This window comes from Paenibacillus sedimenti (assembly GCF_014534655.1).
Taxonomy (GTDB): domain Bacteria; phylum Bacillota; class Bacilli; order Paenibacillales; family NBRC-103111; genus Paenibacillus_E; species Paenibacillus_E sedimenti.
In genome coordinates this window covers 454,292-511,962 of sequence record NZ_JACVVD010000004.1, presented here as the reverse complement: position 1 = coordinate 511,962, position 57,671 = coordinate 454,292, and the positions used below count along the sequence as shown (strand labels likewise).

Sequence of the window (57,671 nt, the reverse complement as noted above, 5' to 3'; positions counted from 1 at the left end):
TACCGCCCGACGGCTGTCGCCATATCCGGCCCTTCGAATAAGTAAACATCGATTCCTCTTGCTGATGGAACGTCTACCACAACTGTGCGATTACCTTCAGAGGTTTGGTAGCCGTATAACTCAATTTCGGAGGTGCCAACTGCTTTTTGCTCCTGTTTCTTATGCTCGGAGTCGCCTTTGCGCAAGTTCGTTCCGCAATAAAAGGTCGCATAGCGCGAAGTGTCCACGTAGACGCCATAGCCGGCGGTCGACACATAGAATGGAACCGGCGCATGGCTGTCTCCGGTATCTGCAACGGGGTCACTGTTGACGCGAATTATTTTTTTACGGCCTGTATGATCGACACGGTGCAGCTGCAGTCCGAAGCCGTAGATGTGCTCTTCCGCCGTAAGCGGCAGCTCGATGTGAATTCCTCTTGCAGCCTCTTTGATTTCGATTTCATGGCTGGCAAAGGGCGGTGTACCTGTGCATTCCAGCTTATTTAGCTGTTCCATCTTGATTTCCGTTTCACGGAGCTGAACCGGCGTATGAGTTTCAGGCTGGCCGAATCGAAGCCTCCAAATGCCATTTGCAATTCTTTCCATAGATATCCTCTTTTCTGTTAAGAATAACGATATTTATCATCATTATAAGTCTTCAATACCTTAAAAAGTTTTGATAAACTATGAGAAAATGTTTGAATTTTATCTTTTTTGGAGGAAATATGAACAGGCTATTCGAACCCGTTTATTTTGACCAAAATTTCTTGTTTTGGGATTACGGAATCCGAATTGAAAATAATTTCAAAGGATACTACCATTGGCACCAATGTTGCGAGTTTTTACTGGTTCACCAGGGGCAGGGAACCGTCGTGGTGAATCAGCACACTTTTGAAATAAAACGAGGGATGTTCTTCTTCTTCCAGCCCTACCAACTCCATCAAGTCTATGCGGATGTTTCTCCTGAACATCCTTATGTTCGCTCAATTTTTTACGCGGACCCGTTACTTATTGAGAACCAACTTCGTTCCTTCCCAAGCCGGCATTCGCGGTTTGAAGCCTTGTGGCGAAGCCCAAATAGGGCAAATGCTTATGATTTGGGTCATGATGTTGAGCGTATGGAATGGATATTCGAACAGTACGAGCATGCAAAAAGAAGAGGCATGAGGGAGGATATTGAAGAACTCACGCTATTGTTTCTTCAAATGATCAATATTTTACCGGAGTCTGATTCTAATGGAAGTCGGAAGGAAATAGAGTTAAAGGCTAAAAGAGCGCTACGGTATTCGGAGACTGTGATGCGATGGATCGAGGAGCATTACCATGAGGAGGTCAGTTTGGAACAATTGGCGGAAGAGATTCACTTGTCCCCCAATTATATATCCAGGCTTTTTCGCCAGGAGACGGGGAGCAATATTACAGATTATTTGACAGCCAGACGCATCAAGCAGGCTTGCCGTTTGTTGGAAACGACGCATTTACCGGTCGAACAGGTCGGAAATGAAGCCGGATTCGGGAACGTCTCGTACTTTATCCAGCTGTTTAAGAAAGTTGTAGGCACAACTCCGCTTAAATACCGGCACTCTAAAATACAAATGCATCAAGATAAATGATGTTTAAGTCTTCATAAAGGCATAATTGTTGTAACGGTGGTGGAAGGTCAAGATCGTGTGTGCACGAATGGACATGATATCGTGTATGCACGAATGGACATGATATCGGATTGTCGTTTTATCATGAAACGAGGAAGAAATTTGTAGATGGATTACATGTGTCGACAGCAGCGGAACATGAAGCTAGCCAAGGTTTGCGCGTAAAAGAAGGTGACTAGGACCACTGTTCGTTAATACCGACACCTCCGACGCTAAATCGAGCCAGTAACGCGAAAATGAGGGCATAGCGACTTAATGACGCAAATTTACGAACACTGTTCGTAAAATACAGAATTTCGTTCTTTGGAGCCCTGGTTGGGCTCCTTTCACCATCGATTAGCGTCCAATTGTACGCTAGATAACGATTCTCGTCGGTATTCAGACCGTGTACGCGGGTTTCGAGCTGCGCTATGGGCAGGACCCCGACATTCGTCATGGGAAGCAAACCGCCGTGGGTCGGCAGATGACACGCGGCAGTCCCAAAAGTCATTTTGCGGCTTATGGACCCCGCTACGGTCAAGATACCATATATAGAAGCCTCCAACCTCACTTCATCCAGTGTGGTTCGGAGGCTTTTTCTTCAGATTTTGGGACACGTTCAGTTCGGCTTACCTTTATGGAACAGCCTCTTCAGTGTTCCGGTTTACCTTCAGCTATCCGGTCGAATCGTTACAATTCAACCGAATCGTTAAATTTCTGGTCTTACCAACTGTAGTAGGTTGTAGGAAAATGGATCAAGCCAAAGGAAGGATGTGTGATAGATAGAAAACGGGGTTCCTAACTGTGCTGTATCCGAAGTAAAGCGGGAAGCTGGAGCTGCAATAGAATTTGAAAAGGACGGCAAGGTAACTCTGCATGTGGAGGGAGCTACCCTGCGGTTACAAGGAGCGAGTAGACAATGATCACAACTATTGATCTGATTAAGGAATGGAAGGTGGAAGGAAACCCGGGCGAACGGGGTTATTCCTTGCGCAATAAGTTGACTCTGACATATCCGGCTCCCGCTGATGCGAGGGGCTGGTATCCGGTCGGCTTCGAACGGGGGAATGATTCCGCCTTGGACGCCATGGGCTGGTACGGGCTGGTGCTGTCCCTGCATACCATGGACGAAACAGCAGAAATCACAATTCAGGCGAATTTCGCAGATAACCGAAGCGTTCTGGCCCGGGTAAATGTGGCCGGAGCCGGCTCCCATGAAATCCGGGTAAGGCCGGACGATTTCGAGATCGAATCCGCCAAAGCCAATATTTGGCGGTTTCTACAAAGCTTTGAGCTTCAAGGCCATGCGGAGCTCGAGGCTGCCCGACTGATCCGCGGGGAGAAGCTCTTCGTCCAAGCGGACGTGAGAGGCAAATCAGGCGAAGCGGGCGAAACCGTCGAATATATCATGACAGTCTATAACTGTACCGGAAGACGTCAACATGTGGCGGTCAAGCAGCGCTTCAAGGGCTGGGAGTCCCTGCTGGCGGACGTTACGCCGCAGCAGTTTGTGCTTGAGCCTTATGGAAGCCAAGCGGTTACGGCTGCCGTCCGGGTGCACGGATCTATGGTGCCCGGCGGTCATGAGGACACCGTGCTGGGCTTTACGGCAAATGGAGACGGAGGCAGCGCCGTCCCGGTGGAGCTGAAGACGCTCCGCCGGCTGCCTCATCCCTACATCTACATGAGCAAAGAGCGATGGTCGGATCGGAAGAAGCTTATCGACAGGCATGAAGTCTTCCGGCCGGGATATGAGCGCATCCTAGCGGACGCCGACTCCTGGACCGTCAAGCCGCCGGTGTCGGTAGAGGAGAGGGATTACTGCTACGATACCAGCGAGGAGCATTACATCATGTCCGCAGCATACGCCTATGCGCTGAGCGGGGAGCTGAAGTATGCGGAGAAGGTGGCGCAGTTCCTCCGGTATTTCATCGATGAGGAGACCGGTTATCCGAGGAAAAAGAAGGGCTGCAGCCAAAGCTATGTGCAGGAAGGGCATTTTTTCCAGCATCTTGCCATTCCTTATGACATCATCCACGACGCCGGGGTGCTGACCCCGGAGGAACACAAAGGCGTAGAGAAAACGTTCCGCATTTACATGGACATCTTGGACCGCCACATCATAAGCGGCCATATCTCGAACTGGTTATTATCCGAGATAACGGGTGCTTTCTACTGCGCCTTGGCTATTCAGGATATGGAAAGAGCCCTGCGGTTTGTATACGGTCCAGGGGGCTCCATCGAACATTTGCAGTACGGGCTGTTCAACGACGGTTGGTGGCATGAATGCTCCGTAGGCTACAACACCTGGGTATCTTCGATGTACATCCATACGGCCCATGCGCTCCTGCCCTTCGGCATCAACATCTTGCACACGCACTTCCCCATTCCGTTCAACGAGGAAGTGAACAGCACCTATGGAGGCAAGGAAGCCGAAGTCCGTTTCGGTATGTACAATAAGAAGTGGGGCGGCAACCGGAAAAGCTACGTCTGCATCAAGGATATGTTCGATGCGACAATTCCCTTCCTGGATTATAGAGGAGTGCTCTTCGGCATCAGCGATTCCGACGAGAAGAAGCTGGAGGGCGTCCACTTCGGCTCCACATTCGATCTAGCCTACACCTACTACAAGGATCCTGAGTATATTCCGGTCATCCGGATGAACAACTGTACGGACCCGATCTTCGGTCATGCGGAGCTGCCGGAATACGAGTCCTCCTACAACAGAAGCAACGCTTTTGCCGATAACGTGGGGGTAGCTATGCTGCGGAGCCAAACGCAGGAACGAGAGCAAAAGGACCAGATTCAAGCCGTTATCCGGTACGGCTCCCACGGGTATGCGCACGGCCATTTCGACCGTACGGGGTTGTTGTCCGTCATGCGTTACGGCCGGAGCTTCTTCAATCCGGAGCATGTGTGGTGGGGATACGCGCACTTTATGTACAAATTTTATGTCCAGAATTCCATGACGAAGAACATGGTGGTGGTTGACGGCAAAATGCAGGTGCCGGCCGATTCCAAGCGGACTTTGTTTTACAGCGGCGAAGCCATTCAGGCGGTGGCGGTGGAAACGGTTAGTGAGTGGGCGTATCCTCCTTACGGCGGCATGGTATACAGGGAGGACGAGTCGCTGGAGGAACGGTGCGCGATGAATGCCAGCTCCCTGCCTCCGGCTCCGGAAGGGGCGCGGTACGGCCAATTGTCAGAGTTCACAGAGCCGGTCCGACAGAAACGGGTCATGGGCGTAACGGATGATTATATCATACTGTTCGATTATGTACAGGGGGAGCAGGAGCACCAATTTGACAGCTTGTTCCAGATCAAAGGGTTTAAGGAACTCAAGGGAGAGCACCTTAGATATGTGAAGCACACCTCCCAATGGACGGAGAATCCGCTGTCGGATGCCCAGTTCATCACGGACTGCCATTGGTATGAAGCTGAAGGAAGCAGCGTGGCCCATTTCGAAACGGTGCTCGGCGATGGGGAGGATCTGCGGGGGACCCGGACTTTCTATAATACACCGGGTCTACTCAAGATGGATGTGCACACGGCATGGCCGCTCAAGACGGAGCATATTGTGGGACGCTCAGCCGAAAGCCACGGCATAACCATCCCAATGGAATATGCGGTGGAAGCCGATGGGGTGAAGAAGGCGGAAGGCGCTTTCGGAGCATGGATTTTGGGTGAGGGAAAATGCGATATCGGGCTCCGAAACGTCCGGATTTTGACCTTGCGGGTGAAGAACCACCCCACGTACAGCGAACAGAAGTATTCGCAGCAGACGAAACAAGGCTTGTTCTGGGGAGAGGCATATGTGGTGACGTCGAACGGCGCCAAGCTGAACTTAAGCAGCCTGAACATGGAATATGTGAACGTGGATACCGGCTTCGGCATCGGGAAGGACTACGAAGGCGGAAGGGTTACCATCGTGGGCAATGAATATCCGGATGCGATTCCGACCAGCCCCTTGGTCCATGAGCGCGAAGCCGTCATCCGTGTAGATCTCTTCGGCCTTGACGCCGTCCGTTTCGTCGGTTTGATCGGGGCGGATGCATTCCCGGGGGACGAGACCCAAAGGCGCAGAACTTACGGGGTCCGGACCCAAGGCTCAACCTGCCGTTTCATCACGGTAGTGGAACCATATGAAAGCGAAAGCTTAGTCCGGTCCGTCTGTGCCTATGATCCGAATACGGTTCTGATGGAGCTCCGGGATGGTCGGATTCAGCTCATCACCGTTAAGGATATCGAATCGGATCATTGCTCGCTTCTGCTTCAAGAATACAGGAACGGCGTTCTTTTGCGGGAAGAGCTAGCCCGGTGAATCAATAGAACTGATTCCGGTAAGCGGACGGCGACTCACCCGTCGTTTTCTTGAACACCCTGCTGAAGTAGAAGGGATTCTTGTACCCGAGCCTTTCGCTTAATTCCGATACGGGCATGGACGAGGTCCGCATCAGCTCGATGGCCCGGTTCATCCGGAGTCTGGTGTGGACCTCCAAGATGCTCCGTCCCGTCAACTTCTTGAAGGCGGCGGACAAATAGCTGTAGTTCAGATTCATATGGGCAGCCAGCTTCCCGGAATCATAATCCTCTTCCATATGCTGCATCAGATAAGCGATGACCCTGCCATCCAGCGTATCTGTACTCCTGCCGGTGTCCGGCGAAGCGGATGGCGGGAGAGAGGCTTGCTTAAGCTCCATAAACAGCAGATAGGCTTGCAGGCTGACCCTTGTCATGCGATGCGGCTTTTTATTCATGTAGTCGGCCAGCAGCAAGTCCAGCCGTTCTTTCAGCGTTCGGTGAAACAGAGAAGTGCCGTGTTTGGGCATAGGAAATCGGTATTCATAGTGGTCCGGAAAGAAGTAGTCCAAAACGGGCAGCGGGGGATGATCGGCATAATTCATCCGCTTGTCATCCGCCGCCGAATTAAAGTGGATCCAGTACCAGGACGTACCCGGCGCGGTCTGGGGCAATCCCCAGTGGCGCAAGCCTTTCTTCAGAAATAAATGTTCGCCTGCGCCGATGACATACTCCCGTCCTTCTTCCACCACCTGCATGCTGCCCTCTGCGACAAATACGAATACATCGTAATCCAGCAGCCGGTCCGGATGGGTGTATACTTGCTCCACCCGGTTGGTGCCAATATCCCGGACGAGCGGGAAGCGGTCTGCCGTAAGATAGACGTCCGTCTCCATGCCGATACCCCCCATTCATATTTTACCCCCATTATACCACCCAAAAATAATATAGGTATTCCCAAACGCCGTGTATGTTTCCTTCTTATTATTGGAGTTACAATTTCTTTGTGAACACACAAAAAAGGAGGAACCCTAACCATGAATCCGGTTATGAAAGAATATCCTTCCGGAGCTGTAAAGCTGTCATCCGGCCCGCTTAGGAACCGATACGAATTGAACAAACAATACGTCATGAGCTTATCCAGCCAGAATCTTTTACGCAGCTTTTACATGGAGGCAGGTCTATGGAGCTACAGCGGCAACGGCGGAACCACAAGCGCCACAACAACGAATTTAGACGGTCCGGAGACTTGGCATTGGGGCTGGGAATCCGTCACCTGCGAGTTGCGAGGCCATATGATGGGGCATTGGCTGTCGGCGGCGGCACGGATTTATGCGCAGAAGGACGATAAGATAGTCAAGTCCAAAGCCGATCACATTGTAGGCGAATTGGCCAAGTGCCAGCGGGAAAACGGAGGAGAATGGCTGGCAGCATTCCCCGAATCGTTCATGCACCGGGTGGCCGGCGGCAAATGGGTATGGGCTCCTCACTATACGGTCCATAAACTGTTCATGGGTCTTCTCGACATGTACACCGTTGCAGGAAATACCCAAGCTCTGGACATTGCTATAGGCATGGCGTCCTGGTTCCACCGCTGGACAGGCCGCTTCAGCCGGGAAAAGATGGATGAACTGCTGGATATGGAGACGGGGGGAATGCTTGAAATCTGGGCGGACCTCTATGGGATCACTGGCCGACCGGAGCACAAAGAGTTAATCTACCGCTACGACCGCCGGCGTTTCTTTGACGCTCTGCTGGAAGGGACGGATGTACTGACAAACAAACATGCCAATACCCAAATTCCGGAGATATTGGGCGCCGCCCGGGCGTGGGAAGTGACAGACGACGACCGTTTCCGCAGAATCGTGGAAGCTTTCTGGAGCTGTGCGGTAAGCAAACGGGGATATGTCTGCACCGGCGCCGGGGATGACGGGGAGCTCTGGATGCCTTCAGGAGGCTTCGCAGCCCGGATGGGCGTAGGGCAGGAGCATTGCTGCAACTACAACATGATGAGACTGGCCCAAGTGCTGCTCCGCTGGACGGGAGACCCGGCGTACGGGGATTATTGGGAACGGAGATTTATTAACGGGGTATTGGCCCACCAGCATGGGGAGACGGGAATGATTTCCTATTTCTTGGGGATTGGCGCAGGCAGCCGCAAGAAGTGGGGTTCGCCCACCCGGCATTTTTGGTGCTGCCACGGCACGCTCATCCAGGCGAACGCCTCCTATGAGCATCCGGTATACATGGAGCATGATGATGGGATAGCTGTAAATCAATGGATTCCTTCCGAGATCAATGTACAAGCACGAGGAACGGATATATGCATCTGCTTGAAACAAGACGGACAACATGCAGTTTATCCGCTAAGCAATTGGAACGTGGAAGGGATGGAGGTCATCACGAAGGTACATGTTCCCGCCATTCCGGCACAGCGTCCCGACCGTTTCAGCTATACCCTTACCCTTGGGTGCAGCCGAGGAGTGGAGTTCACCTTGAAGCTTCGAATGCCGTGGTGGATGAAAGGCTCCCCAGTCATAGCCGTAAACGGGGAACGGGTCGAAGGCTCCTTCCCGCCAACCTCTTACTGTTCGATCCGGCGCCAGTGGCAATCCGGCGACACGGTCCGGGTGGAGCTGCCCAAATCCCTAATGGCTGAGACGTTGCCCGGATGGCCGGATACGGTGGCCTTCATGGACGGCCCCATTGTTTTGGCGGGTCTTGTGGATGACGAACGCCAGCTCGTCGGCAATCCGGAAGAACCGGCAACCATCCTGGTGCCGGACCGCGAACGGAATCACAGCTGGTGGAACGCCGGCTATTACCGCACTCGGGGGCAAGAAGCCGGGTTCCGGTTCATCCCGCTATATGAAGTGAAGGATGAAGCTTATACCGTTTATTTCCCGGTTGTCCCAAAATCTTAAAAAACCGCACTTCGAACATAAAAAAGCGCATACCCAAGCATGATATCCTTTTCATAATAATAGGCACCACATTTTACGAAGCGAGGGATCCGATGCATACCGTCAAAATGTTTTTGCTCAAGAAGAATCTGCTGATCCGGATCATCTTATCTTATCTCTTCGTCGGTTTGCTGGTCATCGGTGTTCTGACGATTGTTATCACGTCCAAGGTTTCCGAGAATTTGAAGGAGGAACTGACCATATCGACGGATCGGGCCATTGAACAGTCCTACAATACGGCCAATATCCTGATCAATTCTACTTACCAGCATTTTGCAAACGCATACGCATCGCCAGACATTCAGGCGGGCTTCTATGGCAACGAATTTGATACGGCGATGATGGGACGAATCGGCGCGAAGCTGACTGACTTAACGGTGACCAATCCGATGGTTCACTCCGTTTATTTGGTGAATACCCGGCATAAGCTGGTCTTTTCTTCGCTGACAACCGTCAGACCGTTTAGTGAATTTTACGACCAACAGATTCTTCAGCTTCTGGAGAATACCCAGACCTTGCGGGACAGCATCTTCATCCCCAGACATACGTCTTTTGTACACGATACGAAGCCCTTTGACGGCAATCTGATCTCTGTGGCTTACCTGAGCACCCGGGAGGACAAAGCAACGAACGGCGCCATGATCCTGAACCTGGATCAGCAAGTGCTTCAGAATATGATGATGAACGGAGCGGGCAGCAAGTCCTTCCAATCGATGATACTGAACCGTCAAGGCGTGGTCATCTCCCATACGGATAATAAGAAAATGGATGCGGATCTATCCAACGTCGAGGTGATCAAGACCATTCTTCGTTCCGATTCGCCCAGAGGGACGATTGAAGCCGAGCAGGACGGCAAGAGCCACCGTTTCTTCTATATCAAGTCCGACAGTCTGGGCTGGATATTCGTGGGCGACGTTAATTACGAAACTTTGCTAAGCAAGGTAAACGTGATCAAACGGTATATTCTTACCGTAACGGCCGTGATGCTGGCCATCGTTTCGATGAGCGGCTTCTTCTTTACCCGCATGATTTACGGTCCGATCCAACGGTTGATCAAAAATATTAGCAAAACTCCGGACCAGGAAGAGGTAGGCCGGGCGGTCAGCGAGTATGACTTGTTGTCCGGGGCGTTCCGTTATTTGGAGAGAAAAGTGCAAGATTTGCAGATCAGTGTGGCCGGATATCAATATACCGAAAAGCGGGAGGCGCTCCGGCAGCTGACAACGGGGGGATGGAGCAGCGAGTCCGAAATGGCCGGGAGGCTGTCCCAGGCGGGCATCGAATTCCAGACCTCCGGCTTTCAGGTATGCATGCTCAGGCTGGACTCGTACGAGGAACTGGCCGGTGAGTACAGTCCGAACGACCTGGCATTGCTGAAATACGCTGTGACCAATATTGCCGAGGAGCTTGGGGCACCTGGTTTTCGAACTTTCAGCTACGATGGGGGAGAGGGCCGGGTTGTGATCCTGTTCTTAAAGCCGGAGGGAATGGAGCCGGAGCTTCATCACCTTTTAAGGGAAATCCAGGCGAATACGGAACGTTATTTGAAGCTTAGCGTCTCCGCCGCCGTCGGCCAATATGCTTCCGGGCTGCAGCAGGTCCCGTTGTCCTGGCAATCCGCATATAATGCCTCCCGATACCGGTTGGCATTCGGACGGCGGTGCCTTATCCCCGATGATATCGAAGAAAGCCGCGAACCCGTTCAGGACCAGCTGTCGTCCACCATGGAGAAACAAGTGGCGGACAGCATGAAGCTTGGGGATCCGGTGAAAACGAATCTCGCGTTGAAGGACTATTTCCATACCATCCGCAGGGCTTCCTTCGATGAGATGATGCTGCTCTTGAATCAATTGCTGTTTACCGTCAACCGGACCGCCAAATCCATGGCTTCCGGGGATTTAAGCGGACTCAGCACGGATATCGGTTCCTTAGGGCAACAGCTGTATAAGTGGGAAACGATGGACCAGATGGAGGAATGGTTCGCGGGGCTCTGCGAGACGGCAATCAGCATGCGTGACAAACAATCGTCCCAGAAAAATGTGATGATCGTGGACAAGCTGAAGAATTACATTCATGACCACTATGCGGACCCGAATTTGACAGTCGAAGCTTTGGTGGAGGTGGCCGGGCTATCGGTGAATTATATGAGAAAGGTCTTTAAAGATATCACCGGAATCTCCTTAAACCAATATATAAGCGATAACCGGTTTGAAAAAGCGAAGGAGCTGCTGCTGACCACGGACCTGCCGGCCAATAAAATCGGGGAGTTAGTCGGATTTGATAACACGAAGTATTTTTATATTTCCTTTAAAAAATATAACGGCAAGACGCCGGACCATTTCCGGAAAACCCCCTAATTCCAAGGAAAAAGGGGGTTTCCTCGTTTTATTTTCGCAAGTTTTGATCCGATGATTGATTTTTATACCCTTCTGTTTCGCGAAAATCGGGCTTTTTATCCGGATTTTGAGCTTTTCTATATAGGTAGTCCGAAGGTATTGTGGACTCACACCATAAACAAGCCACGAACTTGAAGGAGGATCAGGATGAATGAAACCGCTATTAGCCGTCCCGAGCAGCTGTACCAGCCTTACAGAAAAAAACGAAGCTTGATCGGGGTATTTTTTTATGAACTGTACAGAAACAAATTTTTGTATTTCCTGGCGCTGCCGGGCATGATATGGTTCTTTATCTTCGCCTATTTGCCGATGGGCGGGATCGTCATCGCCTTTCAGGATTTTAAAGTCATGAAGGGAATTACCGGAAGTGAGTTTGTCGGCTTAAAAAACTTCAAGTTTTTCTTCCAATCGGATGATTGGATCCGGATCGTGACCAATACCGTATTTTTGAACGTACTCTTTATCGCTTTCAATACGCTTGCCGCTGTGGCCATCGCGATTATGGTAACGGAGATGGGCGGGAAGTGGTATAAGAAAATCACCCAATCGGTCATGATATTGCCGCATTTCTTATCTTGGACCGTGGTTGCTATGTTCGTCATGGCATTTGTGGCGACAGACGGCGGCTTCATCAATCAGATTCTCTCCATGTTCGGGGTAGAACCGATCAAATTTCTTTCGTCGCCTAAGTATTGGCCTTTCATTCTGGTATTGTTGAAAATTTGGCATGGTGCAGGCTTTGGCTCCATCGTGTATATGGCGACCATTTCCGGAATTAATCCGGAGATCTACGAATCAGCCTCCATAGACGGAGCCAGCCGGTTCCAGAAAATCCGCTACATTACGCTGCCTTTGCTCAGGCCTACCGTCATTCTGCTCTTGATTTTGGCTGTAGGCGGTATCTTCAATGGCGACTTCGGCATGATCTATGCCATTATCGGGAGCAATCCGCCTTTGTACCCGACCACGGATGTCATTGACACGTATGTGTTCCGCGGCATGATGGAGCTCGGGGATATGAGCATGTCCGCCGCCATCGGATTCCTGCAATCCGTTGTAGGCTTCATTCTTGTCGTCAGCGTCAATGCCATCGCGAAGAAGGTTGCTCCGGACTCCGCTATTTTCTAAAAGGGAAGGGATTTGTTGCCATGATCAAGGAAAGCTTTTCGGACCGGCTGCTGATAGCCGCATTTTATATCGCGATTGGCCTGTTCTCCGTTTATTGTCTGATGCCCTTCTGGTCCGTTGTGGCCAGCTCTTTCGCCAGCGAGGCGTCCATCGTCCGGAGCGGATATACGTTCTGGCCAACGGATTTCAGCCTCGAAGCTTATAAGCTAATTTTCGCCGATAATACTATTTACCGGGCTTATGGGGTTACGACATTCATCACACTGGCCGGAACGGCCATGTCTATGATCTTAACCAGCGCACTCGCTTACGCCTTATCGGTCAAGTCCATGAAATACCGCAATCATATTGCATTCTATGTCTACTTCACCGTGCTGTTCCATGGGGGCTTGGTAGCCTCTTACCTTTTGATCTCCAAGTATTTGGACATGAAAGATACGATTTGGGTACTTATCATCCCCAGCATGCTCAGCGCATGGAATATGTTCTTGCTGCGAAATTTTTTCGCCTCCATCGACGATTCCATCGCGGAGTCCGCGAAAATGGATGGAGCCAACGACGCATATATCCTGTTCCGAATCATTCTGCCAATCTCGCTACCGGCCATTGCCACCATCGGTTTGTTCTATGCCTTGGGCTATTGGAACAAGTGGTTCGACGCCGTCCTGTATATCAACGACAAGGATCTGTATCCGCTTCAATATTTGATTCAGCGCATCATGACCAACATGGATTTCATCATTCAGATCTCGTCTGATGTGAACATTCCCAACTTTATTCGGCCGACCATGACGGTTCGGTTGGCTACCACTGTCGTTACGATCGGTCCGATCGTTTTCTTATACCCGTTCCTGCAGAAGTATTTCATGAAAGGTCTCATGGTCGGTGCGATCAAAGGCTAATCCCGCCGGCAGGCGGTTTAGTATAGAAGCTAGTGATCACAAAAAGGGAGGAACAACATGAAAGTGAAACGTTTGGCAACCGCATTATTGTCCATTGCACTGGTAGGATCGACCGTCGCTTGCGGAAAAAGTGACCAAGAAGCGGCGAATTCCCCCGCCGCATCCGCAGGCGCAGCTTCGGCAAAGCCCCTTGAGCCGGTAACCCTGAAAGGTATGCTGTGGGGTGACGTACCGGCGGACATGCAAGCCATACTGGCGGAATTCGAGAAACGCACTAAGGATACGTTGAATACCAAGCTTGATATTAAATGGAATCCGGTGACCGACCACAAACAGAAGGTTAAACTGATGATGGCGGCGGGGGAAGAGGCGGATTTCGTATTCGATGCGGAATTCATGAACCTGAAGGAGCTTGTCCCGCAGGGCGCGTATGTGCAGCTCGACAAATACTTCAACAACGATGCGTATCCAGGCTTGAAAAAGGCGTTCCCACCGGAGTTTATCGAGGCCAACAAGCGTTATGACGGGCATTTGTATACGATTCCTTTGACCCAATACTTCAAGGATCTCGATGTTATCTACATTCGTAAGGATCTCCGTGAGAAATACGGGCTTGCGCCTATTAAAAGCTATGCGGATCTGGAAAAGTTCTATGATATTATCCTGGAGAAGGAGAAAGGGTTGACCCCGCTTGCTCTGGGAGGCGTCCGTGGATTCTACATGATTCATGGTGGAATGATTCCTCCGAAGGACACCATCCAATCGGTCGGGGTTTCCGGGGTAGACTTCAAAGTTCAATTGTCGGATGACCTGAAGAAAGTGCTGAATATAGTCGCGATCGGCGACCCTGCATCGGAATATGCCAAACTGCCTGCGCCGTTCAACACACTTAAAACATCCTATCCGGAGTATGACAAGTATGTGGAATGGACCAAGTATCTGGAGAAAGACGTGCTCAGTCAAAAAGACGGCAAGTCCTACTTCATGTCCGGTAAAGCGGCTTCCTATGAGGGCACCATCTCTTCCTTCGCTGCGGACCGCAAGAAACTGAAGGATGCGAACTCTTCGGCGGATCTGGAATATTTCGTGTATACCCCAGGCATTACTGAAATGAAGCCGAAGTCCATCGACACCAACTATAAAGCAAACAACAATATTGCGATTCCAGCTACCTCCAAAAACGTGGAGAGAACCATGAAATTCTTTGATTGGTTGTTCTCAAGCCGGGAGAATCATGACCTCTTCGAACACGGTATCAAAGGGAAACATTGGGAGCCCGTCGGCGATAACCAGATTAAGCTGTTGGATGATTCCAAGAGCTACGTCTTCCCTGGTTACGAATTGTCCTGGAACCCGAATATGATCCGAATCCCTGATACATTGGACGATATGAGCAAAAAGTATTTGGAATATTCTGCGAAAGCTGATACCTATTACGCATCGCCGCTCAAGAAATTCATCTTCGACAATACCAACGTAAAAGCTGAAACGGCCAATATCAGCTCCAAATACACGCCTTTCCTGCAAATGATCAAAAACGGCCAGTATAAGGATTGGCCTACTGATTTGGAGAAAATGAATAAAGAATTGAAAGCGTTGGGTCTTGACAAGGTTCGTGAAGAAATTCGGAAGCAAGTTCAGGACTATCTGGATAAGGGCATCAAATAAACCTTACGTGATGGAAAAAACCGGTCGGCGGGGGGATCCCGTCGGCCGGTTTTCATTGCGATTGAACGAAAAGAGGGGGAATGAATCCGATGCAAACCATTTGCCGGCAAGCAGTTCTTGTATCCGGTCAGGAATCGGTATTCGAACATGAACAAGCGGAGGATTGGAGAAGCTGGGACGCATTGGCCTTTGAAATTTGTATGCCGGAAGGGCAGAAGGCGGAGATCGGGGCCCGGGTGTACCCGCTGCAATTTGGCAGGCCGGAATATATCGAGTGCGCTGCCGCGAAGGTGTTGGTGTCAGGCCGTGGCTGGACGACTGTTGAGATTGGTTTTAGCCATTTCGATTGCATGGCCTTCACCTCCGCTTTCTGGCGGATGATATCCCGGGTCGGGCTGAGCGTCAAACTGCTGAACGGAAGCGGCGGAGAAGAGCTTCCCATCCGGAACCTCCGTCTGAAGAAATTGGGCCGCATCGCGCTGGAAGCAGACCGCTTATCCAGGGCAGGTGAGCCTGGCGAAACGGTTGACTACGTAATTACCGTATCCAATCTGACTGCGGAAGTTCAAGCAGTGATTTGCCGTCCGTCCATCTATGGCTTTGAATCCATGGAAACCCGGTTGGAGCCGGATTGCCTTCTGCTTCAGCCTGGGGAATCGGGTAGGGTCGCCATGTCGGTACGCATTCATGACGGAGTTGCCCCCGGCGGGTATGAAGAACAGGTCTTCACGGCGGTTCCTAACGGCGATGCGAACTATGCCGAACAACTGACCTTTTACACGGTCCGGAGGCTCCCGCATCCCTACATTTTACATATGGAAGAGGGATGGGACGGGGTAAGAAGGAATGCAGCAGTCTATGATTGGGCCCGCAAGGAGTTGGAGCAGCTGGTCCTGCTAGCGGAAGCTTGGAAGGTGCCGGTAGCTCAAGGGGCCGGGAAGCCTTACGCTTTTGAGCTGCCCCAACGCTTCAACCTTCATGCGGCTTCAGTGGCGTGGAAGCTGACCGGCAGGCAGGATCTTCTGGAGAAGGCGGTACTATTTCTGCGCCGTCTAGCTGACCCGGTGGACGGGTATCCGGCTACGGATGCGCCGTTTCTCCATATTTACGCCACGGAAGATGAAATGGCGCTGCGGACGCCACGGGGAGTAAAGGTATGTACCGGCGGCTTGATTCACGAGGGCGAGTTTATGCTGGATGTGGCCTCCTGTTACGATCTGCTGTATGATGCCGGCGTGTGGACGGAGGAAGACCGCACACGGATGGAGATGGCGTTCCGGCTCTTCATCGACAAGGTCGACTGGATGATCACGGACGGGGATACGAACAATATCCCCTCCGGCGGAATGGTCGGGGCTCTCTTGTGCAGTCTGGTGCTGCAGGATATGCACTGGATCAAGCGGTTTATCGAAGGGCCGGGAGGCTTCGTTGATATGGTCCGTACCGGTATTATGGACGACGGCTGGTACTTCGAGGGGGCAAGTAACTATGTGGTTCTGTTCGCCGACATGTTCACCCGGCTGGCACAGGCGGCGGAGCCCTGGGGGTTGAACCTGAAGCATATGCAGGTACCGGCCTCGTACCGCAAGGATGCCATGTTGTCTCCTTGGTCCATGTCGATGGAGAAGCCGTTCCTGGGCATGTCCTTCCGGAAATTCGGCCCCGTCCGGCGGAATACCCGATCCGTCAAGGATGTATGGGATGCCATGCTGCCTTTCGTCGACGATCGGGGCATACTGATCGGCAACAATGACTCCACGGACAAGGATATGGTGAAGTGGTACGATCTGGCCTACTATTTATGGAGAGATCCAAGATATGTTTCGGTCATCCGGGATGCGGACCGGCGCGATCTGTTGTACGGCGTAGGAGAGCTGCCGGAACCTGCCGGACTTCATTGCGCGGGCTCCGCTTACGCGGACAATGCGGGGCTCGCCGTCCTTCGCTCCCGCAAGCCGGGCATTCCGGAGCGGGAACGGCTTCAGGCGGTGCTGAAATACGGTTCCCACGGGGGCTATCATGGACACTTCGACCGGACGGGACTTGTCTCGATCAAGCGATACGGCAAAAACGCCTACGGTCCCTTGGCCTCCTGGTACGGATACCACTCGTTTATGTTCAAAATGTGGGTACAGGCCTCCTTATCCCACAATATGGTCGTTGTGGACGGGCAAATGCAGGAGCCTGTTGAATCCTGTCGACTGATGTTCCACAGCGGGAACCTGCTGCAGGTTTGCGCCGTCGAAACCGTTGCCCGGTGGAGCGACCCTCCTTACGGCGGGCAGACGCCTTATCCGGAGAGGTTTCCGGAAGACCGTAGTCTGATGGAAGGCAGGGAGGTGCCGGTACCTTCCGTCCCCAGGGCGCAGGGGGAGCTCGGGGAATATTCCGAGCCCATCTTGCAGAGAAGACTCATGGTCGTCACTGACGATTATGTTGTGCTGGCGGATTACGTCAGGGGAGAGCAGGTGCATACCTACGATTGTCTGCATCATTACCAAGGCTTCAGGGGATTGGAATCGGAACAGAAGAAATATCTTCGCCATACCGGGAAGATGAATGACGACCCCTACGGAGCGGGGCAGTTTATTAGCGATTGCAACTGGTACTCCTGCACGGCGCCGGCCGTAGCCCGGTTCTCACATGTGTACAACCGGGAGAGAGATGACCGCGACGGCCGCCACATGCTGCATAACGAGGAAGGGCGGATGGACACGGATGTCCATGCGGTTTGGCCTCCGCAGCAGGAAGTCATGACCGGCTGGTATGCCGAGGCGGTTCCCGTGAATAAAACGCTGGAATACCGGGTGTTGGGGGATGGGAAGCACCTGGCCCAAGACAAGTTTGGCGCTTGGATCTTGGGGAAACGCCGTGTCAGCGTTTCATTGCGCGATGTCCATGTGCTGACTCTTCAGGTATATGTGGACAGAGCTGCACGAAAAACCATCTTCTGGGACGATCCCTGCCTCATCCTGGCGGATGGGAGGCGCATCCATCTGGCCGAAATGGACGTTACGTTCAGGAATGTTGATCACGGCAACGGGATCGGTACGGATTATTATGGGGGACCCGTTCACCTGGAAGGGGAACCGGCTTTGCGTGCGTTGCCCTTCGAACCTCTCGATTGCCGGGAGCCGGCTGAAGCCATATTGGATATAAGCGGTATGGGAGCCGTGGCCTTCGAAGGGACCATCGGCGGCGACTATCCGCTTGGCGACGATCCGGCCCGAAGGACAACGGTCAGCTTCCGCTCCGAAGGCAAGGAGGCTTGCTTTCTGACCGTCCTGGAACTTCATGAAGGCAAACCGCAGATCAGGCGGGCCGAAGCGGAGTCGGCAGGCCGACTGCAGGTGTATCTGGCAGACGGCAGGAGGCAGGAACTTACAGTTCTGGGCTTGGAAAGCGGAGGGGCGGACATCAGGATCTCCATCGAAGAATGGCTGGGTGAACGTATGCTGCGGTCGGAAACTACACAGGAGACAGATAATTAAACACCTTAAATTCCTGCATATCGAGCTTAAAAAACCGCATACTAAACCTTTTCGCGGTATGGTAGTCTTAAAACACGGAAGAAGAAGCGCGATGAAACGACAAAAAACGCCATTCTTCGGAAAATAAAGTTTGAACCATCCAAGGGAGGTTACACACAAATGGCAATGACCAAAAAAACCATCGCAGTATCACTGTCCAGCGTAGTGGCTCTGTCGCTAGTCCTATCCGCTTGCGGTACCGGCAGCAACACTTCGAGTCCGGCGGCAACAACCGCAGCAAGCGCGGCTCCCAAGAAGAACGTAACCTTCTCTATCGGTTATGCCACCGGCGACCCGGCAGGCAAACAAGCTATAGCCGATGCGGTAGCTGCTTTCACCAAAGCGAACCCGAACGTCAAGATCAACGATCTCTCCGAAGGCGGCATGGCCTCCTATCTGGATTGGCTGAAGACGAAAGACGCTGTTGGTGAATTCCCGGACCTGGTGGAGATGCGCGATACCCAGCTGTTCTCTGAAGCGGGTAAAATCGCAGAGCTGCCGCCGGAATGGCTCGCCTTATTCTCGGATGCTCCAAAGCTGAACGGCAAAAACTGGACAGCGCCGATTGTCGGCAATCCTCCCCACGGCATTATTTACAGTAAAAAGGCTTATGCGGATGCAGGCGTAACCGCCGAACCGAAGACCTATGACGAGTTCCTGGCCATTCAAGAGAAGCTGAAAGCCAAAGGCATCACACCGATCACCTTCGGCGGTAAGGACATTTTCCACTGGGGCTTCTGGGTAAACAAATACCTCATGGATAACGTGTTCGGTGATGATCCGAACTGGAATTCCAAGCGTACCAAAGGGCAGGCGAGCTTTACCGATGCAGGCCCGATGCAGGCGATGAAGGATTTTAACGAACTGTTCACTAAAGGATATGTGGACAAAGGCTGGGCGAGTACTGCCGACAACCAAACTGCCTCCATGCTGGTAACCGGCAAAGCGGCTCAGCTGTTCTCCGGCCCGTGGATGTTCACCCAGATCAGCCAAGCTGATCCCAAGTTTGAATTCGGTTGGTACCCTGTTCCAGACCGTAAGGGCAGAATCATCGTCAACGGCTTGAACAACATCCAGGGCTGGTCTATCTCTACCAAAGCCAATCAAGATGCGGACAAAAAAGCGGCCATCACCGAATTTGTGAAGTTCTTTTTCTCTAAGGATCAATATAGCAAATACCTGAAAGCCGTTAACGGAATTTCAACGACCAAAGAAGCGATAACTTATGAAGCAAGTCCGCAAATGAAGCGCGTACTTGATGTCATGGCTGATTCCAAAACCATCAAATCCCTGCAGATCAACGCCTTCTTTGGCGATAACCAAATGCCTCCTCAATGGCGCAACTGGTACTATAAGCTGATTCAAGAATGGTTGACCAAAGGCGACTTCAGCGAGGCGTACATGAAGAGAGCAGATGCCGAATGGGATGCCAATATAAAAGCTAACGCGGCAAGTAAAAAATAAGATTCAGCTTCCTACAGGGAACGGAGCAACCTCATTGGAATGGAAGGGGTTGCTCCTTCTCAAAAAAAGCAGTACGTAGTTTAAGCTTACGATGCAAGCTTTGCTAAAGCAAAGCTCTTAGGAGTGAGAGTATGGCAAACATAGAGACTATACGTGCAACAGCCCAGACAAAGGCGGCCGCCAAAAAGAAAAAATGGCTCTCCTTCTCGGTTTGGTTTATTCTGCCTTCCTTTATCTTGTATACATTGTTCGTCATTTATCCGACCTTAAACAGCTTTCATCTAAGCTTTACTTCCTGGGACGGTGTCAGCACGGATATCCGATATATCGGACTTGATAACTTCAAAGAAATGCTCCATAGCACCCGGGTATACAATGCTTTGAAGAACACGCTGATCCTATCGGTTTCACTGGTTGTACTCGAGAACATCGTAGCGCTTGCTCTGGCTATGCTGGTGGACCAAGTGCGTTGGTTCAAAAATTTATTCCGAAGCATCTTTTATTTCCCGGTCCTGCTCAGCGGTATCGTAATGGGTTTTGTATGGGCCATTATCTTCAATTATAACTTCGGAGTCATCTCCCAATTGCTGGACCGGATAGGATTGGGTGATCTTAAGATCGACTGGCTGGGTAATCCCGACTATGCGCTGATCGCCATTATCATCACAACCGTCTGGAAAGGCTCGGGTTATTATATGATCATCTATCTGGCGGGGCTTCAAGGGATTCCACCCGAGCTGCATGAAGCGGCGTCCATTGATGGGGCGGGCCGTTGGCAGCAATTCCGCCATATCACCTTCCCTTTGCTTGCAGGAGCCATGACGGTCAGCATCATGCTGTCCATGATCGGTGCACTCAAAATATTCGACCAAATTGCCGTCATGACGGATGGCGGACCTGGTTTTGCAACGGAAACATTGACGTACATCGTTTACAAAGTAGGCTTCGGCGAGCTGCGGCAAGGCTACGGAACAGCACTGTCTCTGGTTCTTTTCGTCCTGATCCTTATCGTATCGCTGATTCAAGTGAAATTACTCCGGAAACGGGAGGTGCAAATGTAAGATGCGTAAATCGGGCAAATTGATCGAAATCTCCATGTTTGCAATCGCCGCTGTGCTGGCGGTCCTGTTTTTCTTCCCGGTCTATTTCAGCTTGATATCGGCCTTCAAATCAAATGGCGAAATTCTAAGGGACGCCATCGCGCTGCCCACCAGTCTTTACCTGGATAGCTTCAAGTATCTGTTGACCCAAACGGATTTCCCGAAAGCGATGCTCAACAGTCTGATCTTGACGGTCACTTCCATCGTCTTCATGATCCTGATCATCCCGATGGCGGCTTACGCCATTGAACGGACGGGCAAAAAGTGGACGAATGTCATTTATATTTATTATCTGGCGGGAATGATGATCCCTTTCCAGGTATACATGATTCCCCTGTTCAAGGAGATGAGAGCCTTCGGATTATACGGTACGCTGACTGCTCCCATCCTCATCTATATCTCGGGTTCAGTCGGTATGGGCGTGCTGTTGTATACCAGCTTTATTAAGGGGATTCCTTCAGAAATCGAAGAATCGGCTGCCATTGACGGGTGCTCCAGAGTCCGGATCTTCTGGCAGATTGTGTTCCCGCTTTTGGGACCGTGTACGGCAAGCATGGTCGTGCTGCAGGGCCTGGGCATCTGGAACGACTTTTTGATGCCGAGCCTGGTGCTCCATTCCGACAATAGAACGATGATCGTAGAGATCTTCAAGTTCGTAGGGGAGCTTGCCTCCCAGTGGGATATGGTATTCGCAGGCACGACGTTGTCCATCGTACCTGTCTTGATCGTCTTCGTGTCCCTCCAAAAATATTTTGTCAAAGGCATCGCCGCCGGTGCAACAAAAGGGTGATTCCCCAGCCGCTTCTGGTTTTTACAGGGGCGGCTTTCGGCATAAGATCAATAAAAATCGAAGAGAGAAAGGGTAGCACACGATATGAATCAAGCAGTTATTTATGATGCTCCCAAAGGTGCAGTCGGATGTGACGATTTTGTTGTCAGCGTGCGTACCCCGGGCGGGCAATGGCAGGACCTGTTCGTTTATGAGGTCAAAGTGGATATGCATAACGTCCGCCGGGCATCGATGGTGTATTTTGATATGAAAGGCTCCGTGGAGGTTCGTGTGGAGAGTAAGGCCCGCCCGATCCGGGAAGCCGTGATCCGTCCTCTGTCGGCTGCTATTGCTTACGAACAGGATGGGCGTTGCATCACGTTTACTTTGGACAGGCCCAGGAAGCTGTCTATTGAGGTCAACGGGGAACGGTTTGCCAATTTACACTTGTTCGCTAACCCCGTGGAAGAAAATGCGACGCTTCCCGATGGGGATAACATCTTGTGGTTGAAGCCGGCGATCCACCGCACGGAGGACATTTACCGTTTGGCCCAAACCCCGAAGACGGAAGGCGGCAAGGCGCCGGATACGATCTATTTTGCCCCGGGCATGCATTACCTGGAAGAAACAGTGCTGCGCATTCCTTCCGGGAAGACCGTGTACATTGCGGGGGGAGCGGTTGTTGTGGGTTCCCTCGTATGTGAACATGTCAGGGATGTCACTATTCGGGGGAGAGGAATATTGTACCTCTCTGACTTCCACAGGTTCTCCGCTTTCCGCGGCATTCGGATCGTATTCTCGGAGAATATCTCGGTGGAAGGGATCATAACCGTCGATCCGCCGCACTACAGCATTTATCTCGGCCAATCCAAGCAGGTCGCCATCCGCAACTTCAAGTCGTTCAGCACCCGCGGCTGGTCGGACGGGATAGATATGATGTCCTGCTCGCAGATCGAGATTGATGATGTGTTTCTCCGGACCTCCGACGATTGTATCGCGGTCTACGGGTCCCGCTGGGATTTCCATGGGGATACCCGACAAATTGCCGTCCGGAACTCGGTGTTATGGGCGGACGTAGCCCATCCTTTGATGATCGGGACTCATGGGGATCATCATCGAAATGGTGATACAATTGAAGATGTGGTGTTCGAGAATGTCGATATCCTGGAGCATCATGAGCCCCAGCCTAACTATATGGGGGCTATGGCTATTAATGCGGGAGATAAGAATACGGTAAGGAAGGTCACATATCGGGATATCCGCGTGGAGGATTTTGAGCTGGGCAGGCTGGTGGATCTCCGGGTAGTGTGGAATAAAGACTATAATCCTTGTTCAGGCAACCGGATTGAAGATATCCTTTTCGAGAACATCACGTATAACGGTGCGAATGCTATACCCAGCCAGGTTTTCGGATACGACTCTGAACGTCCCGTAACGGGGGTTCACTTCAAGAACCTGCGGATTAACGGGAAAGTGATCCTGAGCCCGGAAGAGGGCAACATCGAGATCAACGAATTTGCTCATAAAGTTGACTTTAGCAGCTGATTGCAGCTGCGAAGGAGCCGGCCTATGAAAGCATGACTTCATTAAGTACAACCAAGGAGGGTTTATAATAAATGCAACGCGATTTTTATGAACAAGCAGCCCAATATGTCTTGAAGCAAATCGACAAAAGCCTGGAGGTGTTCACCGATACCTACCCGGCGCCGGCGAGCATGAACCATGTATATCCCGGAATCGACAATATCGAGTGGACCTCCAGCTTCTGGACCGGCATGTTATGGCTGGCCTACGAGCTGACGGGAGACTTCAAGTACCGGAATGCGGCGGAATACCAGCTGGCAAGCTACAAGAAGCGGATCGAGGAAGAGATCGAGACGGAGACTCATGATCTGGGCTTCCTCTACTCTCTCTCCGCTGTGGCGGAATATAAGATCACTGGGAACCCGGTGGCCAAGGAAACGGCCTTGAAGGCTGCGGATCTGCTTGCGAAACGTTATTTCCCCAAGGCCGGCATCATTCAGGCTTGGGGGAATCTGAACGATCCCGAGCAATGCGGGCGGATGATCATCGATTGTCTGCTCAATCTGCCCTTGCTCTATTGGGCGACGGAAGTGTCGGGCAAGCCCCATTATGCGGAATATGCGCGGACCCATGTGCAGCAAGCGGCCAAGTATATCGTCAGGCCGGATCATACCACCTATCATACCTACTACATGGACGTTGAAACCGGCGCGCCGAAATACGGAAACACGCACCAAGGCTATGCGGACGATTCCTGCTGGGCCCGGGGCCAGGCGTGGGGCATTTACGGCTTCTTGCTAAGCTCCCTGTACAACGGGGATACCTCATTGGTGGACCTGTCCAAATCCTTGAGTAAATACTTCCTGAGCCGGACACCGGAGGACGGCGTGGTGTACTGGGATCTGATTTTTATGGGCGGCAAGGAGCAGGAGAAGGACTCCTCCGCCTCGGCCATCGCCGCATGCGGTATGCTGGAGCTGGCCAAACAGCTGCCACTGGCGGACCCGGACAAACGGTTCTATGAAGAGAAGGCGCTTTCGATCCTGACGTCGCTTGCGACGAACTATACGACGAAGGATCTGCCGGAATCGAACGGGATCCTGAAACATGCGGTGTATAACAAACCCCGTGGCATGGGCATTGATGAATGCAACATCTGGGGAGACTATTATTACTTCGAAGGTCTGGTACGCGTCTTGAAAAATTGGCGATTGTACTGGTAATCGGAGGAGGGAGTGTTAGGCCGGACCGGCAACCGTTCAGACGGTGCCGGTCTTACCTCTTAGTAGAGGCATGGCGGTGCATGATGGGCTTAGTGTATGATAAGAGCAGTACCCGCAAGCGATAGAGAAAGGGGGCCAGATCTTGAAAGAAATCCGGCTTTTCAGGCTGCGCAAGAGCATATTCGCCAAGTTCACCTTTTCGTTCATCACGGTGGGTTTGATACCGCTTTTGATTTTAAGCTTCTTCTCGCTTAACACGTTCGGAAATTACATGGAGAGATACTCGATCAACAATTTCGAGCAGATGGTCATATATGCGGGAAAGAATATAGATGACTTTTATAACAAGTACAATAATATTTCCAAGCTGATGTATTCGTTAGGCCAGCAAGGGAGGTACGGTCAGTTCCAGGAGCTTATTGCAGAGCAGTTGTCGCTGGAGGATCCCCTGCTGGCCGTCACGGTGGATAATTTTCTTCAGACCGTAGTGGCCACCGATATCCATATCCGGAGCGCGGCATTTGTCTTTACTGACGGCAAATACCAGGATTTGAGCCGGGATGGAAGCCGGATCGATTTTCGGGCTGAGTATCCTCCTCAGCAGTGGAGGAAGGCGTTATCGGAGAACCCGAAGCAACTGGTATTGTTCCCAACTCACAAACAAGAATATTATTTGGAATCCAACACTTTGGTGCTGACATTCGCCCGGAATCTGATCGATGTGGCGGGAAGCCCGGGATTGGATGGAAATGTGGTGGGAAGCTTGTACATGGACATCTCCCTGGGAGCTTTCGATGAAATCTTCCAACACCTGACTATAAGCCAAGAGGACGGCATGTATGTGACGGACCAAGAAGGACGGATTCTTTATAGCAACAAACCCGAGAAGATCGGTCAGATTTTCCAGGCAACAGATTCGGAAGTGTATCATTATGTAAGCCACGATATGCCGGGCTCGGCATGGCATGTCGTCGGGGAAGTGAATAAAGATAAATTGTTTGATAAGATCAACCAGATCAAAAGTACGATCGCCATCGTGATCGGACTGTGCATCTTATCCCTTGTGGCGGTGGCCGTCTGGTTCTCGAACAATCTGTCCAATCCGATCCGCAACATTATCCGGCATATGGCCCGGGTGGAATCCGGCGCTTTCGATACCCAGGTCCAGATCCGATCTGCGGACGAAATCGGAATGCTGGCCAGAGGCTTTAACCGGATGACCGATCGTCTCCGAAGCTACATTGATGAGGTGTACGTTGCCCAGATCAAGCAGAAGCAAGCTGAGCTTACGGCTCTCAAGAGTCAGATCCGCCCCCATTATCTGTACAACACCCTGGAAGTGATCCGGATGAGTGCTGTGGCCAATGACGATGAGGAAGTGGCCGACATGATTCTCTCCCTCTCCCGCCAGCTGAAATATGTGCTGGATTACGGAGAAGAAACGGTCACCTTGTTGGAAGAGAAGACGAATATCGAACAGTATTATCGTCTGATGGAGCTGAGGTACGGGGACCACCGCCTTGCCATGGATCTTCGCATCGACGGGGACCTTCTGGGATGTTTGCTGCCCAAGCTATCCATCCAGCCCCTTGTGGAGAATGCGATTTACCACGGCATCATGCCCAAGTCCGGGAAGGGAACGATCCGCATATCGGCTGAAAAGGATGAGGACCGGCTGATCATTACCGTGGACGATGACGGTGTCGGCATGGAGGCGTCGAAGCTGGAGCGGGTAAGGGACAAACTCAAGGGACAAACGGCGTCGGAACCCGGTAGCGAGGGAATCGGGGTCAAGAACGTGCATGACCGGATCTCTGCACTGTATGGGACCGAGTATGGAATTGAACTGAACAGCACCCTGAAAATCGGAACCTCCGTCCGGATGATCCTACCGTACCAGAAAGAGGGGAAAGAACAATGATTACTGCCATTCTGGCCGATGACGAGCCGATTATCATCAAGGGTCTGAAGAAGCTGATCCCCTGGGAACAGCAAGGCATCCGGATCGTCGGAGAGGCCTGGACCGGACGGGGACTTATGGAGCTCATCGAGAGAGAACGTCCCTCGCTTGTTATCACCGATATCAGCATGCCGGATGGCACCGGCATTGACGTGATCAAGGAAATCGAACGCCGAGGACTTCGGACCAAGGTGATTTTTATTAGCGCTTATCAGGAGTTCTCCTATGCGAAGGAAGCATTAGCTCTCGGGGCAGTGGATTATCTGGTCAAGCCAATCGAGAAGGACTTGCTGCTGGATGCGGTCCAGCGGGCGGTATCCGAGCTGATGGAGGAGTCGGAGGAGCAGCATTCCAAGAGCAAGCTGGCTGTTTATGAGCATAAGGACAGGAAAACCCAATTAGAGGAACTATTCGACCGACTGCTGGACGGAGATATTCGGCAAGCTGACGCTGAAGAGAAGCTGCGCAGCTTGCACTCCGGCTGCATCCACAACTGTTATACCGTCCTGCTGATGGAGCCGGAACAGCCTGCGGATGATAGCCGGTGGGGGGAGCATGAGAAGCGTCTTCTGCTTTTTGCGGTAGGGAATATGGCTGAAGAGCTCATGCGGCGCAGCTCGGCGGGTATGATTCTCCGCAAAGGGGACCGGCTGTGCGCTGTGGTGAACCACAAAGATGAGACCAGGATGGAAGGGCTGGCCGACGATATCATTCGGAATGCGGAAATCTATCTGAAGATCGTCCTGACCGTCGGTATCGGAGAGCAGGTTTACGGAGCGGAGGGAATTAAAGGATCCTACCGAACCGCGGCGGAGGCGCTTGGACAAGCCTTTTTCTCGGGAGTGGGCAAATCTATAATCTGGTCCGGGGATTATAAAGCAGCGCCAGTAACGGAACGGGAGCTGGGGGACTCCAGGCAGAGTGCATTGCAGGCACTGCTGGCCAAGGACAGGTCCCGCTTGACCGTGGAGCTGGACCGTCTCTTGGGACTCATCGCCGGGTACTCGGCCGGCAGTCGGGAGAAAGCGGTAATGGCCTGTTATGCCACGTTGATCGAGTGGTCAGAGGGGCTGGAGGAGGTTGGAATCATGCAGGGAGAGGCGGGCACGAAGGATCAGGGACATCTGACCGCCATGCAAGCCGTTGGCCGGTACGAAGAGCTGCTGGAATACGTCCGGGAGATGGCCGACGAGCTGTTCAGGCGGCTTTCGACGGGCGGGAGCGGTAAAGATACGCAGCAGCTCCTGACCGTAAAGGAGTTTATCGAGACCCACTATATGGAGAATATCACCCTTGAAGGGGTAGCCTCAAAGATCTATATGAATCCCTATTATTTCAGCAGCTTCTTCAAAAAGCATACGCAGATGAACTTCAAGCAATACTTGACCAAGGTCCGTATGAAGCAAGCCGTGAAGCTGCTCCTTCAAACCGATATGATGGTTTATGAGATTGCAGAGAAGGTAGGCTATAATAACGCGCGGCAGTTCAGCGACATGTTCAAGAAGTACTATGGGAAGCTGCCGCAGGAATATAGGACGCAGAACGGGCCAAAGATGTAGCGGACAGGACATGAGAAGACAAGAGTATAACAGCGTTCAGGGAGCAGAAGCCGGCAGGCTAGGTACCTGAACGCTGTTTTTTTTCATTATTAGGATTTGGAATGCCCCTTCCTCATGAGAAGCTAGGGGCTTCTTCTCCACCGCGGTTTTTGTCGTAGTTCTGCAAAAACAGCAGGAATATCTTAAAAAACTTCATTTTTGTTGTCGAAAAGATAATTATAATTAATAACAAAATGATTAGTTTTTGTATTATGAGATCAAGGGATCGGAAAATGGCGACTTTATTGGTAACAAGGAGGAGACATCGACACATGAAAATTCACAATCCTATTCTGCGCGGATTTAATCCCGACGCATCGGCCATCCGGGTGGGCGAAGATTATTACATTGCGACTTCCACCTTCGAGTGGTTTCCGGGCGTCTTGATCCACCATTCCAAGGATCTGGTTCACTGGAGGCCGCTCTCCCGGCCGCTCAACCGGGTAAGCCAGCTGGATCTGCGGGGGGTTCCAAGCTCCGGAGGCGTCTGGGCGCCGTCCCTGAGCTATGACAACGGCACTTTTTACTTATGCTTTACGAATGTGGTTGGACGCAAAGGCGTTTACAAGGATCTTCACAATTACATTGTGACGGCATCGTCAATCGAAGGGCCTTGGTCCGAGCCTATCTATTTGAATTCCAGCGGATTCGACCATTTTTTGTTCCATGATACGGATGGCCGCAAGTATTTGTTCAATATGCAGTGGGACTTCCGCAAGAATAAGAGCCGGTTTGCCGGAATTATCATGCAGGAATACAACCCGGAGGAACGGAAGCTTACCGGACCGGTTAAGCTGGTCACCCAAGGGACGGATCTCGGTGTGACCGAAGGGCCGATGGTATACAAGAAGGACGGCTTCTATTATCTGCTTCTTGCAGAAGGCGGAACCGGCATCAACCATGCAGCTACGTTGATGCGGGCGGAGTCCGTGGACGGACCGTATGAGGTGGATCCGGATTATCCCATCTTAACAACGAGAAACCACCCGGAGCATCCGCTCCAGAAGGCGGGTCATGGTTCCTTGCTGGAAACCCCCAATGGAGAATGGTACATGGTGCATATCTGCAGCCGTCAGTTGCCCGATGGCAGCGGCCTCAGTCCGCTTGGCAGGGAGACCTCCATCCAGAAGCTGGTCTGGACCGAGGCCGGCTGGCTTCGCTTGGCTTCGGGAGGGAAGCTTCCGGAGCTTGCGGTTCCGGCGCCAGAGCTTCCGTCCCATCTGTTTCCGGAAGAACCGGAACGGGACGATTTCGATGCCCCCGCCCTCAGCGTTCATTGGCACACTCTCCGGATTCCGGCGAATGAATCTTGGCTAAGTCTGAAGGAACGCCCAGGATTCTTGCGGCTTCGCGGACAGGAGTCGCTCTATTCGCTGCATCGTCAAAGCATGGCGGCACGGCGCATCCATAGTTTCCAATGCGAGGTGGAGACCTGTGTCGAGTATGAGCCCGTCCACTTCAACCAAATGGCCGGTCTGGTGCTCTACTATGACGATCAGGACCACTATTATCTTCGAATCAGCCATGATGAAACGCTGGGCAAACACTTGGCGATTATCGTCAGCGATCAGGGCCAATACGATGAACTGGACCAAAAGGTTTCCATCGCAGGGTGGGAGCGTTGTTATCTGAAAGCAACCATAGATGGAGTGACGCTCCAGTTCCACTATTCGAAGGATGGCGCAGAATGGAACACCATCGGACCTGTTCTTTATATGGGGCTGTTAGCCGACGAATACAAAGGCAAGCTCTCCTTCACCGGCACCTTCGCAGGTCTTTGCGCCCAGGATATAAGCGGAACCATGCTCCATGCGGATTTTGATTATTTCGATTACCGGGAGCTGTAATGCGTTGAGGACGTAAAGTGTCCATAGCGTTCGATGTGCAAAAATGCATAACCCTTTCCTTGTAGAATTAGAGTAATTAATGGAATAAGCTTAGTCTTGAGCTGCTTTGGCTATGGACTAAGCTTATTTACGTTCAACGGGCAGCAGGGTAGTTCCCTTTAACTAATTTGTACCTATCCGGTAAACGACGACGGGGATAAAATGATTTATATGACAAAGTGATAAAATATAATCGTTCCGAAATGAGGCGAATTTATGGACTTGAAGCATGCCGAGGCAGGATCATTTGTCGGTGACTTTCATGAAGATTCCATTTGTACAATCATCGTTACCAGGCTTAGGGCCGCCGGTTGTGTTTTCGCCGAAGAAGAGACCCGGTTGCTCATTTCCGCAGCACGAACGCCGGCCGACCTATCCGCCATGGTGGATCGGCGAGCCGCTGGTTTGCCACTCGAGCAAGTCATCGGCTGGGCGGAGTTTTGCGGTCTACGGATTGCGGTGAACCCGGGAGTCTTCGTACCCCGGCACCGTACCGAGTTTCTTGTTCGCCAGGCTGCCGCCCTCGCCCGTTCAAGAGCCGTAGTGGTAGACCTGTGCTGCGGATCGGGCGCGGTGGGCGCCGCGCTGGCCGCTGACCTGGAAAAGATCGAGTTGTTCTCCGTTGACATCGACCCCGCTGCGGTACGGTGCGCCCGTCGCAATGTCACTGCCGTCGGTGGTCAAGTGTACGAAGGTGATCTCTACGAGCCGTTGCCCGCTACATTGCGGGGCCGCGTCGACGTTCTAGTCGCTAACGCACCCTACGTACCAACCGAGTCGCTCAGGCTGCTACCCCCGGAGGCCCGCATACATGAGGCGCGGGTGGCGCTCGACGGGGGTGCGGACGGGCTTGATGTCCAGCGACGGGTGGCAGCCGAGGCGCCACTCTGGCTGGCACCGGGCGGTCACCTGCTGGTCGAGACGAGTAAGCGGCAAGCGCCGAAGACCGTCGAGATCTTCGCTTATAACGGGCTGATCCCGCGGGTGGCCAGTTCTGAAGAACTGGACGCCACTGTCGTCATCGGAACCAGAAGCTTTCCAGAGCCGATCGGATAGCTAGCCTGTCCATATACTGCTCTTACATCTTTGGCCCTCAAGAAATAATGCTTGGCAGTGAGATGGCAGTTCATTTGGAGCGCGTCAGCAGTTTGCCTAGTGAAAATCCGGTATGAATGCAAGAGAGGATTAGACGCACCCTTTAATAATTGGGGAGAGGGGGCTTGACCGACATCATACTAAAACCAGTCTAACACTTTATTTTTCGTGTTTTGGCTGGTTTTTTATTTTTTAGGATCCTGCATCCGGACATTCGGGCCATCCATTGTCACGTCGTACGATATCGACTCCAAATACTTATACTGTTTGTTCACGTACGCTTCGTCCTTAGGAACGATTTGGTTCTTCTCGATGTAATATGGGCGAAAAGACATTTCGATTCGATCGTCGTGAATTGTCAAATGAAGCAGTCCCGTATCCGCCTTCCGACCGCTTACATAGTCAGGAAAGAGGAAATTTCCAATAGAATATGCGATCGGCTTTTCTTTGTAAAACTCAAACCCCTGCAGTACATGCACATGGCTGCCAACGATTGCATCCGCACCTGCATCGATCATTTGGCGAGCATAATCTCGCTGCCACTGTTCGGGACGGTTATTCATTTCTATTCCCCAATGGATATAGACCATCACATAATCGGCATCCTTACACTCCTGGGCGATGGCATCCAGCACCGGTTTTTTATCGTACGCTTGGGCGACACCCGGCTTACTCACCCCTGCAAACCACTCTACTGTAGGAATGAAGCGTGAGAACGCGAGAAATTTTACCTTTCTCCCCTTAATAATGACGCTCTTCGCACTATACGCTTCCTTCACATTAAGTCCGCCCCCAACATAAAGTAGCCCCGCATTGTCCAGATTATCGAGCGTGTCTAGAAATCCATTTTGTAAGAAATCCATAGAATGATTATTGGCGACCGAAACCATGTCAAACCCTGCATTTTTTAGCCCGATAAGCGATTCCGGATTGGATTTGAAATTATAAATCTGGTTCGTATCTTTGTTATTCGCGAGCGTAACAGCAGTTTCAAGATTGACGAAAGCAAAGTCAGCTTTTTCTACTTCTGCCTTCACATGCACGAAAGGAAAATCGGGACCGAGCTTTGTTACTGCTTCTTTTACAGACCAGTCGAACATAGCGTCTCCGGCATAAATGATATCGATCGGTTCAAGATGTTGGATCATGGAGTGGGGAGCCGATGGAACTGATGCACTTGGCTTTGGAGTAGGGCTGGTAAGAGGATCAGGCTTTTCGTTGGGTGATGGACTTGGGTTTGCATGTTCGGAGGATACTGATTGTTGTAGTAATGGTATCTGAGTTGTGATTGCGGAGGCGGAATTATTGTCAGCAGCTTGACAACCATATAACAAAAAAACAGCCGCCATGAGGCAGTGCAGCAGCGTTCTGGGCAACGAAACCCACTTCCTTTTCAGAATTCAATATGTGAACTATCACCATGATATCTATTGTTAATTATAACAATCACTTCCTAAAAAAGGTATCGAATGCTGAGTTGAAGAAAAATAAAAAAATGCCGAATTATGCTTTCATTTTTATGAAAATAAGCGAGTTAGCTCTATTTACAGAGAGTGGCTGCATCTTGACGATAAATTGTTTAGATACTATACTAAATATGAGGATAATTAAAATGTTGCTAATCTGGGGTGGTAGATAATTCAACCTCGGCGGCTCGAACGCAACCTTCCCCTTTATTTTTTTTGACATATCGTTTAGCAACTATACTATGTAGACGGATTACGGTGACGGGAGGACTCGTATGATGGGGCTGACAAGCTTGCTTGCTCGCCGCGCAAAAAATCTGATGGATGAGACGGATTCTATAGACATTTCCATTATGCTGGGATTAGGGGACCATCACGGGAAAGCCGCAATCGAATGGACGATCGATAATTTAGGCATGAAATATGATGTGATTTCGATTCGGCAGCGGTGACCGGATTGCTCAAATGGATGAGAGCATCGGGAGCGTTCCGATTATTGAAATTTAGGCCGATTCGCAATGCCATCGTACAGTTGTTTGGCAGCAAGATGCGAATCGGGCAAGAAATATTTGCCGTTAAAACGCGAGGCAGAAATTACCGCCAAGGTTGCTGCTGCTGTAGCAGCTGTGGTTTACCGTTCTTCGGGATATTCGGATTTTCTGGTGAAAATTATTTCTGCATAAACTCATTCAATTTTTGAATGCATTTTTCGAAAATTCGGATTTCTTCTTCGTCTAATTGAGCGCTAAGCTCCTTGTAAAAGTTCAGATGCACATCTTCATGGGCTTGGTAAGCACTTTTTCCCTTTTCGGTTAGAGAGATCAATACAGCCCTGGAATCATCCGGGTGAAGAGAACGCTTAACAAGTTCTTTGGCCTCCAGACGGCTGAAAAGCTGCGTCACTGCTCCTTTCGTTACGCCGAGACGGGAAGCGAGCTCGCTCATCAGGATGCCGCCTTCGTAACCGATGGCGTCAATCGTGTGAATTTCACTTGGCGTTAACGGGCCTGCGTCCCCAAAGTTGCGGGGATGGCGTTCAAGTCTTTGGAGTTGCATAATTAATCGACCTAAATGATGGCTTCCCGTTTTTATTCGGTGTATGTGATTTGATTGTTGAGATATTTTCTTATCCATGGTCTTCGATTCCTTTTCCCGTTATAGATGCCGTTGTCCGTACGTCTACGACTAGAATCATACTTTCGTCGATCATCTTATTTGCCTTTGTCGCTTTTGCATAACGATTGTAGTTTAGTATATAAACCATTTTCTTGTCAATGTTAGCAGATTATCTTGGAAACCGAATATGAATGATAGTCCTTGACACTAATGAGTGGTGGTTTTAAAATTATAACTATTCAACAAAACAATTGAATAGTTGAGGTGGATTGTTGTGAACTTAGAGCGAAAATGGAAAGATCAACTTTATCAGGAATTTGCTCGCATTGGTAAGTGTCTATCTAGTCCGAAACGGTTGGAACTGATCGACTTACTTGCTCAAGGCCCCAAATCTGTAGATCAACTATCTAAGGCAACCGGAATGAGTATTGCAAATGTATCGCAGCACTTGCAAACGCTGCATGAATCAAGATTGGTTAGATTCAATAAGAAGGGTAACTTTGTCATTTATGAAGTCGCTGAGCTATCTGTCGCTGATTTTATGGTTTCCTTACATCGACTCAGTGAAAAGCAATTAGTGGAGATTCAGCGGTTAAAGACTGATATTTTGCAACATCACGCAAGTATGGAACCCATTTCTTTGGAAGTGCTTATGGAACGGATGGAAAGAGGAGAAGTTTTATTGTTAGATGTGCGCCCAGAGGATGAGTATGTAATGGGCCATATCCCAGGGGCTATTTCAATACCTATTGGAGAATTAGAGAAACATCTTGCGACTTTACCAGTCAATAAGGAGATTGTGGCGTATTGCCGAGGTCCTTATTGTCTAATGTCTGCTCAAGCTGTTGAAATTTTGAAAAGCAAAGGTATTAAAGCTTCTCGTATAGAAGAGGGCGTACACGAATGGAAGCGTTACGTCGAGCATTCAAATAAATCAACACAAGGAAAGGCATCTTATATTAACAATTAGAAAGGTGGTTCTAAGCGATGACGCATGAACCCCGTATTATAAGAGACAGCCATTTTCGAGGTTATGCCGATTCCCAAGATATGCAGCAGGAGTTGTATAGGCGTTCTTTGCTTGTTGTAGTCATATCACAAATTTTTGGGGGTGCGGGGCTTGCTGCAGGTGTAACAGTCGGCGCACTTCTTGCACAGGATATGTTGGGAACAGAAAGTTTTGCAGGTGTTCCCGTCGCCTTGATCACTCTTGGTTCTGCTATGGCCGCTTTGCTTGTTGGGCGTCTTTCACAACGTTACGGGCGCCGGTTTGGGCTTGCTGCAGGATTTTTGGCAGGCGGCATTGGTGCTATTGGGGTCATATTGGCTGCTGTAAGTCATAATATCGTACTTCTGTTTACATCGCTGCTCATTTACGGTGCAGGCACGGCTACAAACTTACAAGCACGTTATGCAGGAACAGATTTAGCTAAGCCTACCCAGCGGGCAAAAGCGATTAGTATTGCAATGGTCTCGACTACTTTCGGTGCGGTTGCAGGTCCTAACATGGTAGATGTTATGGGCCAATTTGCAACGTCAATCGAAGTCCCTGCCCTTGCGGGTCCTTTTATTTTAGCGGCGGTGGCTTTCATCCTTGCAGGGATGGTATTTCTGATTTTCCTACGCCCAGACCCATTCATTGTCGCGAAAGCTATAATTAAAGCGCAGTCAGATCGGAGCCAATCAACCGCCACGCAAACGAATTCGGATAAAATTAACTTCAGAGGCTTAATTGTTGGGGCAACAGTAATGATCTTAACTCAAATCGTGATGGTCGCAATTATGACAATGACGCCGATACATATGAAGCATCACGGGCATAGTTTGGGAGAAGTAGGATTAGTAATAGGAATCCATATTGGCTCGATGTATTTCCCTTCCCTCATTACAGGCATTCTAGTTGATAAGATCGGTCGCACAGCCATGTCAATAGCTTCGGGAGGTGTTCTACTGACTGCTGGTATAGTTGCAGCTGTAGCGCCTGCAGATTCTATCTTGGTACTTATAATCGCTCTAGCATTATTGGGACTTGGTTGGAACTTTGGCTTGATCAGTGGTACAGCACTTATCGTGGATGCTACTGATCCTGGAACTCGTGCAAAAACTCAAGGAACGCTTGATGTATTAATAGCACTAGCCGGGGCATCGGGTGGAGCACTATCCGGCATGATTGTTGCTCATTCCAGCTACGTAACGCTATCGCTTGCTGGAGGAGGCCTCGCACTTCTACTAATTCCAGTCGTTATATGGTCCCGTTATGAAAAATCACACCTTCACAAACGAACATATATTCGCTAAAATAATTATGGATGGGCTTACCAAATATGAAAGGATGCTGATCCGTGTTTAGGGTTGACGTGGCATACGCTTTAATAACAAATGTGGAGCAAGACAAGGTATTAATTGTTAGAAATATACATTCTTCAAGCTGGTCATTGCCAGGTGGTGCAGTAGAGATTGAAGAATCATGGTCTTCGGCAGCTATCAGAGAAACAAAAGAAGAAACAGGTATTGAGGTTGAATTATTGGGTATTTGTGCAGTAAACGAGTGTTTTTTTGAAGATAAAGGTGAACATGTAGTATTTGTAACCTTTAAAGCAAAGACCAAAAAAGAGGATATTATGATTGCACGGCCTCATGAAATAGCCGAAATAAAGTGGGCAGATCTTGATGAAGCTGATCAAAAAATGCCTTATTACAAATATGGTATAAAAAAGCTAATTGAATCTGATGTAATTCCTTATGATTTTCAAGGCAAACAAACCTTAATAACATACAATTCATTGAGCTAACATTGTATGCCATTTTACATAGGGTACGGGGAGTTGGTATACTAAGGGAAGAAAGGAGGTCGTTTTAATGGAACATGTACACGAAGGCCTCGACGATTCCTGTCATTCCTCTGGTGAGCGTAAAAGCCATCATTCAGACAAAACGAAGAGTAACCTAATAAGCAGATTAAATCGTATCGAAGGGCAAGTTAGAGGCTTGAAAGGCCTTATTGAGAAAGATACGTACTGTGACGATGTGCTGAATCAGATAGCTTCTGTTCAATCTGCTTTAAATGGTGTGGGGAAGTTGTTGCTTGAGCATCACATGAAAAGTTGTGTCATTGAACGTATTCAAGAAGGCGATGATGAAGTCATCACGGAACTTTTAACCACTATCAATAAACTGATGAAGTAGATACATGATAAAGAAGTGCGAAATGCTTAACTATAAAGCAATTCGCACTTCATTTTTATTAACTGACGTTCAGGATAGTCAGGCGTCTTCGCGTTTAAGTAATTCAAGATCGTTTAGGGAGTTCCTGGAGAAAGAGATTGTTCAAGCATATCAATAATGAACAAAAATCTTTCCGCTTCACGAAACACGTGGTCAGCGAGTAATGGATGAATTATACTTTTAATACGACAAGCCTCGATTAATTCTTTAGCGGTCTTTTTAAAATCACGCAGAGAAACGACGGAAATTCGATTCTGGTCAAGGAATTGGTCAAGAAGCGGTTGTGTTTGTGATTGTGGGCGCATTCCACTTAAATCTATGGCTTGAAATAGCAGTTGGTCAAAATCGTGGCTAAAGTTCCGCGCTTGCTCTACCAGCTGTCTTTCAGATGGGTCAAGGAGATGCCCTATGAACTTTGCGTGGTCAGCCATAATCCGTAAAAAGAATACATTTTCATCTATAATCGCATCGGGAAGCGGTTCTAATCTGCCTGTATTCAATTCCTCTAATCGATTTCTAAAATAATTGGCCTCTCTGCTTATATGGTCTACTAACAAAGGGAAATTGTTTCCACCGGGAAGTTTACATTGTATGATGAGTCCAAGAACCTTTCTTTTAAAAGCCCAAATTTGAGTTGCTGCCGAATGTACTTCCATGTTAAAGCGTCTAATTTGTTCAGGGTCAGTTATTTGGGTAAATGAATGGGATTTGCCTTCAATTTGCTCAAAAATACTAAAGAATTGATTTGCTTCTTGGATGAGTTGCGTATCTTCGCATCGAAATCCCAGTTTCAAGAATAAGGAATGTTCTTTCATTATACGTGACCAGAATCGAATCTCATCTAATGAACGCATGACAAACTCATTTGACAATTCGGACACTCTCCTCTCAAAGTGCTCTAATACAACAAGTATAATGAGCAGAAGAAGAGTATATGACAAATGCAGATAAAATAGGATAACTAATTATTTAAACATTCGGATACGATAGGAATAACTAAGGGGCTGTCCCAAAAGGAGGAAATTCCCCTTGAGAGACAGCCTCTCTCACGCCAAATGCGGTGAAACGACTTGAATTTCGGGCAAATGACTTCCACCTTACAGGCGCTGCGGGTCAAAGGCGCCCAATCGCTTTATGCTTCAAAGGTGGACCAGTGCGTAGGGCGAGTGAGAGACGGCGGCAACTTTGTGTCGACATCACCCTTCGCCGCGTTGAGCTGGGCTTGGGTGAGAAAGATACTTTCCGTGAGGTCGGCACCTCTGAGGTCAGCGTCTCGGAAATCAGCCCCGATGAGATCAGCCACTCTCAGGTCGGCGCCTCTGAGGTCAGCGGCAATCAGGTAGGCTCCCCTCAAGTTGGCACCTCTGAGGTCGGCTCCTCTAAGATTGGCACCGATAAGGTCGGCTCCTCGGTCGTAGGTCTTCCGACGACCTAGGGAGCCCTTCTGCTGGCGAAGGGCTTCGGCTCGAACGAGTTCGCTCGTCCGTAGGAGCAGAGCATTGACGTCTGCTCGGTGTGCGGCCACATCCATTTCCAAGAGAGAGTCGGGACCGAGGTGAGTGAGGCGTTCCGTCTCGTCGAGCGCGAAGCTGAGCGCACCGTGGATCGGACGGGCCGGTTGCAACGTCAGCGCTTCGGTCAGATACCAGAGGAGCTCGTGGAGCTGCCGCATGATTGGGAACACCTCGAACATTTGTTTAGCGGATTCTGGAGCTTGCCGCCAGTCGTGTCCGCCGAAGGTAATTTGGGAAATCTTTTGTCCCGCGCCGAAGCAGTCATAAACAGTGCAACCCCGAAAGCCCCGCTGCCTGAGGCTGTTGTGAATGCCGCAACGGAAGTCCGATTGGAGGTTTTGGCAGGGCTGCCCGGCATCTTTGTCGATCGCGAAGTCTGCCGTAGCCGCGAAGGGCAGCGCGACACAGCACAAGCCGAAGCAGTTCTCGCAGTCAGCTTGTAGACTGAGGCGGCTCCCTTCGGGAATTCCTAAATTTTCGTGATTCTCAGACATTACGTGGTTTCCATCCTTTTCATTTCTTATGTATAAAAAATGATTTCATATAAAAGTTAACCCAAATATAGAATCTAAATATTAATTAGTCAACGGTACAAGATAATTAAAACAAAACTTACCATTTAAACGCTTTATACTAAAAACGGACATGCTTAAGAACCTTCCATTTTATGATGGAAGGTTTTTCTTTTACGGCCTTTTCGATATACAGCCAAAGGCGGGCTGCCGCGCCTAGAGAAGCTTGTCTTATTTCTTTGCCTCGTTTCGGGCAAGCTCCTTGCGTACGATTGGTGCAACCCTGGTGCCGAGCAATTCGATGGCACGCATGACTTCAAGGTGCGGCATCGTGCCGACATTTATATGCAGGAAGAAACGAGTAACCCCCAGATTATTGCGCAGTAGAATAATCTTTTCCGCGACATATTCGGGATCGCCGACATAGAGGGCGCCGCGAAGGCTTCGTGCAGTATCATAAGTTGCGCGGGTGTAATTCTGCCCCCAACCCCGTTCACGCCCGATGACATTCATTTGGGCCTGTGTTGAAGGGAAGAATAAATCGGCAGCCTGCACGGTTGTCTCGCCGACAAATCCGTGCGAGTGTGTGGCAATCTCCAGCTTGTCGGGATCGTGTCCGGCCCGCGCAGCAGCCTCTTTATAGAGTGCGACTAAAGGAGCAAAACTTTCTGGCATTCCGCCGATGATGGCGAATGCGATCGGAAGGCCTAACATTCCTGCTCGAACAGCTGATTGTGCAGTTCCTCCGCTTGCGATCCATACCGGCAGCGGGCTCTGAACGGACCTGGGATAGACGCCAAGGTTATTGATGGCAGGACGATGACGGCCGCTCCAAGTCACCTTCTCCGAGGATCTGATCGCAAGCAGCAGTTCAAGCTTTTCATCGAATAATTCGTCATAATCGTCGAGGCTGTATCCAAAAAGCGGAAAGGATTCAATGAACGAACCCCGGCCAGCCATAATTTCGGCACGGCCGTTAGAGATGCCGTCGAGGGTCGAGAACGCTTGATACACACGAACCGGGTCGTCTGAGGACAGCACGGTAACGGCACTCGATAGCCTTATCCGCTTGGTCCTGGCAGCCGCAGCTGCTAGCACAACGGCGGGCGAGGTGCCAGCGTAATCGGCTCGATGGTGTTCCCCAATTCCATAGACATCCAAACCGACTTGATCGGCCAGTACGATCTCCTCAACAGCGTTGCGCAATCGCTCGGCATGGCTGATGACCTCTCCTGTCACCGGATCCGGAGTAGTCTCCAAGAATGTACTGATTCCTATTTCCATGTTTGTTGCCAGATCGGCCATTTTGATTCGCCTCCTTCATTAACTATAGTTTACTCATTTTTTTATTGTTTCTCAAATATAGTAAGTAATTAGCCTATGGAGGAAACACTTTTTAAAAAACGAATGGTGGTTTCTGACTTTCACTGCCGCAAATATTTTCTGGGTATACATTACAGTTGTTGTCTTAGACAATTTATATAAAAACATAGAACCAACTTAAAATGGAGCAGCACAATTTGAAGGGGTACAGCCACTGAACAAAACGGCTCTGCATCGCATTGGATATGCGATAGAGCCGTTTTGATTATTTTTATCCAAGCCCGATACGCTCGATTACAGCCTCATACCCTTCGGGAGATACGATCGAGAGCTCCAATGCTGATGGCGCTTCGATCCGAATATGCAGTTTCCGGGTCGACCGGTCGGCTCGCCAAGAGATGTCGATTCGGCCCTGCCCTGGAAGAGGAACCGTCCCGCGGGCCCATGACAGGTCGGCGATTTGCGGCTCGACGAGCACCTTCGACCAGCCCGGATCAAGACCGCGAACGCCTAATACAAAGGCACCGAGGAAGTAACCGGGACCGGCTGACCAGGCGTGACAATGGCTGCGTGTCAGCAGGTTCGGATTCGCCCGGTTTTCAGTAGAATTCGGATACATCTCCCAGCACGTCGTAGCGTCGTGTTCGATCATTTTACCGTACTGGATTCGCATATCATCCAGCATGACGTCGAACCGGCCGAGTTTGGCGAGCGCCTCGTAGTAGAAGAAGGACATGAAAGGGCTCCCGATCTGTACGAATTCGTGCGGTGGCGTTACGATATACGTTTCTAAACGACGGAGTCGCGTATCGTCTGCAATGCCACATAGGTAAGCGACAACCTGCGTTTGCATGCTGAACGTTTCTGAAATCCGGCCGTCGCTATGAATGCAGTCCACAAAGGCTTGGCGTTCTTTCGACCAAAGGAAGGCATTGATCGCTGTTTTCATGTCGTCCGCGCGGGACCTGTAGCGTTCAGCGCACTCCTCATCGACTCCATCGGCGAGAAGGGCTGCTGAGCGAAGCGCCTGAACGAAAAACATGTTTTGGTGAGAGACGACACCATCGTTAGGCTGGTCGATCGGAGCCCAATCCAATAAGTTCCAGCCTTTCATGTTTAATAGACCGTTGTCGTCAAGCTTTTCCAGGAAGTGATCGAGCGTATAGCGGATATGAGGCCATATTTGTTCGGCAAATTTTCGATCACCACTATAGCGGTAAAGCTCCAGGCAGGCGATCGCCCAGAAAAATGTCCAATTCGGGATCACGCTGCTCCAACCGCTTGGAACCTGATCCCCGTATAAGGGGGACTGGAAATTCGAACCGGGCACGAGACGCAGACACCTTTTGACTATGGCGTCATCACCGAATACGTAATAATTCACAAGCGCTTCATTGCGGGCATCGCCCACCCAAAATGTCTGCTCGAAAGCCGGACAATCGACAAAAGTATCTTCCATACAGAGGCGGGTCGTATGTTTACTGATTTCCCAGATGTCACCCAGCAGCGGGTCGGAACATTGGAAGCGGCCGATCTCCGCGACTGCGTAGTTGCTTTGAAAAAGCGAGACCCGGTAAAGCTTCAACGGTTTTGTGGCATTTCGGACGGTGACCATCAAATAACGGAATCCTCTGCGAACGAGGGACGAGTACGTTTGATGGCCTTCCTTACATACGTACCGCATCGTATTGTCCAACTCGTACATTTCTTGCCTATAGCCGTCCCTCATAAATTCGAATCCGTAGAAATCAATGACGGTGCCGCCAGATGCATCCGCTTCGAACTCGATGTAACCGGAAAATTCCTTGCCGAAGTCGATGATCAACTCGGTATGTTCTTCCGGATAGACGGGCACGACGGCGGCTGCCCGGTTAGCGATGACCGCGTTTTGCAGGGAGTATGGGATCGGCATCTGCACAGACTGCTTTTTCCAAATGCACTTACTGAAAACATCGTCACGGCTGACATAGCGGTTATCGACAGGCCGTAACCAGCCTTTGAAATGTTCGAGTTCGGACGCTCCTGCGATCTTTCTCGCCTGCATGAAATCGGGATGGGAAGGATTGATAGGACGTTCAGGCTGGTGATCGATAATTTCGACATAATCGAATGGCCCGAGCGTCGCGAAAGGCGAACGGGTTCCTGCGGGATCGAGCCTGCTCTCAAGAGGAGAAACGATCTCGATAGGTTCATCGCAATCGATCGCGAAATGAAAGCCATGCCCGTGGCTAGAGCCTTGAATATCCATCATGAAGAAATTGTCTCCTTGCACCAGTTGAACGTCCAAGTATCGTTCCGGCTTCTCTCCGTAATAATCGTTCTCGTCAAGCCACACGCCATTAATGCTGCAATTCCAAGACAAGCGTCCGCCGTCAACGATACCGATAATAGCGCGAACCGGCTTGTTCGTCCGGATAACCGTTGTCACATAGCCGTAGAATCGCACATTGTTGGCATGCTGCTCACTGCTAGGAACAAAATGGTTCCTTAAGTCGAGAACGACGCCCCACGATCTTGGCTTTACTCTACTCAGGCTTTCGATACGAACCGGATATACCGGTTCTTCGGTTAGAGGAGGAATGTCTCGTTCGATAAGGGAAGTCCATGGTTCCATGCCTACCGGACCAATCACGTCTGAGGGCTCCCAGTCATCATCGGCAAATCCGGTTTCCGTCCATGATTCGTCCCAATCCCTGGAGTCGATAATTTCAGTAAAAGGGAGCTGGCAGGACATACGGGAGGAGCGGGAATCGTAACCGGAGTGGATGGCAGTTGTCCAGGTGGAATCGGTTGCAAGAATGACTTTGCGATCGTTGTTGTCGATTTGGGCAAGAAGTCCGCCACGGCCTCTTAAATATTGGAATGTCGGCACCCCATAATGCATGACGATCACCGCGATCGTATTATCGGCCCCCGCATTAAGGAAATGACCGATTTCATACTCATCAAAGGCGAGCTCGAAAGGCCAGGAACGGACAGGACCGCGTCCGACTAAAGTGCCGTTCACATACAAGACGTACCGGGAATCTGCTGTAATTTTAATATTGACCTGCTCTTCATAATGAGCACAGGAATAATGAAATTGCTTGCGAAAGCAGCGCCATTCGTTACGAGGGCTTACTTCTCCTCCGGACCATATCCACTGGGCTTTCCAAGGTACTTTTTCATTCATCGTTATCATGAATCCTCCCTAGATTTCAAGTTGTTCTGTTTATAGTATAATCTAGGAGAAAATGAAAAATGGGTGCCTATAAGGACGATATGTAGGGTGTAATCGGACATTTATGAATGAGGTGAAATCATGAGTGTAAAAAGACATATAGAAACGACCCCGTCAGCTCTGTATTTAACGCCAGATACGCCGATTTATATCAATCGGGTGTCGGAATCGTTCGAGCTTGCGGAACATAACCATGAGTTCTTGGAAATTAATTATGTTAGCGAGGGCAGCGGCTACCATTATATTGAAGGCCAGACGCTGCCTGTGGCCAAAGGGGATTTGTTTTTTCTGCCTGTTGGGGTTTCTCATGTATTCCGTCCGGCTTTCGCACAACCGAAACGAAAACATTTGATTGTTTATAACTGTTTGTTTGGCGAGGCGTTTATACGTAAACTGACTGATTTTTTTGCAGAGGAAATAGACATTCTTCATGTTCTCACAACACCGTACCCGGACATGCAATGGTTTCATTGGAAAGACCGGGACGGTACGTTTCAGACGATCATCAATACGTTGTTCGATGAGTTTGCGCGCAAACGGCCGGATTACCTGCTGATGATGCAATCGGATATGATCAGGCTTTTTGCGCATATGCATCGCTGTCGGAGCGGGATAGCGGATTCGAAATATTCCACAAGCACGGAAGATGCACTGGAACATATGATCCATTTGATTAGCGAACAGATCGCCGAGCCGCCGCAAATACAGCAGCTTGCGACCATGGCTGGCCTCAGCGAAAGGCAGTTTCGACGCAGATTCGTTATGCGGACCGGGATGAACTATACCGAGTTTGTACACAAGCTGCGTATTGAGTTGTGCTGCAGCCTGCTAGCTTCAACGAACGAAAAAATTTCTTCGATCGCACTGAAGGTCGGGTACCAGGACATCAAGTTTTTTAATCGCTTATTTAAGAAAAAGACCGGTATGACCCCTAAGGAATACCGAAATAGCGTACATGCCGGTTGAGATCCATTAAGGGGCTATTTTTCTGAAGTTGAATCTTCCATTTTCAGAACAATAGGGCAATGATCGCTGCCTGTAATATGGGTATCAATCTGCGCGTCAATTAACGATGGAGCCAGTCTGGAGGAGGCGAGGAAGTAGTCGATTCGCCATCCGACATTACGCTCTCTTACCTTCGGCATATTCGACCACCAAGTGTAAGCATCCGTTTGGTCGGGATAGAAATGTCTGAAGGTGTCTATGAAGCCAGACTCTAGTAATTGAGTCATTTTGTCTCGCTCTTCTTGCGTAAAACCGGAGTTGTTGCGATTGGATTTCGCATTTTTGATGTCGATTTCGTGATGAGCCACATTAAGATCACCACAAACGACAACAGGCTTTTGGGCGTCCAACTGGTTCAGATAGCTTCGAAACCGATCCTCCCATTCCAGTCGATAGTCCAGTCTTGATAGATCACGCTTTGCATTGGGCGTGTACACCGTTACCAGATAAAAGGCGTCAAATTCTAAAGTAATAATCCGACCCTCAGGCTCTTGATCCTCTTCCATGCCGTATCTAACGGACAGCGGTTTGATTTTTGTGATTACCGCCGTGCCGGAATACCCCTTTTTAACTGCGTAATTCCAAAATTGATGGTAGTCTTCGCCATACTCAAGATTAATTTGGCCTTCTTGTAATTTCGTTTCTTGAATACAGAAAATATCGGCGTCGGTTTGTGCAAAATAATCGTTAAATCCTTTATTTACACACGCCCGTAAACCGTTAACATTCCACGATACCAGCTTCATTGTCGTCCATCTCCTTGCAGGGTGCGTTAGTTTCTATCGAGTAGTATAGCATATTGTCTAGAGATTTTAGAGGCAACACCAAATACATATAAAGGAAAAATAGTGATATTTCACGAAAGTTAATACATCATTTTGTTAATGAACTTGGTAAAATTCTCCTTAACAAATGTATTTACAAAGTTCGCAGATAAAACGTTATATGAAACCTAGGCAAAAATAAACCTTAGGAGGAATTATGGCAGAACCAATAATCGTTATTCCATATGATGAGAAGTGGAAAGATGAATTCATTAAAACCGGAAGTTTACTTAGGCAAGTACTAGGGGACATTGCTATACGGATTGACCATATCGGCTCTACATCGATAGTTGGACTAGATGCAAAACCGATCGTTGACATCCAAATTTCAGTAAATCACCTAGAACCTATGATTTACAAACCATTAATTGAATCAATTGGTTACATACATCGAGCTGACAATTTGGACAAGACCAAACGTTATTTTCGTGAAAGTGAAGGAATGAAAAGAACACATATTCATGTTCGTGAAGTAGGGAGTTGGTCAGAACAATTCGCATTATTATTTAGAGACTTTTTACGTGAGCATAAAGAATTTTGCAACCAGTATGTTGAAGAGAAATATTCTTTGATGAATCGTTACAAGCAAGCACATGAACGTCATCAATATGTAGAAGGAAAGACTCCAATTATTTGGAAGATAATGAACGAAGCGAGTCAATGGAGTCAAAGAGTTGGATGGAAACCAAGGAAAACAGATATTTAGAAAGCGGATTCGAAGAGGGCGTAGGCATCATATAACACCGTATTCACGCATCGGGCTAACGCCCTCGGTCTGCCCGAGGTATTTAGGTGAAGTGGATTCAGGCAGACAATCCTGCGAGACTAAGTGATGAAGCCACACGGCGCAGCCACACCTTAAGTCTCTCGGGTTCGGGAACACAACAACGTTATAAGAAATCCCCGCAATTCAAGATAAGTAATAACTAACAAATGATTCTAAAAGATGATATAATACCCATTAGACTTTTAGTACAACGGGGGCTCTATGGACAAGTTATTTGAGATTGTGGCAAATTATGTGATTAAAAACTATTACAGACCAATAGCATTGGTAATTTTAATACCTTTTTTAACTTTAATAATGCTTTCTTTTACAGAATTTAGTCCTGATAATATTCGTAATAAATTTTTTATTATTAGCTGGTCAATAGTAATCTTTACTATTATTTTAATTTGGGTAATTTTGCGTCGTAAGAAAAGTAATGTTTTAGTTTGCCCATATAATAAAGTAGGGATAATTATTGCAATCCAAGAGCGTGATAATGAGAAATATGAAGAATTAAAATATAATTTCATTGAACAGATACAATCTCAATTAGATTCTGAAGATTTTTGGGTCAGAATTTTGGGTTTTGAAGAATGTAGAAAAATATTAAGTTTCAGAGATGCAGAAAACTGCGTAAAACAATTAAACTGTAATATTATTATATTTGGTAAGACTCTTGATGCTGGTAAAGATGTCAAACTTGATCTTAATGCTGTTCTAATTCATCCTGAATTAGAGAAAGACGTTAGAAAAGATTTGGCAGTTCAATTAACTGAATTACTACCTCGAGTTTCAATACATAAAGATCAGTTAATTGAGGGCTTTAATATTACTTCGAATTGGGTTAGTCTTTATTCAAGTTATTTCGTTGGACTAGCAACACTTTGGTCTCATAAAATCGATAAAGCTCAAAGTATTTTTGAGAGGCTGAATAAAGATATTGGCGATCAAAGGAGAACTATACCTGTTCTTTCGAAAATTAGAAGTTTATCAAGGGAAGTGCTTTATGAGATATATTTATTTAAAGGCAGAAGATTATATTATGAGTACAGCGAAACCAGATCTAGAGAACTTCTTAATGAATCTAGAAGCTTTATTCTAAAGGCAAACGATTTAAAGTCAAACACTGTAAGCTATCTGCTAATGGAATCAATATATGCTTTCCTTATGAATAGAGATGTTCCCTTAGCTAGAAGGATTTTACTTAAAGTAAGTGATAACGTTTCACAAAAGCATTATAGTACAGCTTTTTTAAATGCCTATCAAGGTAAAATTAATCAAATATTTAAAACCTATAGAAAAGCTTTTAAATTAGATGATAATGATAATTTAATACATGAAATAATACAATTTATAAAGTACATTGTTAAATCAGAACCTGACAAGATATCCCTACATGTTTGTTTAGCGCTAATTTATAACCACAAGAAGAATTATTTTGAAGCAAGTGAATGCCTTACAAGCTATATAGAATTGTCCCAGGATGCAATTAGAAATCCAAATATAATAAATCTATGTAAAGAACTTAATATAAATATGGAAAGTAACAAATCAACAGAACAAATTGCTGTTTCGTAAGTATAATAGCCTGATAATCAGGCTTTTTCTTATTGGTTGTATTTTAAGGAAAGCTCGTATTTCATATAACACCGTGTTCCTGCTACGGGGCTTACGCCCCTTGGTCTGCCAGAAGCATTTCGAGGAAGAGGAATCAGGCAGACAACCCTGCACCGATTAAGCACATCGCGCGCCCGGCTTAACGGCCTTAAGTCGGTGAGGGTTCGGGAATACAACAACGTAATTAGAAATCGTAAAAATCAATTTAAGGAGACAAAAAAGTAATGAATTCAGAAGAATTAAATAAAAAAATAAGAAAGAATAATATTGAGATTATTTTCACTATTGTAATGGCTACAATGTTAGCATTTGTATTTTTACAAGTGTTTATTATTGAGGACAAGGACTCTTTGAAAGCACTTATACAATTATTAGTTCAGGTTAATATCACAGCAGCATTAGCAATAGCAGCACTCGTAGCTAGTATTGGGACTTTTCGATGGGAGCATTATATTAAAGCGTTAATGGAAGATGGAATGGCCGATGACAATGAAAGAAAAATTTATATTATCAAGAACGCTAAAAATCCTTTATATAGAGTTCTTGCATTGAACAGTATCTTTGTAATTGTAAATGTTTTTGTATTGTTCACCAGTAATTTTCTTAAGAACAATGAAATATCAATAGTATTTTATAAATTTAGTTCAAATACTTTTTGGGAATGGATGAGTCTGATTCTTGTAGCAGTCATGTTAATTTTACTTATTGGTTTAACTTACTACTCATTGAAATATATGAAAGAACTCTTGTATAGATAAATTGAAGAGGTCGACGACTTCTTATAACGCAGCATTCCCGCAGCGGGCCTAACGGCCCTTGGTCGCCGAGAGGCATGCAATAACGTTAGATGAAATACCTTGAAGGGCGATGAAAGTCATGAATGAATTTTACTACTTAAGAGAATTGAGTAGAGATGAAATAAATAGCATGTTTGATAAACTCACAGAAATATGGGATATTTCAAACCATTATTGGTTTCCTTTGTATGATACAAACGTTAATTCTGTAATTGCTTTTGACTCTGTTGCGTTTGAGAGTCATTTTGGATTCGTTAAATTAAGAGAGATACTGAATGATATAAATGAAATTATAGAAATAAGAGAGTCTAGATATAAAGGATATATTGTTAAGTTAGAATCTTTTGAACCTTCTTATGAAAGCATAGGGGAAGGTTATTGGTTTGATGAAAATATGAATTGGATTATATATTGCTCTCATGAAGGGTCAACAACATTCGGGGGAGAATGGCTTATAAATAGCATAAAGAACGATTGGAATGACTGGGAAAAACATATTTTTTATGTAACTCAGTGAAGCAAGGTACTTCATCTAACACCGCATTCAGGCTTAGGGCCTGCTACGCTGTCCCTGGACCACGAGAGGCATACTCGGAGCAGCGGACAATCCGCACCAACTTAGGGGAGGAAGAATTACAATTTATATAAACATCGGCTCCAAAGGCAGAAGGGTTTTATGAGAAGATCGGTTTTGAGAGAGCGGATAAAGCATTTGTAATAAAGCGTAAGAAAAATTGAATATATTGGTTAGCAAGAGGATTTCGAGGAAGCATAATCAGCAGATACACCTGCACCGACTAACCTCGTCGCGGCCGCCCCTACTGTGCAAAAGTCGGTGAGGCGTCGGGAACACAACAACGTTATCTGAAATCATTGCGAAAGCTATTAAAGAGGGGAAAGATGAAAAAGTTTAACTCCTATGCATGCTTCCTATGCATGTTACTCGTTGTAACAACCCAAATAAGTCTGAAAACCGATTTATACTCTTAAACAATAAAATAAATAAAAGCGTTAATCTGTGGTCGTCAATAAATTATACAATTATAACTGATAAAGAAGTTATAAACGGAATAGATCATCCTCAAATAAAATTAGATGAACCAATTATGATAGAATTAATATTAAAAACTATAAACAAGGGAGATACGAGAGAGGATTCAATTGAAATCGTTTTCAATGAACCAAAGCCATATATTCACACCAACGGAACTGCCTCAGGTGGTGAAACCCACGGTTATCTAGATAAGAACGAAGAATATGAATATTATTTCACTTATAGGCATTTCGAGGAAGCGGAATCTGGCAGACAACCCTGCACTGGCTAAGTCCTTCGGACCCGGCGCTACGCGCCTTAAGCCACTGAGGATTCGGGAACAAATCAACATTAGATGAATTTCCACAAAACCAGTAACAGCTTTTATTAAACCATATTGAAATGAGGAATGATGAATGGATCCTATTATTAAGAAAGACATTATTGGTGTAATGCTTTATGTAAATGATCTAGAAAAAGCTAGTGAATGGTACTGTAGCTCTCTTGGATTTAGGTTAGGGAACTATGATTTTAATGATTTTGTAGAATTGACCTTAGACGGTCAATATGTGATGCACTTGTTTAAAGTAGAAAATTTTGATCCAATTGAAAGAGCAGTATTTACTTTTGATACTAAAGATATCAAAACAACTCATCAATCATTGACAGATAAAGGAATTGAGACTAGCACCATAAAGGAATACGGTGATCATTCAGCATTCACTTTTAAAGATTGTGACAGAAATACATTAATGATTTGCCAATTCTACAATAAATAAAGAGACATCGGCGAGGGTTCGGGGACATAACAAAGTTATATGACATACCTGAAATAATAATGAAAGGACGTATAATAAATGAGTGAGTTTACTTCAGGACATTTATTGTTGGCTGGTCACAAGGAAGCAATAAGAAAAAATGCGGTACCACGGTCTTTAATTAAAGTTTTAGACGAGAAATGGATTGCTTACTTGACTCGGAATGATAGCTATTTAGAATACCAGGAAGCTCCAGATTACATATATCAATTATCTTACGATGCGCCAGTGTTAAACTTTTGTAATCTCAGCGATCACTTCTGGGGGTATAGGATTTTTAATGGCGGTCAAGAAGTCGCATATTTACGTATTTCGTATGAATTTCTGGAAGAAATTATTATTGAGATTTTCAAGGAACGTTATCCGGAAAAAGAGATATTAGAATTATATGGTGATATGCACGAGGAAATATCCAAGGAAGTTATTGAGAACGGTATATTTGATGAGGCAATAGAACATTTATTTGACGAAAGTAATGTCTCAGCTTTTAAATTATTTGATATCTCAGAAAAGCAAATTGATAAATTAAAATCAATATTAAATCCATCCTATTTTAGAGAACATAAAAAAATATATCAATTAGTTGAAGAATTTAAAGAGATTATTGGGATTAATGAGATGTCGTGGATAAGGCATGAGAGAGTAGAGGAAGATGAAGGTTATGAAGAGATTTTTTAGCAATTTCAAAAAAAGTCAGCGTGTCACCTAAAACCATATTCTCGCTACGGATCCTAGCATCTCTTTGGTCTGCCGGAGACAATTCAAGAAAAGAATAAACTTTGATGACTGGAGTCTTTGCGTCTTGACAAACCTATAGTTTAATAACTAAACTAAATATATGGATAAAAAAATACCCCATGTAGAAATATTTTTTTTTGCATTCATAGTTTAGTAACTAAATCATATTGTGCGGGCTGGATGGTAAAAAAACGGAATTTCCCGGAAAACTTGGACGTAGAATGGCTTATCACTTTTCAAGTGGTCATTACAATATAAGTGAATAGAAACGGGGAGATTGAATGACAAATCAAGGTACGAATGTTCCTGGGCCTAAGCCCATTCCCTTTCTTGGGAACTTGATGGATGTAGGTGCAAATCCGCTTCGCTTTTTTGAAAGTTGTGCGGAAACCTATGGTCCGGTTGTTAAGGTTAGCTTGGAAAAAGGCAGAGATACATATATTTTGAGCCGACCTGAACATATTCAATATGTTTTAAATCATACCCAGCGTACTTTTACCAAAGGATATCATCGCGATCGTATTTTAAGTATGGTGTTGGGAAATGGTTTAGTTACGAGTGAAGGCAGTTTTTGGCTTAGACAACGGAGATTATCGCAACCTGCATTTCATCAGCACCGGATTGAAAAATATGCAAGTATTATGACACAATTTACAGAGAGAATGCTACTGAATTGGCAGCATGGTGAAACACGAGATATCCATGAAGATGTGATGCAATGCACGATGGAGATTGTAGGCAAAGCACTTTTCGATGTTGATTTGCACACTGCCTACGAAGGTTCAAACCAAGTTGGAGTCGCGTTGGATCAAGTTTTTCATGAATACGTTAAACAGTATACGAGCGTTTCCAGACGATTGCTTGAGATGGTGCCCATCTCCTTGCCGCTGCCGGGGAATTCGAAATTAAAGAAAAGTGTCGATAAACTGGATCAAATTATTTATGACATTATTGAGCAAAGAAAAAAAGAAAACCATGATCATGGCGATTTGCTTTCCATGTTATTATTAGCAAGAGATGATGATGGAACAGGGATGTCAAATGAACAATTAAGAGATGAAGTCATGACGTTATTTCTCGCAGGACATGAAACTACGGCTAACCTATTGTCTTGGACATTCTATCTACTTGCTCAACATCCGAGTGTGGAAGAGAGATTAGTAAAAGAGTTAGATAACGTTTTAGATGGTCGCGCACCTTCATTCACAGACATTTCAGAGCTTCGTTATACACAAGCCATCATTAAAGAATCCATGCGATTATATCCCCCTGTCTGGCTCATCACCCGGGAACCAATGGAAGATGTATGGATTGATGAATACTGTTTACCGGCCGGTTGTGAGATCGCTTTAAGTCAGTGGGTTATGCATAGACATCCTGACTACTTCAATGATCCTAAGTCTTTTATGCCTGATCGTTGGAGCCAGGAATTTGAAAAAAGCTTACCTCCCTATGTTTATTTTCCTTTTGGAGCAGGGCCTCGCATCTGTATCGGGAATAACTTTGCCATGATGGAAGCTACCTTGCTTCTTGCTGCAATTGTGCAAAAGTTTCATTTTGTGCTGGATAAAACACATCAAGTCATTCTTGAACCTTCCATAACGCTTCGACCGCAAAAGGGAATTTACGTCCAAGTGGAAAAGAGAATCGGTGAAATCGAGGGATAGCCATTATGCAAGATAAAAAAGCAAAAATCGTCGTGGTTGGCAGCATTAATATAGATCTTGTTGTTAAATCCAAGCATATCCCCGTTGCCGGCGAGACGGTCATCGGTCAGGAGTTTGCAACGATTCCCGGCGGCAAAGGGGCGAATCAAGCGGTAGCTGCGGCAAGGCTGGGCGCGCATGTCGAGATGGTTGGCTGCGTGGGCGGCGATACATTCGGGAAGCAGATGCTGGAGCAGCTTGCACACGAAGGAGTAGGCATTTCTTATGTCATTAAGGAGTCGCAGCAGACGACCGGTGTGGCGCTTATACAAGTGCAAGATGGAGAAAATCGGATTACCATCGTACCGGGAGCCAATGCTTGCGTTTCGCCGGAACATGTTGAAAATGCGAAGTCAGTCATAGCAGACGCAGATGTTCTGCTTGTACAGCTTGAAATTCCGCTAGAGACGGTCCTGCGGGCGGTACAGCTCGCAAAAAGCCACGGCGTGAAGGTCATTTTGAATCCTGCACCTGCCGCCGAGCTTCCTTCAGACATTTGGCAGTATGTTGATTTGGTAACGCCAAATGAGACGGAAGCGGCCATTTTGACGGCAGGCAGGACTAATCTTGCAGATGAGTCTGAGCTTATGGGCGAGCTTTGCAGCTTGACTAAGACCAACGTGATCATTACTCAAGGCGAAAAGGGCGTTACTTATCACATTAACGGCAGCTCCGGGTCATATCCGGCATTTCGGGTTCCTGTAATAGATACAACGGCAGCAGGCGACTCCTTCAATGCCGCCTTGGCCGTGAGGCATGGAGAAGGGCTGCCGCTGGAGCAGTCCATTGAATTTGCGACCAAAGCAGGCGCGATCACGGTATCGCGTTTCGGTGCGCAAACCTCGCTGCCGACCCGGCAAGAAGTAGAACTTTTTGACGCCCGGAACTGATGCGAAAATAAGCTTAATTGAAGCGACGATCCATTGCTTCAATTTTAAGCTTATTTTTTTATAAGTATATTTTCCGCTGCGAACCGCCCTGTTCGCGTAGACTTGCCATGGATAAAACTGTAAAATCAATGTGTGTATCGGAATACGGAAAGAGGTGACTAACGTGTCTTTTGTGATTCGGCTCAAGTGGTTTTTTAAATGGAGATGGAGTCGTTATGCGGTAGCCATCGCATTGATGGCATGCGTCAGTCTGCTGACGACGATCCCGCCCAAAATGATCGGGAATACAATCGATCTAATTCGAAAAGGAGGATTAACCTCTTCAGGCTTAAGTCAGACCGTGATTTTGCTTGTGTGCCTTTCCCTGCTTATATATGTGATGGTCTACATATGGATAACGACCTTATTCGGGAACTCGGCATTGATTGAGAAGCTGCTCAGAGGAAGGCTGCTCGCGCATTTGACCAGGATGACACCGGCTTTTTTTCAGCGAAACAGTACGGGGCAGCTGATGGCGCTTGCGACCAATGACATTCTGGCCATCGGACAGACTGCCGGTTATGGCGTCATGACGCTGGTGAATACGCTCGTGGGAGCATCCATCGTGATCATTACGATGATTTCCTTCATCAGCTTCAAATTAATGCTAGCCGCATTGATTCCGCTGCCTTTTCTAGCCATAGCCATAAGTTCCTTGGGTAAAAAAGTAAGGACGCGCTTTCTCGCAGCCCAGGCGTCCTTTGGCAAAATGAACGACCATGCGCTGGAGTCGATATCAGGCATTCGCGTCATTCGTTCATATGTACAGGAAAATCATGATCTTTCCGCTTTTGATAAAGTGACCTCGGACGTCATGATTAAGAACAAACGAGTATCCATATTAAACGCTCTTTTTCAGCCGGTCATTTCGTTGATCGTCGGGTTAAGCTACACGATTGGTATCGGTTACGGCTCTTACCTTGTATTTGATGATCAAATTACGCTCGGTCAATTGATTTCTTTTAACATTTATCTGGGTATGCTCATCTGGCCCATGATTTCCTTCGGTGAGTTTATTAATGTGCTGCAGCGCGGAAGCGCTTCGGCGGATCGTCTTGAAGAGTCATTTACACAGAAACCGGATATGACGGACACAGATGCACCGGTAGCTATCAAAGTCCCGACGTCGATCGAAATGAAAAAGTTAACCTTTACATATCCGACCTCCAGCCATCCTAGTCTCGTCAACATTTTCTTCCGTTTGGAGCGAGGTCAGACGCTGGGTATTGTAGGCAGAACAGGCAGCGGAAAGAGCACGCTGCTAAAGCAGCTTCTGCGCCAGTATCCGGTAGACCCAGAAATGCTTTTCGTCGCAGGCGTTCCTATCGAACAAATTGCCATGGACCAGATGAAGAGCTGGGTCGCTTACGTGCCGCAGGAGCATCTGCTGTTGTCCAAATCGATTCGCGACAATATCGCGCTCGGCAAGCCAAATGCATCAGCGGATGAAATTGCTAGAGTCATAGAAATGGCCTCTTTTACTCAGGATATTTCCCAAATGCCCGAGGGGCTGAGTACGATTGTCGGCGAAAACGGCGTGATGCTGTCCGGCGGGCAGAAGCAGCGTCTGGCCATAGCAAGAGCAATGCTCATTGACTCTGAAATTTTGCTGCTCGATGATGCGCTGTCGGCGGTGGATGCGCGGACGGAGAGCCGAATTCTTCATAATATCCGCGTGGAACGAGCGGGCAAAACGACATTGATTACGACGCACCGTCTATCCGCGGTCAGCCATGCGAATTGGATCCTTGTGCTGGATGACGGACGGATTATCGAGGAAGGCACTCATGATGAATTGATGCTGTTCGGCGGTTGGTACAAGCAGCAGTGGGATCGCCAGCAGATGGAAGCCAGCCTGGAAGAGTGACGTTGAAGGGAGCACTTAAATGCCAAAACAATCCACGGCGAGAAGACTATTCGCATATGCTCTCGTCTATAAATTCAGAATTATCGGCGCGCTGCTCATTCTTTGTTGTGCGGTTGGCGCCGAACTTGGCGGGCCATATATTACCAAAACCATTATTGATCAGCACTTGAGTACCGATGCGCGGGATCTTGCTGCCGTGCTAGGTCTGCTTGCCCTGTATATGGGACTTCTCCTTATCGCAAGTATCGGCAACTTTACTCAAGCCTACATCCTCCAATCGACCGCGCTGCAAATCATCAAAAACATGCGGATGGATTTGATGCGGCACATTCAGCGGATTCCTTTGCGCTATTTTGACAATACGCCGATTGGACAGGTTGTATCGAGAATTGCCAATGATACGGAAGCTGTTCGCGATCTGTTCATGAGCTTTATGGCGACATTCGTCGTGAGCATGGTACAGTTGACGGGCATTTTCGCCGCCCTATTCATTTTGGATGTGCGTCTTGCGCTGTTCTGTCTGCTGCTTCTGCCGCTGTTCGTGTTGATAATGATCATCCATCTGAAGTATTCCAAGGTATTCATCACCATCATGCGTGCCCGGCTCAGCGATATGAACGCAATGATTAACGAATCCATCGTCGTCATGCCGATTATCCAGGCTTTTCGCCGCGAGAAAGTGACGATTGATGAATTTGAAGTATTGAATGAAGACCGCTATGTGAATCAAATCAAACAGTTCAGGATATTTTCCTTGTCTTCCCGCAATATCGTCGGAACGATTGGCAGCTTGGTGACGGCTTTAGTCATCTGGTATTTTGGCCGTGAGTCGCTGCAAACGGCGATATCCTTTGGCGTGTTTTATGCATTTATTGATTACTTGGGCCGGATCTTTCAGCCGATTATAGGGATTTTTGATCAGCTTACGAATGCGCAGAGAGCGTTCGTTTCCGCTGATAAAGTGTTTGCGATCATGGATATGGAAGGCCATGAGGTCGGGAAGACGGATCATGTGAGCCGCCCTGAAGGTATCGTGAAATTCGATGACGTGACGTTTGCATATAAAGCTGGAGAAAATGTGCTGAAGCGGATTTCCTTTGAGGCGCATAAAGGGGAGACTGTGGCGCTTGTCGGCCACACGGGTTCAGGTAAAAGCTCGATTATCAACCTGCTTCTGGGGTTCTATGAGCCCGATGACGGTAAAATCACGATTGATGGACGAGACATTTCAACCTTTTCCAAACAAGAACTCCGTAAGCATATGGGCATTGTTTTACAGGATCCGTTTTTGTTTGCCGGTGATATTAAATTCAATGTGAGCCTCTATAACGAAGAAATTTCACTGGATCGTGTAAAAAATGCGCTCAAAGATGTAGGCGCAGCACCTTTCATCGAGCAACTGCCGAACGGCTATGACGAGCAGGTGGTAGAGCGGGGAAGCACGCTGTCATCCGGGCAAAGGCAGCTCATTTCGTTTGCCAGAGCGCTGGCGTTCGATCCTTCTATTCTCATCCTGGATGAAGCGACAGCCAGCATTGACAGCGAAACCGAGGGGTTAATCCAAAAAGCGCTGAAGGTCGTCAGCGAAGGCCGAACTACGCTAGTCATAGCGCATAGACTATCTACGATTCGTGATGCCGACCAAATCTTGGTGCTGCATCGCGGTGAAATTGTCGAACGGGGTAATCATGATACGCTTATGGCGCTTGAAGGTAGATACTACAAGATGTATCAGCTGCAAACAAGGGAGCGGGCATTAGAGGTGTAAAATAAAAGGCTGCCACAGCAACGGCAGCCTTTTATCAAATTTTTCGAATAACGGCTACGCCAATCATACATACAGGTAGTAGAAAACCGAATGTTAGGGCATAGGGAAACCAAATTTTTGAAACGAAATTAAGAAAATAGCTTGCATTCGGGTATGAAATAATGGATAAAACAATGAGAATCATTGCTAACGGAAAATGTAAAGGACGAGCTTCTTTCATTTTCATGATTTGAGCGAAACTGAGAGTTGAAGCATAAAAAAAGCCAAATACAGCTTCACACATCTCCACCAAGGTTTGGTTAGGAAATTG

Annotated in this window: 45 protein-coding genes (2 of these 45 running past the window's edge); 34 read left to right on the top strand and 11 right to left on the bottom strand. The window is 48.1% G+C overall.

Annotated features, from left to right (window positions below; translation table 11 throughout):
- On the bottom strand, window positions 1-584 hold the 5' portion of the coding sequence (locus ICC18_RS15220; protein ID WP_188175262.1) for a glycoside hydrolase family 31 protein. Its footprint begins 1,492 nt before the window's first position; only the first 584 of its 2,076 coding nucleotides appear in the window; the start codon lies at window positions 582-584; its stop codon lies off the left edge, out of view.
- Window positions 585-703: 119 nt separating this feature from the next.
- On the opposite strand from ICC18_RS15220, the gene ICC18_RS15215 reads away from it, so the two are divergent.
- A complete protein-coding gene (locus ICC18_RS15215) occupies window positions 704-1,591 on the top strand; it encodes an AraC family transcriptional regulator (protein ID WP_188175261.1) in 888 nt (295 codons plus the stop codon).
- 214 nt (window positions 1,592-1,805) lie between these two features.
- Here the strand turns inward: ICC18_RS15215 and ICC18_RS15210 are convergent, their stop codons facing one another.
- Window positions 1,806-2,174: a hypothetical protein gene (locus ICC18_RS15210; RefSeq protein WP_188175260.1), complete on the bottom strand. Its 369-nt coding sequence runs from the start codon at window positions 2,172-2,174 to the stop codon at window positions 1,806-1,808.
- Between the two features lie 354 nt (window positions 2,175-2,528).
- Here ICC18_RS15210 and ICC18_RS15205 point away from each other — a divergent pair, with 354 nt between their 5' ends.
- Window positions 2,529-5,930 (top strand): alginate lyase family protein, encoded by a 3,402-nt coding sequence (locus ICC18_RS15205; RefSeq protein WP_188175259.1) that lies wholly within the window; start codon window positions 2,529-2,531, stop codon window positions 5,928-5,930.
- Between the two features lies 1 nt (window position 5,931).
- Here the strand turns inward: ICC18_RS15205 and ICC18_RS15200 are convergent, their stop codons facing one another.
- Entirely contained in the window at window positions 5,932-6,819 is an 888-nt protein-coding gene (locus tag ICC18_RS15200) for an AraC family transcriptional regulator (RefSeq protein WP_223192573.1), read from the bottom strand.
- Window positions 6,820-6,945: 126 nt separating this feature from the next.
- Here ICC18_RS15200 and ICC18_RS15195 point away from each other — a divergent pair, with 126 nt between their 5' ends.
- The 15 genes from ICC18_RS15195 to ICC18_RS15125 all read left to right on the top strand — a co-directional run bounded on the left by ICC18_RS15195 (window position 6,946) and on the right by ICC18_RS15125 (window position 31,075).
- On the top strand, window positions 6,946-8,832 hold the full coding sequence (locus tag ICC18_RS15195) for a beta-L-arabinofuranosidase domain-containing protein (RefSeq protein WP_223192572.1): 1,887 nt from the start codon (window positions 6,946-6,948) through the stop codon (window positions 8,830-8,832).
- A gap of 92 nt (window positions 8,833-8,924) precedes the next feature.
- Window positions 8,925-11,228 carry a helix-turn-helix domain-containing protein gene (locus tag ICC18_RS15190; RefSeq protein ID WP_188175258.1) on the top strand — a complete coding sequence of 768 codons (2,304 nt, stop codon included), beginning with the start codon at window positions 8,925-8,927 and terminating at the stop codon, window positions 11,226-11,228.
- 186 nt (window positions 11,229-11,414) lie between these two features.
- Window positions 11,415-12,395, top strand: a complete 981-nt coding sequence (locus ICC18_RS15185) for an ABC transporter permease (protein ID WP_188175257.1) — start codon at window positions 11,415-11,417, stop codon at window positions 12,393-12,395.
- Between the two features lie 20 nt (window positions 12,396-12,415).
- Window positions 12,416-13,297 carry a carbohydrate ABC transporter permease gene (locus tag ICC18_RS15180; RefSeq protein WP_188175256.1) on the top strand — a complete coding sequence of 294 codons (882 nt, stop codon included), beginning with the start codon at window positions 12,416-12,418 and terminating at the stop codon, window positions 13,295-13,297.
- Window positions 13,298-13,354: 57 nt separating this feature from the next.
- Complete coding sequence (locus ICC18_RS15175) at window positions 13,355-14,965, top strand: ABC transporter substrate-binding protein (RefSeq protein ID WP_188175255.1); 1,611 nt, start codon at window positions 13,355-13,357, stop codon at window positions 14,963-14,965.
- 89 nt (window positions 14,966-15,054) lie between these two features.
- Window positions 15,055-18,456 (top strand): COG1470 family protein, encoded by a 3,402-nt coding sequence (locus ICC18_RS15170; protein ID WP_188175254.1) that lies wholly within the window; start codon window positions 15,055-15,057, stop codon window positions 18,454-18,456.
- Between the two features lie 159 nt (window positions 18,457-18,615).
- Window positions 18,616-19,959, top strand: coding sequence for an ABC transporter substrate-binding protein (locus tag ICC18_RS15165; RefSeq protein ID WP_312029533.1), 1,344 nt, complete (start codon window positions 18,616-18,618; stop codon window positions 19,957-19,959).
- Window positions 19,960-20,090: 131 nt separating this feature from the next.
- Window positions 20,091-21,020 (top strand): carbohydrate ABC transporter permease, encoded by a 930-nt coding sequence (locus ICC18_RS15160; protein ID WP_188175253.1) that lies wholly within the window; start codon window positions 20,091-20,093, stop codon window positions 21,018-21,020.
- Between the two features lies 1 nt (window position 21,021).
- Window positions 21,022-21,849, top strand: a complete 828-nt coding sequence (locus ICC18_RS15155; RefSeq protein WP_188175252.1) for a carbohydrate ABC transporter permease — start codon at window positions 21,022-21,024, stop codon at window positions 21,847-21,849.
- Window positions 21,850-21,933: 84 nt separating this feature from the next.
- Complete coding sequence (locus tag ICC18_RS15150) at window positions 21,934-23,373, top strand: glycosyl hydrolase family 28 protein (RefSeq protein ID WP_188175251.1); 1,440 nt, start codon at window positions 21,934-21,936, stop codon at window positions 23,371-23,373.
- Window positions 23,374-23,444: 71 nt separating this feature from the next.
- Complete coding sequence (locus tag ICC18_RS15145; protein WP_188175250.1) at window positions 23,445-24,575, top strand: glycoside hydrolase family 88 protein; 1,131 nt, start codon at window positions 23,445-23,447, stop codon at window positions 24,573-24,575.
- Between the two features lie 142 nt (window positions 24,576-24,717).
- Window positions 24,718-26,496 (top strand): cache domain-containing sensor histidine kinase, encoded by a 1,779-nt coding sequence (locus ICC18_RS15140; RefSeq protein ID WP_188175249.1) that lies wholly within the window; start codon window positions 24,718-24,720, stop codon window positions 26,494-26,496.
- The gene (locus ICC18_RS15135) at window positions 26,493-28,094 is read left to right on the top strand and encodes a response regulator (protein ID WP_188175248.1); all 1,602 of its coding nucleotides are present in this window, start codon (window positions 26,493-26,495) and stop codon (window positions 28,092-28,094) included. The genes ICC18_RS15140 and ICC18_RS15135 overlap by 4 nt, the downstream gene beginning before the upstream one ends.
- 311 nt (window positions 28,095-28,405) lie before the next feature.
- Window positions 28,406-29,980: a glycoside hydrolase family 43 protein gene (locus ICC18_RS15130; protein WP_188175247.1), complete on the top strand. Its 1,575-nt coding sequence runs from the start codon at window positions 28,406-28,408 to the stop codon at window positions 29,978-29,980.
- 255 nt (window positions 29,981-30,235) lie between these two features.
- Complete coding sequence (locus tag ICC18_RS15125; RefSeq protein WP_188175246.1) at window positions 30,236-31,075, top strand: putative protein N(5)-glutamine methyltransferase; 840 nt, start codon at window positions 30,236-30,238, stop codon at window positions 31,073-31,075.
- A gap of 224 nt (window positions 31,076-31,299) precedes the next feature.
- On the opposite strand, the gene ICC18_RS15120 is transcribed toward ICC18_RS15125, so the two are convergent.
- The gene (locus ICC18_RS15120) at window positions 31,300-32,262 is read right to left on the bottom strand and encodes a CapA family protein (protein ID WP_223192571.1); all 963 of its coding nucleotides are present in this window, start codon (window positions 32,260-32,262) and stop codon (window positions 31,300-31,302) included.
- A 593-nt stretch (window positions 32,263-32,855) separates the two neighbouring features.
- Here ICC18_RS15120 and ICC18_RS15115 point away from each other — a divergent pair.
- On the top strand, window positions 32,856-33,032 hold the full coding sequence (locus ICC18_RS15115; protein WP_188175245.1) for a hypothetical protein: 177 nt from the start codon (window positions 32,856-32,858) through the stop codon (window positions 33,030-33,032).
- A gap of 217 nt (window positions 33,033-33,249) precedes the next feature.
- Here the strand turns inward: ICC18_RS15115 and ICC18_RS15110 are convergent, their stop codons facing one another.
- The gene (locus ICC18_RS15110; protein ID WP_223192570.1) at window positions 33,250-33,636 is read right to left on the bottom strand and encodes a MarR family winged helix-turn-helix transcriptional regulator; all 387 of its coding nucleotides are present in this window, start codon (window positions 33,634-33,636) and stop codon (window positions 33,250-33,252) included.
- A gap of 334 nt (window positions 33,637-33,970) precedes the next feature.
- Here ICC18_RS15110 and ICC18_RS15105 point away from each other — a divergent pair, with 334 nt between their 5' ends.
- The 4 genes from ICC18_RS15105 to ICC18_RS15090 all read left to right on the top strand — a co-directional run bounded on the left by ICC18_RS15105 (window position 33,971) and on the right by ICC18_RS15090 (window position 36,882).
- A complete protein-coding gene (locus ICC18_RS15105; RefSeq protein WP_188175243.1) occupies window positions 33,971-34,666 on the top strand; it encodes an ArsR/SmtB family transcription factor in 696 nt (231 codons plus the stop codon).
- Window positions 34,667-34,683: 17 nt separating this feature from the next.
- Window positions 34,684-35,994 carry an MFS transporter gene (locus ICC18_RS15100; RefSeq protein ID WP_188175242.1) on the top strand — a complete coding sequence of 437 codons (1,311 nt, stop codon included), beginning with the start codon at window positions 34,684-34,686 and terminating at the stop codon, window positions 35,992-35,994.
- Between the two features lie 44 nt (window positions 35,995-36,038).
- Window positions 36,039-36,488 carry an NUDIX hydrolase gene (locus tag ICC18_RS15095; RefSeq protein WP_188175241.1) on the top strand — a complete coding sequence of 150 codons (450 nt, stop codon included), beginning with the start codon at window positions 36,039-36,041 and terminating at the stop codon, window positions 36,486-36,488.
- A 67-nt stretch (window positions 36,489-36,555) separates the two neighbouring features.
- On the top strand, window positions 36,556-36,882 hold the full coding sequence (locus ICC18_RS15090; RefSeq protein ID WP_188175240.1) for a metal-sensitive transcriptional regulator: 327 nt from the start codon (window positions 36,556-36,558) through the stop codon (window positions 36,880-36,882).
- Between the two features lie 113 nt (window positions 36,883-36,995).
- Here the strand turns inward: ICC18_RS15090 and ICC18_RS15085 are convergent, their stop codons facing one another.
- From ICC18_RS15085 to ICC18_RS15070, 4 genes are all read right to left on the bottom strand, one after another.
- Window positions 36,996-37,793, bottom strand: a complete 798-nt coding sequence (locus ICC18_RS15085; protein ID WP_188175239.1) for a DUF2935 domain-containing protein — start codon at window positions 37,791-37,793, stop codon at window positions 36,996-36,998.
- 260 nt (window positions 37,794-38,053) lie between these two features.
- Window positions 38,054-38,929 carry a pentapeptide repeat-containing protein gene (locus ICC18_RS15080; protein ID WP_188175238.1) on the bottom strand — a complete coding sequence of 292 codons (876 nt, stop codon included), beginning with the start codon at window positions 38,927-38,929 and terminating at the stop codon, window positions 38,054-38,056.
- A gap of 249 nt (window positions 38,930-39,178) precedes the next feature.
- Complete coding sequence (locus tag ICC18_RS15075; protein ID WP_188175237.1) at window positions 39,179-40,231, bottom strand: LLM class flavin-dependent oxidoreductase; 1,053 nt, start codon at window positions 40,229-40,231, stop codon at window positions 39,179-39,181.
- 310 nt (window positions 40,232-40,541) lie between these two features.
- Complete coding sequence (locus ICC18_RS15070) at window positions 40,542-43,451, bottom strand: family 78 glycoside hydrolase catalytic domain (RefSeq protein WP_223192568.1); 2,910 nt, start codon at window positions 43,449-43,451, stop codon at window positions 40,542-40,544.
- 120 nt (window positions 43,452-43,571) lie between these two features.
- Here ICC18_RS15070 and ICC18_RS15065 point away from each other — a divergent pair, with 120 nt between their 5' ends.
- Window positions 43,572-44,456, top strand: a complete 885-nt coding sequence (locus ICC18_RS15065) for an AraC family transcriptional regulator (RefSeq protein WP_188175236.1) — start codon at window positions 43,572-43,574, stop codon at window positions 44,454-44,456.
- Window positions 44,457-44,470: 14 nt separating this feature from the next.
- Here the strand turns inward: ICC18_RS15065 and ICC18_RS15060 are convergent, their stop codons facing one another.
- Window positions 44,471-45,241: an exodeoxyribonuclease III gene (locus ICC18_RS15060; RefSeq protein ID WP_188175235.1), complete on the bottom strand. Its 771-nt coding sequence runs from the start codon at window positions 45,239-45,241 to the stop codon at window positions 44,471-44,473.
- A 235-nt stretch (window positions 45,242-45,476) separates the two neighbouring features.
- On the opposite strand from ICC18_RS15060, the gene ICC18_RS15055 reads away from it, so the two are divergent.
- The 11 genes from ICC18_RS15055 to ICC18_RS15005 all read left to right on the top strand — a co-directional run bounded on the left by ICC18_RS15055 (window position 45,477) and on the right by ICC18_RS15005 (window position 57,361).
- A complete protein-coding gene (locus ICC18_RS15055; RefSeq protein ID WP_188175234.1) occupies window positions 45,477-46,025 on the top strand; it encodes a GrpB family protein in 549 nt (182 codons plus the stop codon).
- Window positions 46,026-46,307: 282 nt separating this feature from the next.
- Window positions 46,308-47,666 (top strand): hypothetical protein, encoded by a 1,359-nt coding sequence (locus ICC18_RS15050; RefSeq protein ID WP_188175233.1) that lies wholly within the window; start codon window positions 46,308-46,310, stop codon window positions 47,664-47,666.
- 263 nt (window positions 47,667-47,929) lie between these two features.
- A complete protein-coding gene (locus tag ICC18_RS15045) occupies window positions 47,930-48,463 on the top strand; it encodes a hypothetical protein (RefSeq protein ID WP_188175232.1) in 534 nt (177 codons plus the stop codon).
- 118 nt (window positions 48,464-48,581) lie between these two features.
- Window positions 48,582-49,019, top strand: coding sequence for a hypothetical protein (locus ICC18_RS15040; RefSeq protein ID WP_188175231.1), 438 nt, complete (start codon window positions 48,582-48,584; stop codon window positions 49,017-49,019).
- Window positions 49,020-49,434: 415 nt separating this feature from the next.
- A complete protein-coding gene (locus ICC18_RS15035) occupies window positions 49,435-49,827 on the top strand; it encodes a hypothetical protein (RefSeq protein ID WP_188175230.1) in 393 nt (130 codons plus the stop codon).
- 124 nt (window positions 49,828-49,951) lie between these two features.
- On the top strand, window positions 49,952-50,314 hold the full coding sequence (locus ICC18_RS15030) for a VOC family protein (protein WP_188175229.1): 363 nt from the start codon (window positions 49,952-49,954) through the stop codon (window positions 50,312-50,314).
- 78 nt (window positions 50,315-50,392) lie between these two features.
- Window positions 50,393-51,031 (top strand): hypothetical protein, encoded by a 639-nt coding sequence (locus ICC18_RS15025; RefSeq protein ID WP_188175228.1) that lies wholly within the window; start codon window positions 50,393-50,395, stop codon window positions 51,029-51,031.
- A gap of 341 nt (window positions 51,032-51,372) precedes the next feature.
- Window positions 51,373-52,758 (top strand): cytochrome P450, encoded by a 1,386-nt coding sequence (locus ICC18_RS15020; protein ID WP_188175227.1) that lies wholly within the window; start codon window positions 51,373-51,375, stop codon window positions 52,756-52,758.
- A 5-nt stretch (window positions 52,759-52,763) separates the two neighbouring features.
- Window positions 52,764-53,687, top strand: a complete 924-nt coding sequence (rbsK, locus tag ICC18_RS15015) for a ribokinase (RefSeq protein WP_188175226.1) — start codon at window positions 52,764-52,766, stop codon at window positions 53,685-53,687.
- A 163-nt stretch (window positions 53,688-53,850) separates the two neighbouring features.
- Window positions 53,851-55,593 (top strand): ABC transporter ATP-binding protein, encoded by a 1,743-nt coding sequence (locus tag ICC18_RS15010; protein ID WP_188175225.1) that lies wholly within the window; start codon window positions 53,851-53,853, stop codon window positions 55,591-55,593.
- 19 nt (window positions 55,594-55,612) lie between these two features.
- Entirely contained in the window at window positions 55,613-57,361 is a 1,749-nt protein-coding gene (locus ICC18_RS15005) for an ABC transporter ATP-binding protein (protein WP_188175224.1), read from the top strand.
- A 34-nt stretch (window positions 57,362-57,395) separates the two neighbouring features.
- On the opposite strand, the gene ICC18_RS15000 is transcribed toward ICC18_RS15005, so the two are convergent.
- Window positions 57,396-57,671: the 3' portion of a GerAB/ArcD/ProY family transporter gene (locus ICC18_RS15000; RefSeq protein WP_312029536.1), read on the bottom strand. 165 nt of this gene lie beyond the right edge of the window; only the last 276 of its 441 coding nucleotides appear in the window; the start codon falls outside the window, past its right edge; it ends in the stop codon at window positions 57,396-57,398.

Excerpts from the sequence above, each read along its gene's own strand:
- ICC18_RS15215 (WP_188175261.1), top strand. The coding sequence starts at position 704 with ATGAACAGGCTATTCGAACCCGTTTATTTTGACCAAAATTTCTTGTTT.
- ICC18_RS15205 (WP_188175259.1), top strand. The coding sequence starts at position 2,529 with ATGATCACAACTATTGATCTGATTAAGGAATGGAAGGTGGAAGGAAAC.
- ICC18_RS15200 (WP_223192573.1), bottom strand. The coding sequence starts at position 6,819 with ATGGGGGGTATCGGCATGGAGACGGACGTCTATCTTACGGCAGACCGC.
- ICC18_RS15195 (WP_223192572.1), top strand. The coding sequence starts at position 6,946 with ATGAATCCGGTTATGAAAGAATATCCTTCCGGAGCTGTAAAGCTGTCA.
- ICC18_RS15190 (WP_188175258.1), top strand. The coding sequence starts at position 8,925 with ATGCATACCGTCAAAATGTTTTTGCTCAAGAAGAATCTGCTGATCCGG.
- ICC18_RS15185 (WP_188175257.1), top strand. The coding sequence starts at position 11,415 with ATGAATGAAACCGCTATTAGCCGTCCCGAGCAGCTGTACCAGCCTTAC.
- ICC18_RS15180 (WP_188175256.1), top strand. The coding sequence starts at position 12,416 with ATGATCAAGGAAAGCTTTTCGGACCGGCTGCTGATAGCCGCATTTTAT.
- ICC18_RS15175 (WP_188175255.1), top strand. The coding sequence starts at position 13,355 with ATGAAAGTGAAACGTTTGGCAACCGCATTATTGTCCATTGCACTGGTA.
- ICC18_RS15170 (WP_188175254.1), top strand. The coding sequence starts at position 15,055 with ATGCAAACCATTTGCCGGCAAGCAGTTCTTGTATCCGGTCAGGAATCG.
- ICC18_RS15165 (WP_312029533.1), top strand. The coding sequence starts at position 18,616 with ATGGCAATGACCAAAAAAACCATCGCAGTATCACTGTCCAGCGTAGTG.
- ICC18_RS15160 (WP_188175253.1), top strand. The coding sequence starts at position 20,091 with ATGGCAAACATAGAGACTATACGTGCAACAGCCCAGACAAAGGCGGCC.
- ICC18_RS15155 (WP_188175252.1), top strand. The coding sequence starts at position 21,022 with ATGCGTAAATCGGGCAAATTGATCGAAATCTCCATGTTTGCAATCGCC.
- ICC18_RS15150 (WP_188175251.1), top strand. The coding sequence starts at position 21,934 with ATGAATCAAGCAGTTATTTATGATGCTCCCAAAGGTGCAGTCGGATGT.
- ICC18_RS15145 (WP_188175250.1), top strand. The coding sequence starts at position 23,445 with ATGCAACGCGATTTTTATGAACAAGCAGCCCAATATGTCTTGAAGCAA.
- ICC18_RS15135 (WP_188175248.1), top strand. The coding sequence starts at position 26,493 with ATGATTACTGCCATTCTGGCCGATGACGAGCCGATTATCATCAAGGGT.
- ICC18_RS15130 (WP_188175247.1), top strand. The coding sequence starts at position 28,406 with ATGAAAATTCACAATCCTATTCTGCGCGGATTTAATCCCGACGCATCG.
- ICC18_RS15125 (WP_188175246.1), top strand. The coding sequence starts at position 30,236 with ATGGACTTGAAGCATGCCGAGGCAGGATCATTTGTCGGTGACTTTCAT.
- ICC18_RS15120 (WP_223192571.1), bottom strand. The coding sequence starts at position 32,262 with ATGATCCAACATCTTGAACCGATCGATATCATTTATGCCGGAGACGCT.
- ICC18_RS15115 (WP_188175245.1), top strand. The coding sequence starts at position 32,856 with ATGATGGGGCTGACAAGCTTGCTTGCTCGCCGCGCAAAAAATCTGATG.
- ICC18_RS15110 (WP_223192570.1), bottom strand. The coding sequence starts at position 33,636 with ATGCAACTCCAAAGACTTGAACGCCATCCCCGCAACTTTGGGGACGCA.
- ICC18_RS15100 (WP_188175242.1), top strand. The coding sequence starts at position 34,684 with ATGACGCATGAACCCCGTATTATAAGAGACAGCCATTTTCGAGGTTAT.
- ICC18_RS15090 (WP_188175240.1), top strand. The coding sequence starts at position 36,556 with ATGGAACATGTACACGAAGGCCTCGACGATTCCTGTCATTCCTCTGGT.
- ICC18_RS15080 (WP_188175238.1), bottom strand. The coding sequence starts at position 38,929 with ATGTCTGAGAATCACGAAAATTTAGGAATTCCCGAAGGGAGCCGCCTC.
- ICC18_RS15075 (WP_188175237.1), bottom strand. The coding sequence starts at position 40,231 with ATGGAAATAGGAATCAGTACATTCTTGGAGACTACTCCGGATCCGGTG.
- ICC18_RS15070 (WP_223192568.1), bottom strand. The coding sequence starts at position 43,451 with ATGATAACGATGAATGAAAAAGTACCTTGGAAAGCCCAGTGGATATGG.
- ICC18_RS15065 (WP_188175236.1), top strand. The coding sequence starts at position 43,572 with ATGAGTGTAAAAAGACATATAGAAACGACCCCGTCAGCTCTGTATTTA.
- ICC18_RS15060 (WP_188175235.1), bottom strand. The coding sequence starts at position 45,241 with ATGAAGCTGGTATCGTGGAATGTTAACGGTTTACGGGCGTGTGTAAAT.
- ICC18_RS15055 (WP_188175234.1), top strand. The coding sequence starts at position 45,477 with ATGGCAGAACCAATAATCGTTATTCCATATGATGAGAAGTGGAAAGAT.
- ICC18_RS15050 (WP_188175233.1), top strand. The coding sequence starts at position 46,308 with ATGGACAAGTTATTTGAGATTGTGGCAAATTATGTGATTAAAAACTAT.
- ICC18_RS15045 (WP_188175232.1), top strand. The coding sequence starts at position 47,930 with ATGAATTCAGAAGAATTAAATAAAAAAATAAGAAAGAATAATATTGAG.
- ICC18_RS15040 (WP_188175231.1), top strand. The coding sequence starts at position 48,582 with ATGAATGAATTTTACTACTTAAGAGAATTGAGTAGAGATGAAATAAAT.
- ICC18_RS15035 (WP_188175230.1), top strand. The coding sequence starts at position 49,435 with ATGCATGTTACTCGTTGTAACAACCCAAATAAGTCTGAAAACCGATTT.
- ICC18_RS15030 (WP_188175229.1), top strand. The coding sequence starts at position 49,952 with ATGGATCCTATTATTAAGAAAGACATTATTGGTGTAATGCTTTATGTA.
- ICC18_RS15025 (WP_188175228.1), top strand. The coding sequence starts at position 50,393 with ATGAGTGAGTTTACTTCAGGACATTTATTGTTGGCTGGTCACAAGGAA.
- ICC18_RS15020 (WP_188175227.1), top strand. The coding sequence starts at position 51,373 with ATGACAAATCAAGGTACGAATGTTCCTGGGCCTAAGCCCATTCCCTTT.
- rbsK (WP_188175226.1), top strand. The coding sequence starts at position 52,764 with ATGCAAGATAAAAAAGCAAAAATCGTCGTGGTTGGCAGCATTAATATA.
- ICC18_RS15005 (WP_188175224.1), top strand. The coding sequence starts at position 55,613 with ATGCCAAAACAATCCACGGCGAGAAGACTATTCGCATATGCTCTCGTC.